The organism is Pseudoclavibacter sp. RFBG4 (assembly GCF_002931515.1).
GTDB lineage: Bacteria > Actinomycetota > Actinomycetes > Actinomycetales > Microbacteriaceae > Pseudoclavibacter.
On the sequence record NZ_PSYC01000024.1, the window covers coordinates 170,107 to 226,436 of the forward strand.

Consider the following 56,330-nt stretch of genomic DNA (forward strand, 5'->3'; position numbering starts at 1 on the left):
CGGCATCTCGGTCTTCATCGAGGGCGAGGAGGAGAACGGCTCGCGGAGTTTCGCCGACTTCCTCGAGAAGCACATGGCGGCTCTCGGCGCTGACGCCATCATCGTCGCCGACAGCGACAACCCGTCGACGACCGTCCCCGGCCTGACCGTCTCGCTGCGCGGCAACGTGACGATGAAGGTGACCGTGCGAACGCTCGGCCACGCCTCGCACTCCGGCATGCTCGGGGGAGCGGTTCCGGATGCGATGCTCGCGACCGTCCGGCTCCTCGACTCCCTCTGGGACGAGCACGGAGCCGTCGCGGTCTCCGGGCTCGGCTCGCGCGCCGACGGACCCTCCGGGGGCGACGAGGCCGACGTGCGCCGTGACGCGGAACTGCTCGAGGGCGTCGCCACGATCGGCACCGGCACCGTCCACGACCGGCTCTGGAACCAGCCAGCGATCACGATCACGGGCATCGACGCGCCGAGCGTCGACGAGGCCTCGAACACGCTCCTCCCAGCGGTATCCGTGCGCCTCTCCGCCCGCATCGCCCCTGGCGACGACGCCGCGCGCGCGTTCGAGGCCATCGAACGCCACCTTCGCGAGCATGCGCCGTTCGGAGCGCACATCGAGATCACCCAGCCGGACCTGGGGCAGCCGTTCCTCGTCGACACGGCCGGACCAGCCGTCGGTCTCATGAAGACGGCGATGGAGGACGGATGGGGCGCCCAGCCAACGGAGACGGGCATCGGGGGGTCGATCCCCTTCATCGCGGCGCTCGCCGAGGTGTACCCGGAGGCGGAGATCCTGGTGACCGGGGTCGAGGACCCGGCGACGATGGCGCACAGCCCGAACGAGTCTCAGGACCTGGGTGTCCTCCGCCGGGCGATCTCAGCAGAGGCGCTGTTCCTGCACCGCTTCGCTCGCCCTGACGCGGACATCCGGTGATGCGATTCCTGCGTGGGAGGAATATCCTTGCCTCACACGCCGTTATCGACGTGAAGAGCGCGGGAGCACGTCGTCCCGCCGAGCAGCACGAGGAGAATCAATGAGCGCAGTTCTTGAAGGCATCACCGTGAGCGAGGCCACGCACTCCGTGACCCTCACGCAGGCAGCCCTGGACAAGATCAAGAACCTCATCGGCCAGGAGAGCGAGGGCGGACTCCGCCTGCGCATCGCCGTGCAGCCCGGTGGCTGCTCCGGGCTGATCTACCAGCTGTTCTTCGACGAGCGCATCCTCGACGGCGACGCGACCGTCGACTTCGACGGAGTGGAAGTCATCGTCGATCCGATGAGCGTCCCCTACCTTGACAGCGCGAAGATCGACTTCGAAGACACGATCCAGAAGCAGGGCTTCACGATCGACAACCCGAGCGCGCAGGGATCCTGTGCCTGTGGCGACTCGTTCCACTGACCCGACACGCGGGGCAGCGCCCCGCGACACACCCGAAACGGCGTGGTCTTTGACCGCGCCGTTTCGTCGTCTCCGCGCGCCCCGAGTCGTTCGCCCGCGAGATTCCCACTAGACTGACAGCAACCTGTATGCGTCACCTCGAAAGGTTTGCCGTGCGAGACACCCGCCGCGTGAAGTGGTTCGCCGCTCCGATTGCAGCAGCCCTGATTCTGATTCTGGCTGGCTGCACGTCGCAAGAACTACGGGGCTACATGCCCGGTGACCCCGGCGTCACCAACCATTCCGACGCCTTTACGAACTTCTGGGTCAACTCCTGGATCATTCTGCTTGTCGTTGGCGGCATCACGTGGGGGCTCATCATCTGGGCATCCGTGATGTACCGCCGCCGCAAGGGCGAAAAGGGTCTGCCAGCTCAGCTGCGCTACCACATGCCCATCGAGATCCTCTTCACAGTGGTCCCGATCATCCTCGTCGCCGGCTTCTTCGCCTTCACGGTGCGAGAGGAGGCTCCTGTCGTCTCGAACTTCGCTGAAGAAGAGCAGGACGTGAAGATCGAGGTCTACGGCAAGCAGTGGGCATGGGACTTCAACTACCTGCCGACCAGCAACACCGCGTATGACTCTGGCGTCTACTACGAGGGCATCCAGGCGCAGGAAGACCGCGAGCCGTCTGTCGACGGTGAGCGCGGCGCTGCGACCGGAACCATCGACGAGGAAGCGCTGCCCAAGCTCGTCCTCCCGGTTGGCGCGAACGTCACGCTCGACATCAAGTCGCGCGACGTCATCCACTCCTTCTGGGTCGTCGACTTCCACTACAAGATCGACAACATCCCCGGCCACACCAACACCATGTCGTTCGTGCCAGAACGTGAAGGCACCTACATGGGCAAGTGCGCCGAGCTGTGTGGCGAGTACCACTCGATGATGCTCTTCCAGGTCGAGGTCGTCTCGCAGGACGAGTACAACGCCTACATCGCCGAGCTGCGCGCGGCGGGCAACGTCGGCGCCCACGGCGACGACTACAACCGCAACCAGAACCTTCCGGGCACTGATGTTCCCGAGTTCAACCACGAGTCGGAATAGGGGCGACGAAAATGACGTCAACGCTGAACCGTCCAGGCATCACCCCGGTCTCTGAGGCGACCACGGCTCCGAGCCGCTCTGTCGAGCGCAAGGGCAACGTCCTCGTCACCTGGATCACCTCGACGGACCACAAGACCATCGGGTACATGTACCTGATCTCGAGCTTTGTCTGGTTCTGCATCGGCGGAGTCATGGCATTGGTCATCCGCACCCAGCTCTTCGAGCCGGGCATGGAGATCATCGACACCAAAGAGCAGTACAACCAGCTCTTCACGATGCACGGCACGATCATGCTGCTCATGTTCGGAACGCCGCTCTTCTCCGGCTTCGCGAACGTGCTCGTGCCACTGCAGATCGGTACGGCCGACGTCGCGTTCCCGCGACTGAACGCGTTCGCGTTCTGGCTCTTCACCTTCGGCGCGCTCATCGCGGTCGGCGGCTTCCTCACGCCGGGAGGTGCGGCATCCTTCGGCTGGACGGCGTACGTCCCCTTGTCGACGATGACCTACTCACCGGGAGTCGGAGGCAATCTCTGGGTTGCCGGGCTCGCCGCGACAGGATTCGCGACGATCTTCGGTGCCGTGAACTTCATCACGACGATCATCACGATGCGCGCACCCGGCATGACGATGTGGCGCATGCCGATCTTCACCTGGAACGCGATGATCACGTCGATCCTCGTGCTGTTCGCGTTCCCAGTTCTCGCGGCCGCCTGGTTCGGTCTGCTGATGGACCGCGTGTTCCTGACGCACATCTACGACGTCGAGGCCGGGGGAGCGATCCTCTACCAGCATCTGTTCTGGTTCTTCGGCCACCCAGAGGTGTACGTCCTCGCGCTGCCGTTCTTCGGTATCGTCTCCGAGATCTTCCCGGCCTTCAGCCGAAAACCGATCTTCGGTTACAAGACGCTCGTCTACGCGACGATCGCCATCGCGGCACTCTCCGCGTCTGTGTGGGCTCACCACATGTACGTGACGGGCACTGTGCTTCTGCCGTTCTTCGCGCTCATGACGATGCTCATCGCCGTGCCGACCGGTGTGAAGATCTTCAACTGGCTGGGAACGCTCTGGCGCGGCTCCGTCACGTTCGAGACGCCGATGCTGTTCTCCCTCGGCTTCCTCGTCACCTTCGTCTTCGGTGGTCTGACGGGCGTCATCCTGGCATCGCCCATGCTCGACTTCCACGTGTCTGACACGTACTTCGTCGTGGCGCACTTCCACTACGTGATCTTCGGAACGATCGTCTTCGCCATGTTCGCCGGCTTCTTCTTCTGGTGGCCGAAGTGGACGGGGAAGATGCTCAACGAGCGCCTCGGCAAGATCCAGTTCTGGCTGCTGTTCATCGGCTTCCACATGACGTTCCTCATCCAGCACTGGCTTGGTGTCATGGGCATGCCGCGTCGATACGCGACTTACCAGCCCGAAGACAACTTCACGTGGATGAACCAGCTGTCGACGTTCGGCGCCTTCGTGCTCGCGATCTCACTGCTGCCGTTCTTCCTGAACGTCTTCATCACGGCCCGCAACGCACCGAAGGTGACCGTCGACGACCCGTGGGGCTACGGCTCCTCGCTCGAGTGGGCGACCAGCTGCCCGCCGCCGCGTCACAACTTCACGTCCATCCCGCGCATCCGCTCGGAGCGTCCGGCGTTCGATCTCAACCACCCCGAGGTCGCACCGCACGGCTACCGCGACCTGACGCCAGTCAACGACAAGATCGGAGAACGAGAGTGAAGACCTCCGCACGCCTCCTCTGGGTCCTCGCCGTCTTCTACGCGGTCGTGACCGTCGTCTACACCCTCTGGACTCATGCGGCCCTCGGCCACTACGAGTGGGTTGGCATCGTGGCGCTGGCGCTGTCCGGCATCTTCGTCGCCTTCGTCGCCTTCTACCTCGGCAGCTCGGCGAAGCCGTTCCGAGTTCACGTCCTTCCGGAAGACAGGCTCGACGGCGAGATCGCTGACGCTGACCCTGAGCTCGGCTTCTTCCCGCCGCAGAGCTGGTGGCCGTTTGTGCTTGCTCTCGCCGTCGGGCTGATCTTCCTCGGCCTGTCGATCGGTGGATGGTGGTTCGCGTACTTCGCGGCACCCCTGTTCATCGTCGCCATCGTCGGCTGGGTGTTCGAGTACTACCGCGGACGCTACGCCCACTAGGCGCCGTCTGCAGGCTTCAGGCCCGTCCCTCACAAGAGGGGCGGGCCTTTTGCCGTCACTACGCTGACGAGGCCCGCGCCACCCTGACAGGCTCCACGTGCCCCTGTGGTATTCCCTGGGCCCAGAGTCCGTGTTTGTGGGCCCGGAGACGGTTCGAGAGTCCCAGAGCGGGCTGAGGCGGCACGCGCACCTCGGGCCTTGGAGCCTCTGTCTTCACCTGATGCCCGCGCGCTCGAAGCACGCTTGGGCCCGGGCGCAGCAAGAGTGCCGCCTTCTTGAGGCCCGACCCTCACCCGCCGGCCCTGGGTGCGCCAATCGTGGGCACAGCTGTGGAAACGGGGAGCTCCCTCCCGTCTCGCGTCCATGAGGTCACGGAAGTGGGTTGTGAGGCACGCGCCGGGGTCTCCGTGCCCTCGGTGCCGTGCCCGGACAATGCCTCGAGTGGTGTGGAACTCGCGGGGTTCGGCAACGCTGCCGTGTCCTGCTCGTTCCCTCGAATTCTGGCTTCTTCGTTCCCCCACGCGGCTTCGTGCGCGGATGACTCGTACGAGAGCTGGCGACGACGAGAACCCAGCAGTGCTCGGCGAGACCGTGTCCGATCGTGAGTCTTCGACTGGGGGAGACAGCCCCGTGGTCTCCGGTCCGTGTCACCCAGGTCACCCAGGTCACCCAGAGCACCCAGGTCACCCAGAGCACCCAGAGCACCCAGGTCGCTGCAGCCCTCCCTAGCCTCCCGGTCTTCCTGGTCTTCCGAGGTACCCCGGAGGAGGGCCCCTCGACTGCGTGCACGAGAAGAGGGGCTGTCGGTCCGCTGACGCGGAACTGACAGCCCCTCTTGTGCCCGAAGGCGCAGGGAGTTGCTACGACCTAGTGGTGGCCGTGGTGTGCCTGCTCGATCTCCGTCTTCGTGACGGGCTCGACGCGGTCCTCGAAGAACCAGCGCGACATTGCGGCGCGCAGACGCATGGGAGCCGTGATCTTGCCGTCTTCGTTCGGACGGAGCATGATCGGCGCCTGCTCGTTGTAGGAGACCAGCTCCCATCGGTCGTACTTGTCGAGCGGTACCTCGACCTCGACGAACTCGCCGTGGGGGAGTCGCAGGACACGTCCCGACTCGACACCGTGCAGCGCGAGCGAACGATCGCGCTTCTGGAGTCCGAGGCAGATCCGCTTCGTGGCAATGTACGCGATGACCGGTCCGAGGAACAGCATCACCTGCAGGAAGTGGATGACGTGCTCCATGGCGAGGTGGAAGTGCGTCGCCATGAGGTCGGAGCTCGCCGCAGCCCACATGACGGCGTAGAACGTGACGCCGGCTGCGCCGATCGCGGTGCGGGTGGGGGCGTTGCGCGGGCGGTCGAGCAGGTGGTGCTCGCGCTTGTCACCGGTGATCCACGCCTCGATGAAGGGGTAGACGACAACCAGCACGATGAAGATCCCGATGAGGATCAGCGGCGTCAGGATCGCGAACGACCACGTGTGGTTGAACCAGTACACCTCCCAGCCAGGCGGGATGAGTCGCAGCATGCCGTCGGCGAATCCGATGTACCAGTCGGGCTGGGTTCCTGCGGAGACGGGGGAGGGGTCGTACGGCCCGTAGTTCCAGACCGGGTTGATCGAGAAGAACGACGCGATGAGGAAGATCAGGCCGAAGATCAGGAAGAAGAACCCGCCTGCCTTGCCGGCGAACACCGGGAGGACCGGGTTTCCCACGACGTTGCCGTTCGTGCGGCCGGGGCCGGGCCACTGCGTGTGCTTGTTGATCACCATGAGCGCCAGGTGCAGCGCGATGAACAGGATGACCATGGCGGGCAGGATCATGATGTGCAGCGAGTAGAGGCGCCCGACGATCTCGGTGCCAGGGAATTCGCCGCCGAAGAACAGGAAGGAGACCCACGTTCCGACCAGCGGGATGCCCTTCATGATTCCGTCGATGATGCGCAGGCCGTTGCCGGAGAGCAGGTCATCGGGGAGCGAGTAGCCGGTGAAGCCCTCTGCCATCGCGAGGATGAAGAGCACGAAGCCGACGACCCAGTTGAGCTCGCGAGGCTTGCGGAACGCTCCGGTGAAGAAGACGCGCAGCATGTGGAGCCCGATGGACGCAACGAACAGCAGCGCTGCCCAGTGGTGCACCTGACGCATGAGCAGTCCGCCACGGATGTCGAAGGAGATGTCGAGCGTCGACGCCATGGCGGCTGACATGCCCATGCCCTTGAGCGGGAGGTAGGAGCCTTCGTACTCGACGTGCGCCATCGACGGGTCGAAGAAGAACGTCAGGAAGGTTCCAGAGAGCAGGATGACGACGAAGCTGTAGAGCGCGATCTCACCGAGCATGAAGGACCAGTGGTCCGGGAAGATCTTGCGCCCGAACTCCTTGACCGCACCGGAGATGGTGGTGCGCTCGTCGAGGTAGTTGGCGGCGCCGGCGATGAACCCGCCCTCGCGGACCGGAGCTTTATACGTTGTAGTCATGGCGTCGCTCCCAGAAGCTCGGTCCGACAGGTTCGGTGAAGTCGCTCTGCGCGATGAGGTAGCCCTCGTCGTCGACAGCGATCGGCAGCTGCGGGAGCGGGCGTCCCGCTGGTCCGAAGATGACCTCGCAGTGGTTCTTGACGTCGAACTGCGACTGGTGGCACGGGCACAGCAGGTGGTGCGTCTGCTGCTCGTAGAGAGCGACCGGGCAACCGACGTGCGTGCAGACCTTGGAGTAGGCGACGATGCCGTCGTACGACCATCCCGCTCGGTCCTCGCGCTCGTTGAGCTGGTCGGCAGGCAAGCGCATGAGCAGGACAACCGCCTTGGCCTTCTCCTCGAGCAGGTGGTGCTCGAGGTCGATCAGGCCGTCGGGAATCACGTGGAAGGCAGAACCGTAGGTGACATCCGCAGCACGGATCGGCGTTCCCGTGGGGTCGCGGACGAGGCGAGTTCCCTCTTCCCACATGGTGTGGGAGAGCGACTCGACCGGGTCCGGGTTGTTGCCGTTGTAGAGGTCGCGGAAGAGCACGATGCCGGGAAGCGGCATGGCGACGAGGGCTCCGATGAGGGAGTTGCGGAACAGCTTGCGGCGGCTGAAGCCTGACTCCTCGTTCGCCTGCGCGAAGACCTCGACCGCTCGCGAGCGAGTGGCGGGGGAGCCCTTGCCCGGGTGGCGGGCCTCGGCCATCTCGTGGTCGGCCATGAGGTACTTGGACCAGGCGACCGTGCCGATGCCGATGGCGAGCATCGCGAGTGCGATGCCGATGCCCAGGAACATGTTGTTCAGGCGGACGGTTGAGATGTCCTCGCGGCTGATCGGCCACACGAAGTAGGCGACGACAGCGAAGATGCTGGCGAGTGCCGAGAACACGAACAGCGCGACGAGGAGGCGCTCGGTGCGCTTCGCCTGCGCGGGGTCCGCGTCAGTGATCCGGTCGCGGTGCGCCGGCATGCCAGGGTTCTCGAAGCCGTCCTTGGGAAGGATCGCGGTCCCGATGTGAGGCGCCCGCTCCGACGAAGGAGCAGTGCGAAGCTCTCCGCCGTGTTCGCCATCAGCCATGGTGATCCCTTTCTGGGTGTGTCTGTTCAGCTGCAGTAAGTCGTTTGGACCCGGGCCGGGTTTCTTCCGGCACTAGTTCGGTCGAGTGGCGATCCAGACCGCCATCGCGACGCCTGCGCCGATTCCGAAGATCCAGATGAAGAGGCCCTCGGAGACTGGACCGAGCGATCCGAGGCTGTTGCCGCCGATCGTGCCGGTGACCTCGGTCTGCCAGCGAATCGCCGTGATGATGTCGGCCTTGTCCTGGGGGGTGAGGTTCGCGTCGTTGAAGACGGGCATGTTCTGCGGGCCCGTGATCATCGCCTCGTAGAGGTGGACGGGCTCGACCGTCATGAGCTCGGGCGCGAACTTCCCTTCGGTGAGGGCACCGCCAGCGCCTGCGACGTTGTGGCACATGGCGCAGTTGATGCGGAACAGCTCTGCTCCACGTGCTGCATCGCCATCGGCCTGCAGGTACTTCTCGTCGGGGACGGCGGGGCCGGGGGCCAGGGAAGCGACGTAGTCGCCGAGGTCCGAGATGCCCTGCTCGTCGAACTGGACGGGCTTGGCGGGGGCCTGGGCGGCGTTGGCCTGCATGGGCATGCGACCGGTGCCGACCTGGAAGTCGACCGCAGCGGCACCGACGCCGATGAGGCTGGGGCCGTTCTCGGTGCCCGCGGCGTTCATCCCGTGGCAGGTGGCGCAGTTGGCACCGAAGAGCGCCGCGCCGTTCTCGATGTCTGCGGCGCTTGCAGGAGCCACGTCCTCGGCTGCAGCAGCCGTGGTTGCGGTGTCGATCGCGGTGTACGCGCCGCCGGTCAGCAGGAGGCCTGCGCCGAGGAGAGCCGCGGTGGCGAGGGGGGTGCGGCGGCGAGCCGTCTTGCGGGTCGCCGTCTTCGCAGTCCGTGGTTTGGTCGTTCGGAACATTGGTGTGTTCTCCAGGATCGGGCTACGAGAAGTAGGGCAGCAGGTAGATGACGAAGAAGAGCGCAACCCAGACCACGTCGACGAAGTGCCAGTAGTAGGAGATGCCCAGCGCGCTGCTGACCTCGCGAGTTCCCATGCGGCGGGCAGAGTACATGCGGCCGATCACGAGGAGGAACGTGACGAGTCCGCCGGTCACGTGCAGGCCGTGGAAGCCGGTCGTCATGTAGAAGGCGCTCGTGAACGCGTTCAGGTTGAGGACGTAGCCCTCGCTGACGAACGTGGCGTACTCCCAGACCTGGCCTGCGACGAAGATGCCTCCGAGCAGGACGGTGAGGTAGAACCACTCGATCGCGCCCCAGTTCTTGGGGCTCTTGCCGGTGGCGCGGGCCTGCTCGCGCTCAGCCGCGAACGTGCCGAACTGGCACGTGAACGACGAGCTGACGAGGATCAGCGTGTTGATGGTGGCGAAGGGCACGTTCAGCGCACTGTGGCCTTCGGCGAACTGCTCTGGCGCCATAGAGCGCAGAGTGAAGAAGATCGCGAAGAGCCCAGCGAAGAACATCACCTCACTACCGAGCCAAACGATGACGCCGATGGCAGTCGTATTGGGGCGATGGACCGTGTGCACGGCCTGAGCGGTGGTTGCAGCAGTCACCTGACCATTATGACCGATTTCCCAGGTTCCCGAGACAACGCACGGCGTACCGGCGGGTCGCGTCCGATTAGGTGTGCCTGGGTGGTGGACGGCTATCGTTTCCTGCATGACATCGACCGAGACCTGGCCCGGATTGCTCGAGAAGCTCCTTGGCGGTGATGACCTCAGCGTCGCGCAGGCCACGTGGGCCATGCGCCAGGTCATGAGCGGCGACGTCAGCGAAGCGCGTCTCGCTGCGTTCCTGGTCGCCCTCCGCGCGAAAGGCGAGACGGTCGAGGAGGTCGTCGGGTTCCGTGATGCGATCCTCGAGCACGCCGTGCCGCTCGAGGTGCCCCCGCTTGCGCTGGACATCGTCGGCACCGGCGGCGACATGGTCGGGACCGTGAACGTCTCGACGATGGCGTCGATGGTCTGCGCCGGCGCGGGGGTCCCCGTCGTGAAGCACGGGGGTGGAGCGTCGAGCGCGAAGTCCGGGTCCAGCGACGTGCTCTCGGCTCTTGGCGCAGTCCACACGGCCGACCCTGTTCGAGTGGGACGCATCTTCGAGGAGGTCGGACTCACCTTCGTCTACGCCGCGCAGTTCCACCCGGGGTTCCGCCACGCCAAGAAGGTGCGCGGTGAGCTCGGGGTTCCCACGGTCTTCAACCTGCTCGGCCCCCTCACGAATCCCGCTCGCCCCGAGGCATCGGCCGTTGGGGTCGCCCGCCAGGCCGCCATTCCGCTGATTACCGGGGTCTTCCGCACCCGCGGCGCCACCGCTCTGGTCTTCCGGGGCGACGACGGCCTCGACGAGCTGAGCGTCACCGGCTACAGCCACGTCTGGGAGGTGTCGAACGGGGCGATCACCGAACACGATCTCCACCCACGGGACGTGGGCCTCGGCACCTACGACATGCAGGAGCTCCTCGGCGGTCTGCCTGAGGAGAACGCGGCCATCGCCCGCGCTGTGCTTTCCGGGAAGCAGCACGGCGCCGTCCGAGACATCGTGCTGCTCAACGCGGCCGCGGGCCTCGTGGCCTATGACCTCGCAGTGACGCCCGAAGCGGCAGAGCGGCCGCTCCGAGAGCGCCTCGCGGCGCGCATTGCCGACGCGGCCACAAGCATCGACTCCGGACGAGCGATCGAGACGCTTGATGCCTGGGTGGCGGCGACACGCTCCGCGTGAAGCCAGTCGCCGATCGGCGCAGCGGGACAGCAGAGTGAGCAACGCGACGACGCCGCACCAGGACAGACCGAGGCCCTCAGCAGCGAACTGCTGAGGGCCTCGGTCGTCGGGAATCGCCCAGGGCGCTACTTGACGTCCTCGTCAACCCAGTCGAGGGTCTTCGAGACGGCCTTCTTCCAGTTCCGGTAGAGACGCTCGCGCTCTTCCTCCGGCATCTGCGGCGTCCAGCGCTTGTCTTCCTGCCAGTTGGCGGACACCTCGTCCAGGTCCTTCCAGAATCCGACTGCGAGCCCAGCGGCGTAGGCCGCACCGAGCGCGGTCGTCTCCGTGACGACGGGGCGCACGACATCCGTGTTCAAGATGTCCGCCTGGAACTGCATGAGCGTGTCGTTCGCGACCATGCCGCCGTCGACCTTCAGCTCCGCGAGCGGCACGCCGGAGTCCGCGTTCGATGCCTCGAGGACGTCGCGGGTCTGGTATGCCGTGGATTCGAGGGCCGCACGAGCGATGTGGTTCTTGTTCACGAAGCGCGTGAGGCCGACGATGGCGCCGCGTGCGTCAGGTCGCCAATACGGGGCGAAGAGCCCGGAGAACGCCGGGACGATGTAGGTGCCGCCGTTGTCCTCGACCTTGCTCGCCAGCTCTTCGATCTCCGGAGCCGAGTTGATGAGCCCCAGGTTGTCGCGCAGCCACTGCACCAGCGAACCGGTCACGGCGATCGAGCCTTCGAGGGCGTAGACGGGAGCCGCGTCGCCGAGCTTGTAGCAGAGCGTCGTGAGCAGTCCGTTCTCGGACTTCACGATCTTCTCGCCGGTGTTGTAGATGAGGAACGACCCCGTGCCGTACGTGTTCTTCGCCTCTCCTGAGGTGAAGGCGGTCTGGCCGAACGTGGCCGCCTGCTGGTCGCCGAGGATGCCGGAGATCGGCACCTCGCGCAGCAGTGACTGCGTGCTGGCGTGGCCGTACACCTCGGAGGAGGACTTGATCTCCGGGAGCATCGACGCGGGAACCCCGAAGGCGTCGAGGATCGACTGATCCCAGGCGAGCGTCTCGAGGTCCATGAAGAGCGTGCGGGAGGCATTCGTGACGTCGGTGACGTGGACGCCTCCGTCGACGCCGCCGGTGAGGTTCCAGAGCACCCAGCTGTCAGTCGTGCCGAAGACGAGGTCGCCTGCCTCGGCGCGCTCCCGTGCACCTTCGACGTTCTCCAGGATCCAGACGATCTTGGTTCCGGAGAAGTACGTGGCGAGGGGGAGCCCGACGGTGTCCTTGAAGCGCTCGACGCCGCCCTCGGCCGCGAGCCGGTCGACGATGGGCTGCGTGCGCGTGTCCTGCCACACGATGGCGTTGTAGACGGGTTCCCCGGTGGTCTTGTCCCAGACGACGGCGGTCTCGCGCTGGTTCGTGATGCCGATCGTCGCGATGTCGTGCCTGGTGATGTTCGCCTTCGAGAGCGCCTGGCCGATGACCTCGCGGGTGTTGTTCCAGATCTCCTTGGGGTCGTGCTCGACCCAGCCGGCCTTGGGGAAGATCTGCTCGTGCTCGAGCTGACCCGTCGACACGATCGACCCGGAGTGGTCGAAGACGATGGCTCGCGAGGAGGTGGTTCCCTGGTCGATGGCGATGACGTACTTGCTCACGGAGTGACTCCCTTGTCAGAGGTGGTGATGTGCCAGCGGTGAAAAACGCGATGCGGGACTGGCGCGAGCATCGCTGGTGGTGTCCTGCAGACAGTTTCGGGGCCGGAACTGTGAAGACTCCGGCCCTGAAAGCGTCGTGGTTGCCCTGTGGGTGCTAGGCGCCGAAGGCGGAAGCTGCGGCAGGCAGGATCGCCGTGCCGACGAGGCCGGCGAGCACACCGCCGATGATCGGTCCCACGATCGGAACCCAGGAGTAGCTCCAGTCGCTGCCGCCCTTGCCCTTGATGGGAAGGAAGGCGTGCGCGAGGCGCGGTCCGAGGTCACGGGCTGGGTTGATGGCGTAGCCGGTCGGGCCACCGAGGCTCGCACCGATGGCCACCACGACGATCGCGACGGCGAGCGGCGCGAGGTTTCCGAGGCTGCCCATGTCGGGCGCGGTCGAGTCCGTGTTCGCCATCGAGAAGGCCGGGAAGTTCTGGAACGCGATGACGGCGAGGACCAGGACGAACGTCGCGATGATCTCGGTCACGGTGTTCCAGCCGAGGCTGCGCTTGGCCGGACCCGTCGCGAAGACCGCGAGCTTCGAGCCCGCATCCGGTTCATCGTCGAAGTGGAGCTTGTAGGCGAGCCAGACGACGACGGCACCCAGGATGGCGCCGATGAGCTGGGCGACGATGCGCAGCCCGACCTCGGCGACGTCCACGGAGCCGCCGGTGACGACGGTGTTGGCCGCGAGTCCCAGCGTCACTGCTGGGTTGAGGTGGCCGCCTGACGCCGCTGACGAGAGCACGCCGATGAAGACGGCGAAGCCCCAGCCGAAGTTGATGAGAAGCCAGCCGCCGCCGTTGCCCTTCGTGTCTTTGAGGACGACGTTGGCGACGACACCGCAACCGAGGAGGACGAGCACTGCGGTGCCCACCAGCTCGGCCAAGAAGATCGATCCTAGATCCACGGGATTGCCTTTCTGGGAAGTTTGATACGGGGCGAGCCCGTGCCGCGATTGAGCGGTTCCTCACCCTAGGCACAGGAACAACTCCGACGCGCGTGTTACGGGCGAATTTCCCGAATTGTGACCCGCCGTCGGCACTAGGCTGAGCGTGGCTGCAATGCTGCTGCCGAAATCTCGTCGAGAGGATGATCGTGAAGAAGCTGATCAACGATCCGAAGGACGTTGTCAAGGAAGCGCTCGAGGGTATGGCGCTCGCCCACGCGGATATTCTCCGGGTGGCCCCTGAGCCCGCATTCCTCGTGCGAAACGACGCACCGGTGGAGGGCAAGGTCGGGATCGTCTCCGGCGGCGGCTCCGGGCACGAGCCCATGCACGGCGGGCTGGTCGGGTACGGGATGCTCGACGCCGCAGTCCCAGGGCCGGTCTTCACCTCGCCGACGCCTGACCCCATCCTCGAGGCCACGAAGGCCGTAGACGCCGGTCGGGGCGTGCTCCACATCGTCAAGAACTACACCGGCGACGTCCTGAACTTCGAGACGGCCTCCGACCTTGCGCTGGCTGAGGATATCGAGGTGCGCACGGTCCTCGTGGATGACGACGTCGCAGTGAAGGACTCGCTCTACACGGCCGGGCGGCGCGGGGTCGCTGGCACGGTGCTCGTGGAGAAGGTCGCCGGGGCAGCGGCAGAGCGTGGAGACGACCTCGACACCGTCGCAGAGCTCGCGACCAGGGTCAACGCGAACACGAGGTCCATGGGCGTCGCACTCTCGGCCTGCACCGTGCCGCACGCTGGCGAGCCGAGTTTCGATCTCGCCGAGGATGAGATCGAGATCGGGATCGGCATTCACGGAGAGCCTGGTCGCGCGCGAATCGCGATCGAGCCTGCGGATGCGATTGTCGACCGGCTGCTCACCCCGATTCTCGAGGATCTGCCATTCGCCTCCGGCGATAATGTGCTGCTGTTTGTCAATGGAATGGGCGGCACCCCGGAAATCGAGCTCTACATCGTGTTCCGTCGCGCCGCGCAGGTACTCAAGGAACACGGAATTACGGTAACCAGGCACCTTGTCGGGAACTTCACGACATCGCTCGAGATGCAAGGCTGCTCGATCAGCGTTCTCAGACTCGACGACGAACTCACGGCATTGTGGGATGCACCGGTGCACACAGCGGCACTTCGGTGGGGAAGGTAGAACATGACACTCGACGGAAACTGGGCGAGGCGCTGGGTGGAGCTCTCCGCCACCTCGATGGCCGAGAATCGCACTGAGCTCATCCACCTGGATCGCAACATCGGCGATGGCGATCACGGGGAGAACATGGATCGCGGATTTCAGGCCGCGCTCGGGAAGCTCTCCTCACTGGAGGCGGATGCGACGCCGGCCGACGTGCTGAAGCTGCTCGCGACGACGCTGATCTCCACGGTCGGCGGAGCGGCAGGCCCGCTGTATGGGACGGCGTTCCTGAAGGGCGCTGTCGCGCTCAAGGGCAAGCCAGAGCTGGAGCCCGGGGACGTGGCGGCCTTCGTCGAGGCGGCCTCGGCAGGGTTGCAGCAGCGTGGCAAGGCGCAGCCGGGCGACAAGACCATGGTCGACGCCTGGGCTCCCGCAGCTTCAGCCGCGAGCAAGGCGGCCGCCGCTGGCGACGACGGCGTCTCGGTGCTCAGGGCTGCGGCGTTCGCGGCGGTAGAGGGCGCGGCGGCCACGGAGCCGCTCGTCGCAAGGAAGGGCCGAGCGAGCTACCTGGGGGAGCGAAGCGCCGGGCACCGGGATCCGGGCGCGCAGTCGACCGCCTACCTTCTGGGCGCGGCTGTCGAGGCGGCTTCATGACGGTCGGCATCGTCGTCGTGTCACATTCTGCTCGGATCGCGGAGGGGCTCGTCGAGCTTGCGGCTCAGATGGCCGAGGAAGTGACGATCGTCGCTGCCGGCGGCACCGAGGACGGCCGCATCGGCACGAGCTTCGAGCTCATCGAACGCGCCGTCGCGACGGCGCAGTCCGGTGGGGGAGTTGCGGTCTTCACCGACCTCGGCTCCGCCGTCCTCACCGCCGAGACGGTGCTCGAGATGCTCGACGACGACGCCGGGGACGTGCGCCTGGTGGACGCGCCGCTCGTGGAGGGCACGGTCGCTGCCGCTGTCGCGGCGGCCGGCGGGGCCTCGCTCGACGCCGTGACGCGGGCGGGGGAGTCGGCCTGGCAGAGGCGCGGTGGCGAGGATGATGCGTCGGCAACAGCTGCAGCAGAGGAGTCGGCACCATCGGCCGTCGATGAGGCCGCGGCTCCCCGCGTGAGCACCAAGGTCGAGATCGTCAACGAGCAGGGACTCCATGCACGGCCCGCGGCACAGCTGGTGTCCGTGGCAGGGAAGTTCGATGCGCAGATCACGATCGGCGGGGCCGACGCCGAGAGCCTGCTCCGGATCATCTCCCTCGGGGCGTCGAAGGGGCAGCAGATCGAGGTCTCGGCAACGGGCGCGGATGCCGAGCAGGCCGTCAGCGAGATCGCGGCGCTCATCAGCTCCGGCTTCGGAGAAGCCTGATTCCCGCCGGAATGCAGGGCGAGGCCCCGCCGCGTCGGAGAGCATTCCGCGCGGCGGTGGCTCAGCCTTCGGTAGAATCAACGCGAGGCGGCGGGACACCCCGCCGCACGCGGCCACCAGGGAGCTCACCGTCATGACCGTCTTCATCATCATCGGAGCGATCGGCCTGGGACTTCTGGTCTTCTCGCTCTTCTTCGGGGAAGTCCTCGACGTCGATGCTGGCGGGCTGCTCTCCGTTCCCGGCCTGGCCGTCGCGCTCGTCGTCTTCGGCGCCTCGGGCGCCATCACCGACAGCATGGGCCTGCCGCAGTTCTGGGCCTACATCGTCGCGATCGTCATCGGCCTCATCGCCTACGTCGGTTCGTCGCTGCTCGTCCGCAACCTGTCGAGAAGCAGCGACGGCGTGCCCCGGGACGTCACGGGAGACACCGGCACGGCGATGTCCAAGATCACGATCTCAAGCGGAGAGGTCGCGCTCGATGGGTCCCACGAGATCGAGCGGCGCCTCGCGTTCGCCGACGGTGAGATCGAGCAGGGCGCGCGCATCCGCGTCGTGCAGCACCTCGGCTCGCGCGTCAAAGTCGAACGCGAATCCATCTGATCGGCAGTCGCCCAGCTGGCCGACTCCCTGCGCCGTCGGGCGCCTCATGACCACAGCATGACCACCCACGACCTCCACGACAGGAAATCGACCATATGGACTTGATAACTGCCAACGTCACTGTGATCGGCGTCATCGCGATCATCATCGCGCTGCTCGCCCTCGGAGTGTTCATCGCGTCGCGCATCCGACGCGTCCCGCCGAACGAGGCGCTCATCATCGTCGGTCGCGGCGCCGGTCAGAAGGCGCAGAGCGACATGACGGGGCAGCGCGTCGTCATCGGCGGCCGCACCTTCGTGTGGCCCATCCTGCAGCAGGGCTTCGCCCTCTCGCTCGAGCAGCGTCAGATCGGCATCCAGGTCGAGGGCGTCGACAAGAACCGAATCAAGATCGCCATCAAGGCCTCCATCAACTTCAAGGTGTCCGGCACCGAGGAAGGCGTTCGCCGTGCGGCCCAGCGCTTCCTCGACCAGCAGGAGGCCCTCACGGACATCATCCGCGAGTCGCTCGAGGGCTCGCTGCGCTCCATCGTCGGAGACATGACGATCGAGCAGATCATCTCCGACCGCAAGAGCCTCTCCGACCGAGTCGTGTCGGAGACGAAGGCCGACCTCATCGAGCAGGGCCTGCAGGTCGACCTCCTCAACATCTCCGACATCTCGACCCCAGGCAGCGACTACCTGCAGAACCTCGGGCGTTCCGAGTCCGCTCGTGCGCGACAGGTCGCAGAGGTCAGCGAGGCGGAGGCCGCTCGAGTTTCCGAGTTCGCCAAGATCGAGGCATCCGAGCGCATCGCGGAACGTGAGAAGGAACTCCGACTGCGCCAGGCATCGATCAAGGCCGAGACCGACCGAGCGAACGCAGAAGCTGAAGCCGCCGGTCAGTTCGCGCGCGCCGAGCAGGACCGCCTCGTCGCCCAGCAGGAGCGCGAGGCGCTCATCGAGCAGGCCCTCGTGACCCAGGAGCGACTCGACATCGAGATCCGCAAGCCTGCAGAGGCCGACGCCTACGCGAAGGTCCAGCAGGCCAACGCCATCCGCGACACCGAGAACGCGGCGACCGACGCCGAGGTCTACAAGCGCACACGCACGGCAGAGGCCAACAAGGTCGCCGCCGTCCAGGACGCCGAGGCCGCCGCCGCTGCCGTGCGGTACTCCGGTGAAGCCGACCGTGACCGCCAGATCGCGCTCGCAGCCGGTATCCGCGCCGAGGGTGACGCTCGCGCCGCTGCGATCCAGGCCGAGGGTCTCGCCGAGGCTGCCGCGACCGACGCCAAGGCGCAGGCGCTGCAGAAGTACGGCGAGGCTGCCATCGCGCAGGAGATCATCTCACGCCTCCCGGAGATCGTCCGCGCCGCGGCCGATCCCATCAGCAACATCGAGAAGCTCACCGTCATCTCGACGGACGGCGCCAGCGCCGTCACGAAGACGGTCGGCTCCGTGCTCGGCGAGGGCACCGAGGTGCTCAAGACCCTCACGGGCATCGACCTGCAGCAGCTGGTCGGCTCGTTCTCGAAGCAGGGCGGCATGAACCCGACCGGCGCGACGAGCGACACGACTCCCGGGGTCTGACCGACCGCGAGACACGCAGCACCGTTCCCGAGACGGGGCGGCCCCAACGGGCCGCCCCGTCTCGTCGTCTGCGGCGGCTACACTGACCCGCGTGAGCGCCGCCCCCCTCGAAGATTCCCCGTCGATCTCTCTCGCCGCGTTTCGGCCCAGCCAACGCGAGGTGCTCAGTCGACTCGTCCCGACGCTCGTGGCTGTTGGCCTCGTCATGTTCTTCGGCTTTGCGCTGCTCACCGAGGTCGGTCGAGTGCAGCTCGATCAGCGCGGCTTCCTGCCGCTGCTCCTCGGCTGGCTGGCGATGCTCCTGCTGTGCATCCTGGGTGCAGTCGCGGCGCTCGCCGCCGAGCGGGGAGTATCGACCGGGCTGCATTCCTACACGCGCCGGAGGGTGCTTCCGCTCGCGATCGGCCATTCGATCCTCGCCGCAGCCGGTGCGACGTTCTGCAGCTTCTGGATCTCCGGTGGCGCCTACGACCTGCTCACGGTCATGACGTGCACCTTCGTGCTCACGCTCCTGTTCACGGCCTCCGTGCTGGTGCCGGCATACCTGACCGGTTTCGCGAAGGCGGAGGCCGACCGCTCCTAGAGCAGCACCTGCGGGGAGATCTCGACCGTCTGCTCGGGGGGAAGCCCGAATTGCGCGGCAGGGGACGAGGCTCCGCGGGACATGAGCACGAAGAGCTTGGCGCGCCACCTGGCCATACCGCTCGCGTGCCCCGGCCGGAGGGCGATCCGCGACAGGAAGAAGATCGCGCTCTCGTTGTCGAACTGCGAGACCGTGCCCGCGAGGCGGGCGTCCCGGAGGGAGAGGGGGACATCGCGCCGGTCGAGGAACCCGTACGTCAGCGTGATGTGCACGAGTCCCTCCGGGGCCGGCCCGATGTCGTCGATGGTGCAGCGCCGGCGTTCCGGGATGTGGGGCACGTCCGCGGTCGCGACTCGCACGAGCAGCACGTGCTCGTGGAGGGCGTGGTTGACGCGTGTGTTGAGCCGAAGCGCCAGGGGAGCCGTGCGCGCCCCGCCGTGCGGATAGACGGCCCAACCCGGCACGCGGGTCGGCTGGTCCAGGAGCAGGCGGCGCATGAGCTCCTGCAAGGTGCCCTCGAGGCGCTCCCGTCGTCCGGTGACGATCTCGCGACCGCGTTTCCAGGTGAGCATGGTCAGGATGAGGGCGCCGGCCAGAACGAGCGGCAACCAGCCGCCTGCGAAGAACTTCACGAGCCCCGACACGAAGAAGGCGAGCTCGAGGACGACGATGGGGACCGTCACGAGGAGCACTCGGTACCAGGGCCACTCCCACACGAGCCGCAAGTACACGATGAACAGCGAGGAGGTGAGCAGGAACGTGGTGGTCACCGCCAGGCCGTACGCGGCCGCCAGGTTCTCCGAGTTCCGGAACCCGAGGACGACGCCGATGATCAGCACGAGCAGGAGCAGCGAGACGACCGGGATGTAGATCTGCCCGATGGACGCGCGAGAGGTGTGCTTGACCGTGAGATTCGGGAGGAAGCCGAGCCGCATGGCCTGCCTCGCGACCGAGAAGGTGCCGGAGATGACGGACTGCGAGGCGATGACCGTCGCGAGCGTCGCAAGGCCGATGAGGGGGAACACGGCCCAGGTGGGCGCCATCCGGAAGAACGGGTTGTCGATGGCTGACGGATCCTCGATCACGAGGGCGCCCTGTCCGAGGTAGCAGATCGTCAGGGCCGGGAAGACGACGAAGAGCCAGGCCTTCGAGATGGGGGAGCGGCCGAAGTGGCCGAGGTCCGCATAGAGCGCCTCCGCTCCGGTGACGGCCAGCACGACAGCGCCGAGGGCGACGCCAGCGATGAGCGGTTCGCCGATGATGAAGGCGATGGCGTGGTGCGGGGAGAACGCCGCCAGGATCTCGGGATGCGCCAGGATGTGGGGGATGCCGAGGCACGCGAGGGTGATGAACCAGATCAGCATGATCGGCCCGAAGAGACGACCGATGCCGCCTGTGCCGAACCGCTGCAGCGCGAAGAGTCCGACGAGCACGGCGAGCGCGATGGGAACCACGAGCGCCTCGGTGCCGGGAAGCGCGATCTCGAGTCCTTCGACCGCGGAGAGGACAGAGACGGCCGGGGTGATGACGCTGTCCCCGAAGAACAGGGCGGCGCCGATGATGCCGACTAGGGTCGTCGCGGCCATGGCGCGCCTGGACCCGCGGAGTCGACGCCCGATCAGGGTAGAGAGGGCGAGGATGCCGCCCTCGCCCTCGTGATCGGCCCGGAGCACGAACAGCACGTACTTGACGGTCACGAGCAGCGTCACGGCCCAGATGATGAGCGAGATGAGTCCGTACACGTGCGCGATGCTGGGCTGCACGACGCCGTCGTGCTCCGAGAACACCGCCCGCAGTGCGTACAGGGGGCTCGTGCCGATGTCGCCGAAGACGATGCCGATGGCGGCGACGCCGACCGCCGAGCGGGCGAGGAGGGTGCCGCTTGTGCGGGGGTGAGAGGCGGCGGCGGCCTCGGTTCGCGCAGTGCGCAGATCGTGCATGCGACCAATGTAGACCCGGTAGTCGAGGTTCCTGAGCCACCACTAGAATTCGTGGGTTCGGCATCGACCAGCATCGAGGGGGTTCCGGTGACCAGCAGGGCTATCCAGACCGAAGCGCAGCATCCACGTGGCGACGAGACGGGCGACGGCGGCCTCCGGCGTGGGCTCAAGTCCCGCCACCTGCAGCTGCTCGCCATCGGCGGGGCCATCGGAACGGGGCTCTTCCTCGGCTCGGGGACGACGATCAGTCTCGCGGGCCCCTCGATCATCTTCGTGTACGCGATCGTCGGGTTCGCGCTCTTCTTCGTGATGCGCGCGCTGGGGGAGCTGCTGCTCTCCAACCTCGGCTACAAGACCTTCGGGGATGTCGCCGCTGACCTCATCGGGCCCTGGGCCGGGTACGTGGTCGCCTGGACGTACTGGCTGGCATGGGTCATCACGGTCATCGCCGACATCGTGGCGATCACCGGGTACGTGGCGTTCTTCAACGACGACATCCCTGCCTGGGCGCCGGCGATCGCGACGGCCGTCGGCCTGCTCCTCCTCAACCTGCAGCCCGTGAAGGCGTTCGGTGAGACGGAGTTCTGGTTCGCGATCATCAAGGTCGTCGCGATCCTCGCCCTGATCGCCGTCGGCATCGTCCTGCTCGTGACCGGGTTCACGAGCGCGGACGGCGTGACGGCGTCCGTCTCCCACCTCTGGGATCAGGGCGGCATGTTCCCGTTCGGGATCAGCGGCTTCATCCTGGGATTCCAGATGGGAGTCTTCGCCTTCGTCGGCATCGAGCTCGTCGGAACGGCTTCAGCCGAGGCTGAGGACCCGGAGAAGAACCTGCCGAAGGCCATCAACTCGGTGGTCGTTCGCATCCTCGTCTTCTACGTCGGCGCCCTGGTCATCATCATGTCGGTCACTCCGTGGAACCTGATCGAGCCCGGAGTGAGTCCCTTCACGTCCATGTTCGAGCTCATCGGCTTCCCGGCCGCGGCGATCGTCGTGAACCTGGTGGTGCTCACGTCTGCCGCCTCGAGCGCCAATTCCGGCTTCTACTCGTCGACGCGGATGCTGTACGGCCTCGCGAAGGACGGCCAGGCCACGCGGAGGTTCGGGCTCCTGAACGCGCGCGGCGTGCCGACTCAGGGCGTCTTCTTCACGACCGCGTTCCTGTTCGCGGCCCTCCCGGTGCTGGCTCTCGGTGACAACGTCATGGCGGCCTTCACCGTGGTGACCTCGGTGAGCTCGCTGAACTTCATCGCGACTTGGACGTTCATCCTGATCAGCTACCTCATGTTCCGGAAGAAGCGTCCCGAGCTCCATGCGGCCTCGAAGTTCAAGATGCCGGGTGGACGCTTCATGCCGTGGGTCGTGCTGGCGTTCTTCGCGTTCATCCTGGTTGCGCTGTTCCTGGGCGAGGACACGCGCGCGGGCCTCATCGTCCTGCCCTTCTGGTTCCTGGGCCTCGGGCTGATGTGGCGGTTCGTGATCAGCAAGCGGGTCGCGCGCGCCAGAGCGGAAGAGCACTCACCGTCTCAGTCGGAGAACGCCTGACCGCGCGCGCCGACGATGGACCTCAGCATCGAGCGGAGGATCCCGAAGAACCCGAGGAGACCGATCACGGCGCCGAGCAGGTTGAAGAGCTCCAGGCCAGGAGCCAGTGTCGGACCGCCTCCGGCGACCACGAGCACGATCGCGAGGATCACCGCGGTCAGCGCGACGGCGGTGTCGATTCCCCGGCTCACCAGCCCGCCGAGCCAGCTGCGGTCCTGGCGGTCGGAGAACGGACTCACTCGCACGCTCAACTCGCCGTCCTCGAGCTTCGAGACGATCGTGTCGATGCGGTTCGGCATGCGCGCCGCGTACGCGGCAGCGACCGCGGCCTTCGCCTGAGCGGTGCCGATGACCCGCTTGAGGGCGAGCAGCTGCTTCAGCAACTCCGGCACGAACGGCAGCGCTCGCTGCACGAAGTCGAAGTCGGGCTCTATCACCCGAAGGCAGCCCTCAAGCGTCGCGAAGCTGCGGAAGGCGGACGCCAAGGTGGAGGGAAGTGCCAGGTGGTGCTTCCGGATGACGTCGAGCATCATCGTGAAGATCGATCCCTCCCCGCGCGGCCAGTGCTGGACCGAGGTGAGCGCTATCCCGATGTCGTGTCGGAACGCGTCGACGTCGAGGTCCTCCGGCGCATCCACGATGAGCAGGAGCGCATCGGCCGCGGAAACGTCGTCGTCGCTCGCCGCAGCGAGGAGGAAGGCCGCGAGATGTTCGCGCTGGCTTCGCTGGACGATACCGATCGCCCCGAAGTCGATCAGGCCGAGCGAGCCGTCATCCCGGATGAACACGTTCCCCGGATGCAGGTCCGCGTGGAAGACGCCGTAGACGAGGATCTGCTCGATCACCGTCTCCATGAGCGTCTGAGCGAGGTCATGGCGTGCTTCCTGGCCGAGCGCGCCGAGCCGCTCGTCCGCTGAGCTCAGCGGGCTGCCGTCCATGACATCCATCGTCAGCACCCTGCGCGTGCTCGCCGCAGCGTAGACGGAGGGGATGGCGATCTCCTGCAACCTCGGCGACCCCGCGTGGATGTCGCGCATCGTGCTCTCGATCATGTGCACGTTGCGGGCCTCGACCCGGTAGTCCAGCTCTTCAGCGAGCGTGGTCGTGAAGCCGGCAGCCATCGCGGAGAGGCGCATCTCCTTGCCGAGTGCCGTATGGGTCTCCGCACGGTCGGCGAGGCGCCCGATGATGTCGACGTCGGCCTCGACCTGCGCCCGCGCGTCAGGTCGCTGGACCTTGACGACCACGGGGGTGCCGTCGACCAGGCGGGCGCGATGCACTTGAGCGACGGAGGCCGCGGCCAGGGGAGTGGAGTCGATCTCACCGAACACGGTGTCCAGCGGCACCCCGAGCTCGCTCTTGAGCACCGCTTCGATCTCGGGCCATGGCACGGTCGTGGCGTTCGACTGCAGCCGAGCGAGGGCGGACAGGTAGGGCTCGGGCACGAGGTCTCGCCTCGTCGAGAGCACCTGGCCGAGCTTGACGAAGGTGACGCCTGCGTTGTTGATCGTCGTGACCAGCGCGTCCGCTCGCTGCTGCGCGGTCGTGCGCCCCTCGGTGGCAGGGCTCCGGCGTCCGTGCAGGAGCCACCCTGCGCCGTCGCGCGAGGCGATCGTGAGGATCTGCAGGTACCGCTTCGTGCGGCTCCGGCGGCGGATCGCGGAGCGCACGAGCTCGATCGGGTTGGGGAAGGCCCTCGTCGGGATCGTGGCCTCGAGGGCCACGAGGATCAGCACGCCGAGCGCGAAGATCCACGAGACGGCCAGGAGGACGACAACGACGACGACCGTGAAATTGGTCTCCCCGTCTTCGAGCTGGTCGACGCCCGTCTCGCGGATGATCCAGTTGCCGAACGGGATCGAGGCGACCACGACGAGCGCGCCGACGATGATCGAGCGGATGTAGCCGATCGGCACACCGAGCACCCGGCGGGCGACGAGCCCAACGAGGATGGCGGCGAGGATGGCGACGGCGATCAGCAGGGCGTTGGCGAACACGGCGCTCCTCGTGGTGTTGGGTCCCGCCCAGGCTAGCGGCAAGGCCGATCGCCGGGCCACGCCCGGGTCCGACCCGGGCCTGTCCTGCCGATCAGCCGCAACGCCGCGATGCCCAGGCGGGGACTCCCGTCAGCGCAGGTACGGGAGATGGGGAGCGGCGTCCTCGGCGAATTGACGCAGGATGCGCCGCTGCGTCTCGGCCGGATAGTCGAAGGGGAGTGCGATGACCAGCTCGTCGGCCGCGTGGATGCCAGCATCGTCGACGAGCGCCTCGGCGATCTGCTCGCCAGATCCGTGCGCGACGCGCCCGAATTGGAAAGGCAGCGGCCCCTCGCCGACATTCGCTGCCCGCTCGGCGTCGCGCTCGAGCAGCCATTCCAGCTCAGCACGTTCGGTCGCCGAGTCGAAGGGCGCGATGGCGCGACTCACGGACGCGAAGGAGGGGGAGGAGCGCACCTTGGCGTGTTCTTCGCGGTACGTGCGAATCGACTGGGCCTGGGTGTCCTCGAAGCCGAGCTCGCCGATTTCCGTGTTGAGTGTCGAAAGCTGGAGCCGGAGGCCGCGTGCGCCGGCCTTCTTCGCGCTGGTGCCGCCGCCGGCGCCGTAGGCGACACGGTCCCGCAGTCCCGGACTGTGCGGCTGCACGGTGAGCTCAGCACCTGCCTTGGCAAACGAGAGATCCGTTTCGGCCGTCGCGACCGTGCGTCCCTCGAGCGCCGTGAGCAGGCTCGAGAGCCGAGCGTCGACGAGCGCCCTGATGTCATCGCCCTCGATCGCTCCAAACGCCTGCGAGAACGTCGACTCCGTGGCCGCGTACCCGGAACTCAGTCCGAGCTCGAGCCGGCCCTCCGAGAGCAGGTCGAGCGTCGCGGCGTCCTCCGCGAGCCTCACGGGCTGCTCGAATCGCAGGGGAGTGACGCTCGTTCCGATCCGGATGCGCTTCGCGCGCTGCGAGACCGCGGCAAGGAACGTGAACGGCGAGGAGAGGTACGTCTCCAGGTGCCGGTGGCGCACATAGCCGGTGTCGTAGCCGAGGTCTTCCGCGTACTCGAAGAGCTCGAGGCCCTCCTGGAGTCCGAGCGAGGCGTTCGAGGACACTCGCGTGTGCTCGACGAAGGCCAGGAAGGAGAGGCGCTTTCGGGTGGTGGCTGCGGGGTGCGTGTCTGGCTCGCTCATGATGCCCTCAGCATCCCGCTGGCCGGGGAGCTCGAATGGCGCCTGGGTCACGCGGCGTAAAGTCCGGTAAGGCGGCGAAAGGCCTCGTCTCGCGGGCGCAGAGCACCTGCTGGAGCCCGGCGTCTATTTGTAATGTCATAATGTGCATTATCGGATGTAGTGGAACCTGGCTTGGCCTGCGCGGGTTCCGCCTCGGTGATCAAGTAGGCTGTGAGTGCACGGTGAGTACTTCGCCGTGGCTGACTTCGTGGCCTGAGCCACATCGAGATCCTGGGAGCCGACACTCGTGAGCGTTCTGATTGCCATCGGTTGCATCATCATCTTCGGCGCCGGACTCTGGTGCTACGGCCTGGCGTTCCAGGTCGACGGCGACACGCTTCGCCTTCTCGTGTTCCTGGCCGGCATCCTGCTGAACTCGCTGGCGCTCTTCATCCCGTGGCAGCTCGTGGGACAAAGCCGCAAGTAGCGACCGAAGCCTCCAGCGCGGTGTTCACCCCCAGCATCGACATCAGCGTTCGGATCAAGGCTCCAGCTGAGCTCATCTGGCAGGCGCTTGTCGATGAAGACCTGCGCGAGCTCTGGTGGGCCGATTCCGAGTTCAAGATCAAGCGCGGAGCGAAGATCACGGCACGATCACTTCGGCCCGGTAAGAAGAAACCTCGTATCACCACGGGAAACATTACCAAGATCGACGCCCCAGAGGAACTCCACTTCACGTGGAAGACCAAATCCGGCGACTTCGAGACCGATGTCGTGCTCGTCGTCGTCCAGCAGAAGGACAAGAAGAGCAAGGTGCGCGTCCTCGAGCAGGGATTCCCCCGCGGTGACTACGCCGAGATCCACGTGGCCAAGTATCGCGATGGCTGGCGCGAGCACCTCCTCCAGCTCCAGGAGCTGTTCGAGGATGGACCCGGTCGGAAGCTCGCGACGAACTCCCTCAAGAACGCCTGACGGGGTCGCTCATCGCCATTCCGCGGCGATGCTCACGAAGACGTTGTCAGAACGACCTTGTCAAAACGACGATGCCCGGACTAGGTGGTCCGGGCATCGTCGTTCGCGAATGCGGGATCTCAGACCCTAGGCCTCGGCAGCGAAGCCCGACGTGTCGCCGATGAGGCGGATGTTGTCTGCAGGAACCGGCTCGACGACGGCCTTCGTCACCTCGGCTGCGAACTCCTGCACGTTGTAGAGCTTGCCGGCCTCTTCGCGACGGGCGGCGATCGCACCGGGGTTGAGTCGGTCGAGCAGCGTGGCGGTGATCGTGCCCTCGATCATGTCGCCGGAGACGACGACGAACTCGATGCCGCGCTCAGTGAGCTCCGGAACGCGTTCGAGGAGCGCATCCTCCCCTGCTCGCTTCGAGCTGGCGACTGCCTCGTACTCGGGCATCGTCGGCGTCGTGCGGATGAAGTGCGCCTGGTGGCTCGTGACGAAGACGACACGGCCCCCGTCGCGCATGAGCTCGAGGGCGCCAGTGAGCGTCTCGACCTGCGCGTCGCGATTGAGCTTCAGCGCGTAGTCCTCGCCGAGGCCCGACTCCATGCCGCCGGAGGCGTTGAGGACAAGCACGTCGAGGCCCCCATATTCGCGCTCGATGGTCGAGAAGAGCTCCTGGCGGCTCTCGGCGTCGGTGAGGTCGGCACCGACGGCGATCGCGGTACCACCGTCGGCCGCGATCGCGTCGACGAGCTTGACGGCCCGCGCTTCCTTGTTGCGGTAGTTCACGACGACCTTGGCGCCAGCCTGCGCGAGGAACTTGACGGTGTCCGCGCCGATACCGCGGGAGGAACCCGTGACAAGCGCACGCTTGCCCTCGAGTGCTCCGGCGGCCAGCGGGTTGAGAATCTGTTCAGCCATGTGCTCGATTCTATTGGGCGTGACGAGAGCCGGGCACACTACCGTTGGGTGCATGCATCACCCGTACCTGGATGGCGCTCCCCCACGTGTCCTCGCCCACCGCGGGCTCGCGCTGCGCGCCACGGAGAACACCAGCGAGGCCTTCCGCGCCGCCCTCGACGTCGGTGCGACGCACATCGAGACGGATGCGCGAGCGTCCAGGGACGGGCGCGCAGTTCTCTGGCACGACGCGACCCTCGAGGGCTTCGACGGGAGCGATCGGAGCCTCGCCGACTCCCCGGCCGCCGAGCTGTCGCGGCTGACGTCGACCGGGCGCACTCCTGGCGCACGACTGCTGCCCCTCGATGAGGCACTCGACGCCTTCCCTCAGGCTCGGTTCAACATCGACGTGAAGTCAGCGAACGCGGTCGACGCCGTCGCCGCCGCCGTGCGACGGACGAACGCGCAGCGACGAGTCCTCGTCACGTCGTTCTCAGCTCGTCGCCTCCAGTCGACCGCGAGTCTCATTCCAGAGGCAGCGCGCGGCGCCGCGAGCTCCGCCATCGCGGCTGCGCTCGTCGGCATGTCGCTGCGGTCGCGCCGGATGCTCCATCGAGCGCTCCGGGGCGCCTCGGCGGTGCAGATTCCCGAGCGGGCCGCGGGGATCGAGCTCCTCTCCCCCACGAGGCTGCGAGCCTTCCACCGCCACGTGCCGGAAGTGCACGTCTGGACCATCAACGACCCGGCGAAGATGGCGGAGCTCCTCGACCGGGGCGTCGACGGGCTCGTGACGGACCGCGCGGATCTCGCCATCGAGGTCGTTCGAAGCCGCAGGAATGTGTGAGTTTCGAAGGAAAAGAGGAACGCGCGGGAATACCTCGGCACAATAGGACGTTGGGACGATAGAAGTAGAACCGCACTGACGAGGAGAGGAGGTCAGCAATGGCTGATCGGAGTCTGCGCGGAATGCGGCTCGGCGCACAGAGCCTGCAGAGTGATGAGGGCGTTGTCCTTGTCGACCGCCAGGTGCGAACGTACGAGACGACCCTGGGTGAGCGCTTCGCCGTCACCTTCGCCGCTGAAGCGGAGGTGCCCGAGGTCTGGGCATCGCCGAAGAGCGGCAACGAGGGTCGTCTGCTTGACGAGGGCGGCGAGCAGGTCGCCTACGAGGCGCCGGAGCAGAAGCACCAGCGCACTCACTGGGACATGCTGCTCGAGCGTCGTACGCGGGAGGAGCTCGAAGAGGTCCTCCAGGAGCGGCTCACGTTCCTGCGCTCACGGCGCGGAACCAAGGGCGCGAAAGACGTCTGACCCCCGCAGGTCGCTCAGCGAGCGACCAAAACTGTCGAAAGGGACGAGGCCTTCGGGCTTCGTCCCTTTCGTGTGTCCGGTCGCTGCGCCCCGCCTCGCGCGTCTCGGGCTGGCTGGCCTCGGCTACCGTCGCGGGATGCGCGCTGTCGCGGTGCTCGTCCGCTGCGTCTTCGAGCTCCCCGCCCCGACGAGCAGACCCAGCCCGAGCGCCGCGAGGGTGACCTCGATGCCGCGCCCGAACAGCACCGCAGGGGTGAGGCCGTCGGCAAGCGGGACATCGACGATCATCACACCCGGCTCGTACCAGGGCAGCTCGGCGAGCACCTCGCCCTCTGGCGAGTAGATAGCGCTCAAGCCGACGGTCGACGCCTGCACGATGGAGCGGCCCGTCTCCATCGAGCGCAGCCGTGCGAATGCGAGCTGCTGGGCGGGCTCGTCGGTCTTCCCGAAATCGGCGTTGTTGCTCGGAGCGAAGAGCACGGTGGCACCCTCGAGGACCGCGTCCCGGATCAGCACGTCATCGACGATGTCGTAGCAGATGTAGGTGCCCGCCCTGATATCGCCGACCTCGAGGATGCTGTCCCGCTCCCCCGGCGAGTAGCCGCGCCCGATCAGGCCGATCAGGTCAGGGGCCAGCGAGTACCAGAACTCACGATCTGGAACGTACTCGCCGAACGGAATCGGGTGCTTCTTGTCGTACTGATCGCCCCAGCCGCTCTCCGCGTCCCAGACGAACTGCGAATTGAAGAACCGGTCGTCGTCGGCGCTTGCACCCTCCTCGACCGTCACGGCGTTCGCCACGATCGGGGCACCGTACTGCTCGCTCAGCTGGTCGAGCGTGCGGCGCACTCCGGTCGAGGTCTTCGGGTCGAGATCGATAGAGCCCTCCGGCCAGAGGATGACGTCGACGTCGGCGTCATCCGGGATGGTGAGGGTCGCATCGACGTGGCCGAGGAAGACGTCCCCGGGATCTCCATCGACGAAGTAGGCGGCCTCTGGGGTGTCGCCCTGGACCGCGGCGATCCGGGCGGAACCGATCTCGGTCGTCGGATAGATGGGAACGACCGCAACGACGAGTACGGCCGATGCGGCCGTGGCCCAGGTCTGGGGTCTGACTCGGGCGCGGCCCAGCTCCAGGGTCAGGGCCACGAGGAAGACCATGACGAAGCCCATGCCCGAGAGTCCCAGCCAGGACACGAGCTCCGCGAACGGACTCGCCGACTGCGACTGTGCGACTCTCCCCCAGGCGAAGCCGCCGTACGGCCACGCCGAGTAGATCGCTTCGCGCAGCGTCCACAGCCCCGCCACCGCTGCCGGGACCAAGAACACGCGTCTCGCGCCGTTCTCCCAGCGTGCCGTGAGGCGACGGTAGGCGATCGCGATGAGCACCGCTCCCCCGGCCCAGAACAGGGACGAGAGGACGCTCAGCGCACTCCACGGGACGGGGCCGAGGAACAGCGAGGCCCAGGCGATGAGCGGGAAGTAGTAGGCGAGTCCGGAGGCGAGGCCCACGAGGAACGCCCCTCCGGCGGAACGGTGCATGAGAGAGCAGAGCACCAGCCCGATGCCGATGAAGGCGAGCGGCCACAGCGCGGGCCCTGGGAAGGCGGCTCTCAGCAGCAGGCCGCCGGCAACGGCACCGAGCAGGGAGAGCCAGAAGGACCTCACCCCACCCCCGAATACGCCACGATGCCCCGACGCACGCTGCTGGATGCCTGCCGCGCGGTCGTCGCGAACTTGCCCTCTGCGACCTTCTCGATCTGGTCGAGCACGTCGAGGACCTGCTTGCACCACCGCACGAAATCGCCGGCAGCGAGGTTCGCCTCCTCGAGGACACGCTCGAGCTCGGCGCCGTGCGCCCAGTGGAAGATGGCGGGGGCGAGGTTCGTCGCCAGGCGTGACGAGCGCGGCACACGGTACTTCTCGGCCAGCTCATCGAGTGACTGCCAGTGCTTCTCGGTGGTCTGCATGGCCCCGCGGAAGGCCCCGCGAGGAAGCTGGTACTCCTCGAGGGTCTCTTCTTCGCGGCGCGGCTCGTAGACGAGGACGGCGGCCATGGCCGCAAGCTGCTGCGGGTTGAGCTCGTTCCACACCTGCCTGCGCAGGCACTCGGCGATGAGCAGGTCACGCTCGCCGTAGATGCGCGCGAGCGTGCGCCCGTGGTCGGTCACGGCGAGGTCCTCGTCACCGCTGTCTGCGGGGGCGAGGTAGCCGAGATCAAGCAGGAGCTCGGTGATCCGGTCGAAGACCTGGGCGACGGCCCCGGTTCTCGACTCGATCTGCCTGGTGAGCTTGTCGTTGTCGTGCTTCAGCTTCCAATAGCGCTCACCCCAGCGAGCGTGCTGCTCCCTGTCCGGGCAGACGTGGCACGGGTGCCGCTTGAGAGCGGTCTGGAGCTGCGTCAGCTTCGCCTGCCTGCGCTCACGCGCCGCGTGCTGGTGCGCCTCGTCGTGGGGGATGCGCTTGCGCTCGAGATCGTTGAGCTCGCGACGGATGCGCGAGTACTCGAAGAAGTCGCCGAGGTGGCAGTTCATGCCCTCCTCGTAGCCCGCGAGGGCCTCCTCCTGCTGACGCACTCGCTTCGCGAGATCGACGACCGCTCTGTCGGCCTGGAACTGCGCGAACGACGACTCGAGCACGGAGCGGGTACGCGCGCGCCCGAACCGGTCGATGAGGTTGACCGCCATGTTGAAGGTCGGCTTGAAGCTCGAGTTCATCGGGTAGGAGCGACGTGAGGCGAGCGAGGCGATCGCCTGGGGATGCATCCCGCCGACCCACTGCACGACGGCGTGGCCTTCGACGTCGATGCCGCGACGGCCCGCTCGGCCGGTCAGCTGCGTGTACTCGCCTGGGGTGATGGGCACTCGCGATTCGCCGTTGAACTTCTCCAGCTTCTCCAGCACCACGGTGCGAGCCGGCATGTTGATGCCGAGCGCCAGCGTCTCGGTCGCGAAGACCAGCTTCACGAGCTTGCGCTGGAAGAGTTCCTCGACGACTTCCTTGAACGCAGGCAGCAGCCCCGCGTGGTGGGCGGCGATGCCGCGCTCGAGGCCTTCCGTCCATTCGTAGTAGCCGAGGACCGCGAGGTCCTGATCGAGGAGGTTGCGGCAGCGGTCCTCGACGATCCAGCGGATCTCGTCGCGCTCCTCGCGAGTCGTCAGCGAGACGCCGGCGCGAAGCACCTGGGAGACGGCCTGGTCGCAGCCCTTGCGGCTGAAGATGAAGTTGATGGCAGGCAGCATGTCGGCGTCGTCGAGCATGCGGGTCAGGCCGGCTCGGTCGGCCCGGGCCGTCTGGAATCGCTGCTCTTTCCAGCTGCTCCCCCGGCCTCGGCGTCCGACGCGGTCGCGGTCGCGGCCGTCTTCACGCCGCCCGCCGCCTCCCTGCGTGGCCCGGACGAGGTCGGGGTTCACGCGGTCGGCGATGTCGCCGTCACGGGTCTCGAAGAGGTCGTAGAGGCGCTGGCCGACGAGCACGTGCTGGAACAGGGGCGTCGGACGCTCTTCGGAGACGATGACGTCGGTGTCGCCGCGCACGGTCTGCAGCCAGTCGCCGAACTCCTCGGCGTTCGAGACCGTCGCGGAGAGCGAGATGAGTCGCACCTCGCTGGGAAGGTGGATGATCACCTCTTCCCAGACGGCCCCCCTGAACCGGTCGGCGAGGTAGTGGACCTCGTCCATGATGACGTACGCGAGGTCGTCGAGCAGGTCGCTGCCGGCGTAGAGCATGTTCCGCAGCACTTCGGTCGTCATGACGACGATCCGCGCGCGGGGGTTGATGTTGACGTCGCCCGTGAGGAGGCCGACCTCGCTCTCGCCGTAGCGGCGCACGAACTCGCTGAACTTCTGGTTGCTCAGCGCCTTGATCGGTGCCGTGTAGAAGATCTTGGCGTTGGGCTGGCGCATCGCGAGGAAGACCCCGAACTCGGCGACGACGGTCTTGCCAGCGCCTGTCGGCGCCGCGACGAGCACGCTCTTGCCTGCCTCGACGCTCGCGCAGGAGGCGATCTGGAACTCGTCGAGGTCGAAGCTGAGTTCGCGACGGAACAGCTCGAACTGCTGCAGTTGAGCGCGGGACCTGCTGGCCGCGAAGCGCTCGGACGGGCTCGGGGTCATGCAGCCGACGCTTCGGCTGCCGCCAGCTCGGCCTCGAACTTCTTGTGCTTCTTCGCACGCCGTCGGTCGTTGATCATGGCGATGCCGACGGCGAGGAAGTACAGGCCGAGCATGGGGGCCATGAGGAAGAACATGGAGAGCACGTCGGCCGACGGTGTCGCCATGGCCGCGAAGAGCGCGACGAGCAGCACGGCCGTTCGCCATCCCTTGAGGATGGCCGAGCCGGTGATGATGCCCGCGAAGTTCAGCATGACGAGGATCACCGGCAGCACGAAGGCGATACCGACCGCGATGCAGAGCGTCATGATGAGCTTGTAGTAGTCGCCCGCGCTGATGAGGCTCGAGCTGTCCTCGGGCGCGAAGCTGACCATGACCTCGACGATGCGGGGCATCAGCAGCCAAGCGACCCAGACGCCCGCGAGGAATAGCGGAATCGCCGTCCCGACGAAGCCGATGGCGTACCAGCGCTCGTTCTTCTTGAGTCCGGGGACGACGAACATCCAGATCTGGTAGAGCCAGACCGGCGAGGACAGGATCACACCGAGGCCGAGGGAGATCTGCAGCCGCAGGTCGAAGGCGCCCGTGATGCTCTGGAAGTTCAGGTCTGCCGTTCGGCCGCGGGACGCTGCGATGTCGTGGATGGGCGCGGCCATCAGGTTGAAGACCCAGTCCGTGAGCAGGAAGCCGCCCACCATGCCGAGCACGATGCCGATCGCGGAGACGATGAGTCGATTGCGGAACTCGATGAGGTGCTCAGCGAGGCGCATGCGCCCGTCGGGATCGCGCTTGCGATCCTTCTTCGCTCTCTTCGGCGTCGTCTTCGGTGCTTCGACCGGGGACGGGCCCTCGCCTGGCTGCAGGGTCACGTCAGTTGGATGGACCAGTGGTGCCCCTGGCATCGGAGCTCGGGGCCGCGGGTGCCTCGGGAGCCGGCGCTGCCGGAGCGGAGTTCTGGACGGGAGGAGTCACGGGGGCCTGCGGTGCTGCAGGTGCCTGCGGCGCAGCGGCGGTCGGCTGCGAGTACACATCCGCGGCCGGCGTGCCGTCGACCTCGTCGTCCTTCTTCATGTTCTTGACCTCGCCGCGGAAGATGCGCATCGACTGTCCGATGCTCTTCGCGAGGCCCGGGAGCTTCGGGGCACCGAAGAGCAACAGGACGATCACCAGGATGATGATGAGGTGTGGGCCAGTCAGATTCGGCATGGTGTCAGTTGCCTTTCACAAGGTGTTCATATTGAAACGGGTCTGCGGTCGTCAGGTCACGGCCGCGCTCGAGGCGCTTCTCGTGTCGCTGCTCTTTGGTTTCGTCGAGCGCTTCTTTCAGCGCACCTCGCTCGACTTGGACCTCGCGAAGACCGCGAACGATCGCATTGCTCCGTGGAGGCGTGAATGAGACGAGCGTCTGCGCACGCTTCTCGAACGCCTCGAGGAGAACCTCGAGACTCGCCAGCTCGCCCTGCAGCAGGACGACCTTCTTGAAGAGCCAGTAGCCCAGTGTGCCGAGCACGACAAGCAGGATGAGCACGAGGCCCACCCAGATGAGAACCCAACTCCACCACGGCATAGTGACTCCAACGATACCTGGTCTGAGCTGAATCGCCAGTCACCCGCCGGTGGCTTGTCGTCGAACTTCAGCGCTTCTTGTGCTCGCGGAGCGCCGTTGCGGCCCAGTCGGCGACGGCAGCCCGCGCGGACGCGGGCGCCAGCACGCGCATCTCCCCCGCATTCCCGGCGATAAGACGGGCGAGATGCCGCATCGAGGCGATGCGGACCTGCACGGTGGCACGTCCGCGGTCGTCGATCGTCGGTGTGGGCTGCCCCGAAGGCAGGTAGTCGCGCAGGAGCGGCAGGACGGCGGCCCCAGCCTCGATCGTGACCAGCACATGGTCCTCGCTCGGCGTGAAGATCGGACGGGATCTCTCGGCGGCAGGATGAGACTCGGCAGAAACTTCCGTGACCACCGCCTCGCGCATCCGGTCGAGCCGGAACACGCGCTCAGCGTCGCGCTCCAGGCACCAGCCACGCAGGAACAGGTCACCGCCCAGGGTCTCGAGCGTGACGGGATCCACGTGGCGCACGCTCTCGTCCCCGTCCTCGCGGCGGTAGCGGAAACGCAGTCGCCGTCGCGTGGCGATCGCCGCCGAAACGGCATCGCGAGCAGCCGGAGGCTCAGCTGTCGACCCGAAGGCGAAATGGGGCGCCGCGCTGCTCGCGCCGAGCTTCCGGAGGAGATCGTCGATGCGGCTCTCGTCGACGAGTCGGGGGAGGCTGCGCAGGAACCCGAGGCCGGCGATCACCGCCGCCGCTTCTCGGTTGGACATGCGCGGCGCTTCCTCGAGCGCGACGAAGTGGGTGACCTCGATGAGGTCGTGCGCTTCGAAGGCGTCCCAGTTGATGTCGAAGAGGTCGAGGTGGCTGTAGACCCCCGCATCGCCGGGTGTGCCGGACACGGCGATGAGTCGTACCGCATCCCTGACCTGCGTCGGGCTCACGCCGAAGTGGTTCGCCGCGGTCTCGACGGGCACCGCTGCTTCCTGCTGGCGCAGGTAGGGCACGAGCGAGACGAGGAGCGCCAGACGGTCGGCGGAGACGAAGGGGCTCACGGAGCGACCTCGCTGTGGTCGACGACGACCTCGTTCAGGCGTGCCTCGACGAGCCTGGCGAGCTGGTCTGGCTGCAGCACACGGACCTCCGCGCCGAACGAGGCGAGGCGATTCGCGAGGAGGTCCACGTCGGTGTAGCCGAGCTCGATCTCACGCCAGGGCGTCTCGGCAGTGGACGCGACCGAGCGGAGCCTGACCTCCGCGTCCGAGCCCTCCCGGACCTCCACCCGCGCGCGCTGACTGCGTGCCAGATCCGCCAGCGTGTCGAGCGCCCGGGCCGCGTGCTGCTCCGGGGTCACGCCCGGGTAGCGCGTCGTGTCGACGGTGCCGAGTGGCCTCGGCGTCGAGACGATGCGGGCCAGGAGGAACATGCGCTCACTCGCCCGGTCGAGATCGTAGGAGACGAGCAGCCAGTTCGCATCCGCGAACACCAGCGCAAGCGGTTCGACCCGGCGAATCCGCGCAGCTTCCTCGCCGGGCTTCGCGTACGAGAACGAGACGAGTCGCCCCTCCTCGATAGCTGTCGAGAGGGGCTCGAAGGCCGCGTCGCGCGCGCGAAGGCGCGGTGCGACGCCCACGAGATCCTCGCTGGTGGTCTCCCCCAGCGCCTTCAGCTTCATGAGGCCGCGCCTCGACTCCTGGGAGACCGAGCCCTCGCGCCACACCTGGGCGGCCAGTGCGAGCAGGGCGGTCTCCTCAGCATCGAACTCGAGTCCTGCTGGCATGGAGAAGCCGCCCCGAGGAACGCGGTAGCGGGCGAGCTGGTTGTTGCCGGGCGCTGACGGGTCGTCGATGACCTCGACGGGAACGCCGAGGTCTCTCAGCTCGGTCTTGTCACGCTCGAATCGCTTCTCGCGTGCGGCAGCCGCACTCCCGGCGCCGCCGTCGCCCGAGTAGCCGTGGACGGTCTCGAAGATGTCGCTCTTCGTGAGTCCTCGCTCGGTCGTCAGGAGCGCGAGGACCAACGAGAACTGGCGCTCCGCAGCGGAAGGCGCCTTGGCTCGGGGTGTTCGCTCGTTCGCCACGCCTCGATGTTAGATCGTGCCGAGGATGTCGACGACGAAGACCAGCGTTGAGCCCGCGGGAATCGCCTCGCTCGCCTGGTCGCCATAGCCGAGGGCTGGCGGGATGACGGCGATGACCTGCGAGCCCACCGTCTGGCCGACGAGGGCCTGCGCGAAGCCGTCGACGACGCCGGTGGTGGAGAACTGGGCTGGGGTGCCGCGGTCCCAGGAGCTGTCGAACGTCTCCCCCGTCGCGAAGAGGACGCCGGTGTACTGGACGACGACGGAGCTGCCCTCTGCCACGACTGGGCCGGTGCCGAGCTTGCGTGTCTCGAGGACCAGCTCGTCCGGCGCAGTCGCACCTTCGACGACCGTGACCTGCGGGGCGCCCTCGGCTGCGTCCGTCACGGTGACGAGCGACTGCGACGATGCCTGCTCGGCTCCCGTGGCCCGCGTCTCCGGCACCTCGATCACGTCGGCCACGACAAGCGCGGGCGGCGTGTCCGTTGCTCCCGCGTTGGCGGTTCCTTCGAGAAGCAGGGCCGCGGGGATGAGCGCGACGACGCGCGAACCGGAGGTCACGCCATCGAAGAGTCCCGTGAGGTAGCCCGGGATGCCCTCCGCGTTGAGATCGAGGACCTGCCCGAGCGGCGCGTACGGGCTCTCCTCGGCCTTCGTGCCAGCGTCGTACACCGTGAGGTTCGCCGCGACCGTGGAGTCGAGCGTGATCTCCTCGCCGTCACCCTCGATCTCGACGCGGCGCTCCATCTCCTCGCCGAGTCCTGCGACATCGCCGATCTCGATGGTCGGTGCTGCGCCGTACTCGCCGCTGACCTCGACGCCGTTGAGCGCGTCTCCGCTCGCGGCAGGGGTCGAGCTGCCGGCGCACGAGGCCAGACCGAGCGAGAGGAGGAGGGCCGCGGCGATCGCGGGGAGACGTCGTTGCATTGATCCGCCTTGCGTGGAGTCGGGAGGGAGGTGGGGAGTCAGCCTGGTCGCTACTCGGCGGCCAGGATGTCGATCACGAAGACCAGGGTGCGTCCCTGCGTGGCCGTGGCGTTCAACGGCCCTGGCTGCGACGCGAGGCGCTCGGGGGGAAGGACGACGACGAGCTGCGAGCCGACCGGGGTGCCCACGATCTCCTGGCTCAGCCCGAAGAGGCCGTCGGTGGGCGCCATGGTGAGCTGGAGCACGTTGTTGCCGGGGGTCCACGTGGATGCGACCTGCTCACCGGTCGTCCAGTCGAACGCCGAGAGCTGCATCGTCACGGCCTGGCCTTCGGCGACCGGGGACCCGTAGCCGTCGATGCGCACGTGGCGCTTCGGGGCTGCGGGCGGCTCCTGGGCTGGCATGGTCACGCCAGGGGTGCCGTTCGGTGCCGTCACGACGGCCGGGATGCCGTCTTCGGGGGCGGCGATGCGCCCACCGGCACTCGATGGGTACACGTCGAGCACATCGGCGATGGCGACGATGGTCATGGCCGGGTCGACGCCCGTGGATGCCGCCGCCTCGCCGAACAGGACGCTCGCGGGCATGACGGCAACGACGCGCTCACCGGTCTGCGAGCACTCGATGGCCTCCGCTAGTCCGGGGAACGTGTTCGCTATCGTCGCAACGCTCGTCGGCGCGGAGGCGCCGGACTCATCCGCAACCGTCGGGCTGTAGGGCACGAGCACCTCGCCGCCGGCGCCGTCGAGGAGCTCGAAGTTCGCTCGCACGACTCCTGATGGAGTGACCGGGTCGCCGGTTCCGACGCCGTCACGTGTGGTCTCGAGAGCGGTCACCGACAGGGGATGCGGCAGGGTCGCGCCGCTGAGCTCGCCGAACGCGCCGTCGGCGGTGATGCTCGTCGAAGCGGTGCCCTCGACGCCGGGCAGCTCGCACGCCGCGACGTCGAGCTCGCTCTCCGGCCAGGTGACGCAGCCCGTGAGGGCGATCGCGACGGCGGACGCGGTCATCGCGGCCCCCACGAGTCGGATTCCTGTGCGATTCATTCGCTCTCTCCCTCTGGTCCGGTGCTCTGCGCCTCGGTGTCGTCCTGCTGCGGTTCGGAGGGCTCCGGCTCGCTGCCCTGTCCGGAGGTGATGGCGGCGCCCCGCTGCGCGAGTCTGGCGCGCTTGCGGAGCACCTTGTCGCTCACCTGTCGGTCGCCCAGCGATCCCGGCGTCCAGATCTCCACGTCCTCATCGCTGAAGTCCGACTTCGAGGCTCGGCGCTTGAGGTTCGGCAGGACGGCGCCGTCCGCGAGGCGGCGGGCCGTGAGCAGGAAGCCGGTGTGGCCGATCATGCGGTGGTCGGGACGCACAGCGAGGCCCTCGACGTGCCACCCGCGGACCATCGTCTCGTCGGCATTCGGATCGGTGAAGAGGCCGGTCGCGCGGATGGCCTCGGCGACGCGCGACAGCTGGGTGACCGTGGCCACGTAGCAGAGCAGCACTCCGCCGGGCTTGAGAGCATCCGCGACGACCTCGAGGCACTCCCAGGGGGCGAGCATGTCGAGCACGGCCCGGTCGGCGGTCCCGTCGGCGTGCTGCTCTGGCAGCGCCTCGGCGAGATCGCCGAGCACGAGGTTCCAGTTGTCCGGCTTCTCGCCCATGACGCTGATGACATTGCCCTCTGCGACCTGCGCGAACTCCTCCCGCCGCTCGAAGGACGTGAGCGAACCCGTCCCCCCGAGCATGCGAAGGATCCAGAGCGAGAGCGCGCCGGAGCCGACGCCGGCTTCGATGACGCGTGCACCCGGGCGGATGTCGGCCTTCGCGAGAATCGCTGCCGCATCCTTCGGGTAGATGATGGCAGCGCCGCGCGGCATGGACATGACGATGTCCTCGAGCAGCGGACGCAGCGCGAGGTACTGGCCCCCATCGGTCGCGGCGATGACGGAGCCCTCATCGACGCCGATGATCGTGTCGTGGTCGATCATGCCCTTGTGCATGAAGTAGCGCTTGCCCGGCTCCAGGTAGAGGGTGCTCACGCGCCCCTTCGGGCCGGTCAGCTGCACGCGGTCTCCAGCGCGGAAGGGCCCGCCGATGTCGGTCTGGGTCATAGCTGTGCTTCGCTTTCTCGGTTGGCGGCGTCGTCTGCCGTCTGTGCGTCCTGTCCCGTCGCCGCTGCGCTGGCCACGCGCTCGACGAGCTCGCCGAGCGCGTCGAGGGTGATGCCCTCGAGCGTGTGCGTGACGAGGTGCGCGTGGTGCGCCTCGAGCGTCTGGCCGTGCGGGATGCCGATCGTCGCGCATCCCGCGGCCCGAGCGGCCTCGAGGCCACGACGCGAGTCCTCGACAGCGATGCAGCTCTCCGGGGCGACGCCCAGCTGCTCGGCCGCGCGGAGGTACGGTTCGGGGTGCGGCTTGCCGTTGTCGACCTCGTCGCCGGCGATCACGATCGTGAACAGCGGGGCGTCGAGCGTCGAGACGACTGCGTCCGCGAGGATGCGCGTCGAGTTCGTCACGAGCGCGTTCGGGATGCCTGCGGCGTGCAGATCCGTCAGCAGCTCCAGAGCGCCGGGCCGCCAGTCGAGCTCCCTGAGGATGCTCGCCATGACCGTCGAGTTCATGTGGTCCACGATCTCCTGCGGCTCGAGCTTGACGCCGAGGCGAGCGAAGAACTCGGACGCGTCGGCCATGCTCGAGCCCACCATCCCCAGCTCCTGCTCTTCGGTGAGCGGGGGCAGGCCGTGGTCGCTGAGGAGGTTCAGCTGAGCCGTCTGCCAGTACTGCTCGGTGTCGACGATGGTGCCGTCCATGTCCCACAGGACGGCGGCGGGAAGTTTCGAAGGAGCCACGGGGCGACAGTCTACGGGGCGGCAGGGCGGCTGCCGACGCCCCGCCGCGTATCCTTGGACGACAGTCCATCCATGGCGAGGAGCACGGTGACGGATCACAGCGAGGCCACCACACCATTTGCGCGAGGCAGACTGCTTGTGGTCGCCTTGCTCGGCTGGAACGATGCGGGCGACGCGGCATCGAGCGCCGTCCGATCGCTGCAGGAGGCTATCGGCGCGGACCGCCTCATCGCGGACATCGACGACGAGTCGTTCTTCGACTACTCGATCCACCGCCCGGTCATGAAGGCAGGCGTGGAGGGGATCCGGAAGATCCAGTGGCCGAGCGTCGCCTTCAGCGGCATCCCGCTTCGTGAGGCCTCGGTGGCGGATGCCCCGGCGGAGACCACGGAGCTCGCGGCAGATGCGGGGCTCTCGGTGAGCTCCGACAACGGAGAGAACGTGTTCGTGCTCATCGGCCCGGAGCCGACGCTGCGGTGGCGGAGCTTCACGAAGCACGTCGTCGACCTGTGCGAGCGGGAGGGCATCACGCGCATCGTGCTCGTCGGCGCGCTCCTCGCCGACGTGCCGCACACCAGACCCATCACGATCTTCATGTCGAGCGACGACGCGGTGGTCCGCGAGGAGCTCGACATCGACCGCAGCGAGTACGAGGGGCCGACGGGAGTGCTGTCGGCGATCGGCGAGGAAGCGCGTTCGCGCGGCATGCTGGTGCTCTCGCTCTGGGCTTCCGTTCCCCACTACGCGCACCACTCGCCCTCGCCGAAGGCCACGCTCGCCCTCGTCGACCGTCTCACCGAGATCGTCGATGTCTCGATCCCCCACGGCGAGCTCGTCACCGAGTCCGCGGAATGGGAGGCGGAGGTGACGGAGGCGACCGCGCAGGACGAGGAGATCGCGCAGTACGTCGGCTACCTCGAGCGCACGCGCGACATGGTCGAGGCGCCCGAGGCGTCCGGTGAGGCGATCGCGCAGGAGTTCGAGCGCTTCCTGGAGCAGGCGGCCGGGAAGAAGCCGCAGCCGGGGCCAGGGGCATTCCCAACCGATCTCTCGGGGACCGCGCAGCGGCCCATGGGAGGCGACCGCCGAGTGACGCCCGAGGGTGACGATCAGGATGCGGACGCTTCCGAGTCCGAGTCTCCTGCCGCGGAGGAGACTGAGGCACCCGAGGCACCCGAGGGCTCCGAGGACTGACCCGGCCAGGAGCGGGTCCCCGAGCCGGGAGCCCGCTCGGAGCTACTCGCTGGTGAGGCTCACACCCAGGAGGGCGTCGACGAGCCGGATCACGTCGCCGTCTCCGGCGGCCGGAGGCGCCTGCACCCACTCGTCGACGATCTCGACGACCGCTGGGGTGTTCAGATCCTCGGCGATCGCCGCCCGCATCCGCGTGACGAAGCTGCTCTGCTCGGACGGGGCCGCTCCGGCGATCGACCGCCGTGCTCGCTCACGCCAGGCAGACAGGCGCTCGCTCGAGCGCTCGAGTTCCGCGTCGGTCCACTCCCAGTCGCTCCGGTAGTGGTGGGAGAGCATCGCGAGCCTGATCGCCATGGGATCGACCCCATCGGCGGTGAGCCTCGAGACGAGCACGAGGTTGCCGAGGGACTTCGACATCTTGGTCCCGTCGTAGGCGATGAGGCCAGCATGCGCGTACGCGCGGGCGAAGTCGGCTGCTGAGCCGTTCGAGTCTGCCGAGGTCAGCGAGATCGCGTGCGCGGCCGAGAGCTCGTGGTGGGGGAAGCGAAGGTCGCGGCCGCCGCCCTGCACCGAGATCGGGGCCCCGAGCGTGCGCGTCGCGATGACGGAGCACTCGATGTGCCAACCGGGACGACCGAGTCCCACGGCGCTCTCGAAGGCGGGCTCGCCGTCGCGCGCGCTGCGCCAGAGCAGCGGATCGAAGGGGCCGTGCTTGCCCTCACGGTCCGGGTCTCCCCCGAACTCGAGGAAGGCGGCTTCCATCTCGGCTGGGGTGTACCCGGAGACGTCGCCCATCGTCCAGCTGCTGGCGGTCTCGGCGGCCGCGACGTCGTAGTACACGTCGCCGAGCTCGGTGACGGCAGCGGGAGCCGCGTCGCTCGCGACGGCGACCCGGTAGGCGAGTCCCGCGTCGATGAGCTGCGCGATGGCCTCGCCCGTCTCGGCGATGCTGTCCTGCACCCGCACGTACGCGTCCGGCGGCAGCACGCGAAGCGCGGCCATGTCCGAGCGGAAGAGGTCGGTCTGCGAGGTCGCGATCTCCTGCCAGTCGCGCCCCGTCTTGGCGGCGCGCTCGAGGAGCGGGTCGTCGACGTCCGTGATGTTCTGCGCGTACCTGACCTCGAGACCCGCATCGCGCCAGGCGCGTCCGAGGGTGTCGAACGCGAGATACGTGGCCGCGTGGCCGAGGTGCGTCGCGTCGTATGGGGTGATCCCGCAGACGTAGAGGGTCGCGATCCCATCGGGGGTGACGGTGTCCTGCACACGTCCGCTCGCCGAGTCGAAGACCCTGATCGGACCACCGCCGTTGCCGGCTACCGAGGGGACTGCAGGGATGGGCCACGAGGGAACGGTTCGCACCGGGACATCCTATGTCGCGCCCCAGCCTTCACCCTCGAGTGGGACTCCCCACCGCGTGTCAGCGTCAGGCGGCGCCGCTCGTCGGGTCCATGAGTCCGAACGAGAGCAGGATGATGATGAGCGTTCCGAGCGCGATTCGGTACACCACGAAGGGCAGGAAGCTGCCCTTGTTGAGGTACGCCATGAGGTACTTGATGACGACGAGACCGACCACGAACGAGATGATCGTCGCGATGATCGTTCCGACGACGGGCGCCTGGGCACCCTCCGTCTCCCCGAACGCGGAGACGAGCTCGTAGAAGCCGGAGCCGAAGACAGCTGGCACCGCCAGGAGGAAGCTGTAGCGGGCAGCCGACGGACGGTCGTAGCCCATGATGCGTCCGGCCGTGATCGTGCCGCCGGAGCGCGAGACGCCGGGGATGAGGGCGAGCGCCTGAGCGAACCCGTAGACGATGCCGTCCCTCGTGTTGAGGTCCTGCAGTGCCTTTGCACGCTTGCCGAAGATGTCGGCGAGGCCGAGGATGACGCCGAAGATGATGAGCGTGAACGCCACGATCCACAGCGACCTGAACTGGTCCCGGATCAGGCTCTGCAGCAGGAAGCCGAGGACGACGATCGGGATCGAGCCGAAGATGATGAGCCAGCCCATGCGCGCATCCGGGTCGTTCCGGGGAACGCTGCCGCGAAGCGAGCCGAACCAGCGGGAGATGATGCGCTTGATGTCGCCCCAGAAGTAGACCAGGACGGCCGCCTCGGTGCCCAGCTGGATGATGGCGGTGAAGGTCGCCCCAGGGTCCTGCACGCCGATCCACTCGCCGACGATGCGAATGTGCGCGCTCGAGGAGATCGGGAGGAACTCGGTGAGCGCCTGCACGAGTCCGAGGATGACGGCGTCAAACCAGTTCATTGCCACTGCCTTTTCGAGAGAGATTTCCTGCTGCGGCCGCGGTCGAGGTCACGTCGGGCCCGGCGCACGCTAACACGAATCCGGCAGTCAGGCGCGGAGGGCACCCCGGAGCCGAATGGATGTGGAGAGGGGACATGCCCGGATAGGGCACGCCCCCGAGCCCTCAGTAGCTGCGGAGGAAGTCCCCGAGCACCTTGCGTCCGAAGACCAGCGACTCGAGTGGCACGCGCTCGTCGACGCCGTGGAACATCGCAGGGAAGTCGATGCCCTCCGGGAGGCGGAGCGGGGCGAAGCCGTAGCCCTCGATACCGAGCGTCGCGAGCGCCTTGTTGTCGGTTCCGCCCGAGAGGAAGTACGGCACGACGACGGCTTCTGGGTCGTGCCGCTGCAGGGCCGCCGTCGCGGCGTCGACGATCGGCCCCGAGACGGGAGCCTGCGTGCCGATGCCTCGGAACACGGTCTCGATCTCGATGTCGTCGCCGACGATCGCCTGGATCTCCGCGAGGAGCTCGTCCTCGGCTCCGGGGAACGGCCGCGCGTCGATGGCGACGCTCGCCGACTCCGGGATGACGTTGTGCTTGTAGCCTGCGTTCAGCATCGTTGGGTTCGTCGTCGAGCGGAGACTGGCCGTGAGGAACCCAGACGCGCTGCCGGTCGCGAGGACGATGGCGCCCGGCGTGGTCTCCTGCGGGTCGACCTCGAGGAGGCGAGCGAGCTCCGTGATCATCGAGGTGGTCGTGTCGTTGAGGAGCACGGGCCACTCATGGGAGCCGAGCTTCGCGATGGCCTGGGCCAGGCGCGTCACGGCGTTCTCCTCAGCAGGGATGACCCGTGAGCCGTGGGCCGCCCGCCCCTTGGCGTGGAGCCGCAGCCACAGGAGCGCCTTCTCACCCGTCTGCAGCAGGTAGGCGCGCTTGCCGCCGACCGTGATCGAGTAGCCGCCGACCTCGGAGATCGCCTGTGTCGCGCCCTCGAAGAGCTCCGGATGGTCGCGGGCGATGGGCTCGGATCCGAACTGGCCGCCGTTCTCCTCGTCGGCGAAGAACGCGAGAACCAGCTCGCGCTCCGGCAGCTCGCCCGCGCCGAGGATCTCCTCGACGGCGGTCAGGATCATGGCGTCCATGTTCTTCATGTCGACGGCACCGCGCCCCCACAGGAGGCCGTCCTTGATGACGCCGGCGAATGGGTCGACGCTCCAGTTGCCAGCTTCCGCCGGGACGACATCGGTGTGGCCGTGGACGACGAGCGCTGGCTTCTCCGCATTGCGCCCCGGGATGCGGGTGAAGATGCTCGGGCGTCCTGGGGCCGCCTCGATCGTCGTGACGTCCAGACCGAGAGCCTGGAGCCGCGCCTCCAGGTACTGCGCGGCCTCGGTCTCGCCCTTGGAGCGGCCTTCGCCGTAGTTCGTGGTGTCGAGGCGGATGAGGTCCTGGGTCGTCGTGACGGTCGGATCGAGTTCGAGGGAGTCAGCCATGCCCCAACGCTACCGCCGCGGAGTCCCCCAGACACTCTCCGCGACGCGCCCGGGATGCACGCTTTTCGGCCTCGATTAGCGTTTCGCCGGAATCCTGGTAATGTTTCTCCTCGTGCTCAACAGCACAACCTGCGCGGGTGGCGGAAATGGCAGACGCGCTAGCTTGAGGTGCTAGTGCCCGTATTAGGGCGTGGGGGTTCAAGTCCCCCCTCGCGCACAGGTTGAAAGGCCCGGGAGTTTTCTCCCGGGCCTTTCGTGTTCCCCGGCGCTGCTTCCCTGTTGCTTCTCTCGGGTCATCTGCGATTCGCTTCCTGACGCACTGCGTAGTGAGACGGCGCGGAGGGAAACACTCGGCAACGTTGGTTTGCCAGGACACGCTCTGCGGGTGACGCTCGGTGAAGCCCATCCACCGTCATCCCAGGAGTGCACCAGTGCCCGCTGAAACCACGTCGCTCGTGAACCACACGCAGATCGATCAGACCGAGCTCTCCGAGAGCTTCCGCTCGCTGTTCCGCCAGCACCCCTCGGGTGTCGCGGTGCTCACGGCCGAGAGCGAAGCCGGTCCGGTCGCGATGACGATCACGTCGCTCACGTCGGTCAACGCCTCCCCCGCGCTTGTCGCCTTCTCGCTGTCGAAGGCCTCGTCCGCGACGCCCGGAATCCTGGCGTCGTCCAGCGTGCTCGTGCACTTCATCGACGAGGCGTCGCTCGCAGTGGCCCAGGTGGCCGCCACGAGCGGTATCGACCGCTTCGCGGACAGCGACAGCTGGGGCTATCTGCCAAGCGGAGAACCGCACTACAAGGCCGTCACGCGCTGGGCGCGTGGCAGCGTCCGCAGCACGCTCGACGTGGACGGGGCGGTTCTCGTCGTCCTGGACATCGTCGAGGCTAGGGATGGGAGCGCTGGCGCCCCGCTGGAGGACGACGGGGTCGTGTACCGCAACCGCGCATGGCGAAAGCTCGGCGCTCCGCACAGCTGAGAGGGACTCGAGGGGCTGTCGGGTAGTTTGGGGGCGCAGAACTGTGACGAGCGATTGGCGCATGAACTGCCTCCACGCTCCCAGACCGAGAAGGACCTCCTCGAACCATGCCTGGCCTCGCCACGACCCTCTTGAACGCCGCCAGCTCAGGAGGCAGCGCCGTCGATGAGGCGACGGGAGGCATCTTCGGGGTCATCTCCGATTGGGCGATCGAGATCATGGGAACCATCGGAGCTCCCGGCGCCGGCATCGCCGTCGCGCTGGAGAACCTCTTCCCGCCCATCCCGTCCGAGATCATCCTCCCGCTGGCAGGCTTGGCAGCGCACCAGGGCAAGTTCTCCGTGCTCGAGGCGATCATCTGGACCACGGTCGGCTCGGTGGTCGGCGCCTACGCCCTGTACTGGCTCGGTCGCTGGCTCGGACACAACCGCATGGTGTGGCTCGCCCGGAAGATCCCGCTCGTCGACGCGGCCGACGTCGTCAAGACGACCAACTGGTTCAAGAAGCACGGCAAGAAGGCCGTGTTCTTCGGCAGGTTCCTGCCGATCTTCCGGAGCCTGATCTCGATACCGGCCGGCATCGAGCGGATGCCAGCGCTCCAGTTCGGCCTGCTGACGCTCGCGGGCTCCGCGATCTGGAACACCGTGTTCGTCATGGCGGGCTACCTGCTCGGCGACTCCTGGGAGCAGATCCTCATCTACGCTGACGCGCTCAAGTACCTCGTGTACGCCCTCGTGGGAGGCGCGATCATCTGGTTCCTGGTCGTGAAGATCCGCGGGCGGGTGCATCGCGGCGGCCACTCCGCCTGAGGGCGCGCGCGCTCAGGCCCGCTGACGGTTCAGGAGCGCATGCGGCGCCGGAGCACGTCGATACGCGCCTGGATCTGCGACACGGTCGCCTGTCCCACCGCTGGACCTCCGCAGCTGCGTCGCAGCTCCGCGTGCACGATGCCGTGGGGCTCACCCGACTGCTTCGCGTAGACCGAGACGAGGCTGTTGAGCAGCGTGCGCTGCTCCTTCAACGTTCGGTGCAGCGCCTGGGGTGGCGCGGGAGCCGGTGGGCCGGCCTTCACGCGAGACTCCTGGATGCGCCCCTGCTTCGCCTGGCGCTGGGACAGCACCGATCGCACCTGGTCGGCGTCGAGGATGCCGGGCAGCCCGAGGAACTCCAGCTCCTCCTCGCTGCCGACTTCGGCCGCGTAGCCGAAATCGCCGCCGTCGTAGAGGACCTTGTCGAACAGCGCCTCGCTCGAGATCGCCTCGTACGTGAACTTCCCGAGCTCGTCCGAGGTCTTGTCCGGCCGCTCGGCGGCGGCCATCATGTCTTCTTCCGGGGCGCGGGAGTCGTCGGCGTCTGCGAGCCGATCGAGCGCGTGGTTGCGCTCCATCTCCAGCGCATGCGCGAGCTTCGTGAGCTGCGGCACGCTCGGTACGAAGACCGTGGCGGTCTCGCCCTTCTTGCGGGCGCGCACGAAGCGGCCGATGGCCTGTGCGAAGAACATCGGCGTCGACGCGTTGGTTGCGTAGACGCCCACGGCGAGCCGTGGCACGTCGACGCCCTCCGACACCATGCGGACGGCGACCATCCACCGCTCGTCGCTCGCGGAGAACTCGGTGATGCGGTCGGACGCGCCCTTGTCGTCGGAGAGGATGAGCGCGGGCTTGGTTCCCGTGATGGTCTTCAGGATCGCCGCGTAGCCCTTTGCCGCCGCGTGATCGGTGGCGATGACGAGGCCGCCGGCATCCGGCACTTCCTGGCGGACCTCGCTGAGGCGCTGGTCGGCCGCCTGCAGGACCTGTGGGATCCACTGCCCTTCGTGGTCGAGGGCGGTGCGCCACGCCTGGGAGACGATGTCCTTCGTGTTGTCCTCCGCGAGGCCCGCTGACATCTCCTCCCCCTGCGTGTCCCGCCACCGCACGTTGCCGGCGTAGGACATGAAGAGCACTGGGCGCACGACACCGTCCTCGAGCGCACGGCCGTACCCGTAGGAGTAGTCGGTGAGGGACGTGCGGATGCCGTCCTCGTTCGGGGCGTAGGTCACGAACGGGATCGGTGCCGAGTCGGAGCGGAAGGGAGTTCCCGTGAGCGAGAGTCGGCGGTCGGCGTGCCCGAAGGCCTCACGGATCGCGTCTCCCCAGCTCAACGCGTCTCCGCCATGGTGCACCTCGTCGAGGATGACGAGTGTGCGACCGGAGGCCGTCAGGTGGCTGTGCACGCTCGGCTTCATCGCGACCTGCGCGTAGGTCACGGCCACGCCGTGGAACTGACGTGAGTGGATGCCCTGGTTGTTGCCGTAGCGCGGGTCGATGCGCAGGCCCACTCGCGCGGCCGCCTCCGCCCACTGCGTCTTGAGGTGGTCGGTCGGCGCGACGATCGTGATGCGATCGACGGAGCGGCGCTGGAGGAGCTCGGTGGCGAGTCGCAGGGCGAAGGTCGTCTTGCCAGCGCCCGGCGTGGCGGAGGCGAGGAAGTCGCGAGGCTCGGACTCGAAGTAGACATCGAGCGCCTCAGCCTGCCAGGCGCGCAGCCTCCCGGCGGTGCCCCACGGCGCTCGCTGCGGGAAGGACGGGGAGAGATGCTCGGCGGCGAAGGTGCCGACCTGGTGACCGTAGCGGGAGCCGTCGTGGCTGGAGGGATGAGCTTCCTGGACGGCTTCGCGTTCGGTCATGGCTGCGTCGAGTTCCTCTCAGGGCAGTCGCCCGGTCAGCGCCGTGCGGGTGGGTCTTGGATTGGTCCGAGTCGGTGGCTGGCGTGCAGCCGGCGCACGGCTCGCTCGTTCGACGGGTGCAAACCGCCTGCGAGCACGTCGCGCAGCAGTCGCGCGAGCTCATGTCCGGAACGGTAGCCGCTGCCGCCGACAATCCCGAGCGCGTCCTGCGTCGTGGTCGCCGCGGCGGCCACCGCCTCGTACTTCGCCATCGTCAGGCGAGCGAACCAGGCGTCGCCGTGAGGCGCCCCCTCGTCGACATCGCGAGCGATGGACTCAACGAGGGTACGCGCTGCGAGCTGTCGAATGCTCATCCTGGCGATTTCCTCTCGAACCTGCACGTCGTCGGCGAGACGGATCCCGCCCTGCGTCGAGCTCGTCCGGTGCTCGGCGGCCTCGATCGCCAGCTCGAGCGCGCGGTCGCCGATCCCGACGTAGCACGAGGCGACGAGGAGGAGGAAGTTCGAGTGAACGGCGAAGATGTGCGGTTCGCTGCTCGGTCCGACCGGGAGCCGAGCGATGACGCGCTCGGCGGGGATGAGGGCACCATCCAGGGAGGTGGAGCAGCTCTGCGTCGCCCGCATGCCGAGCGTGTCCCAGTCGTCGTGGATGCGCACGCCGGCGTCGCCGCGTCGCAGCACTCCGTGGACGAGGCTCGGCTCGGCTCCGGTGTCGTCGCGGCCGAAGGTCACGAGGCTCGTCCAGACCGGAGAGAGCGAGGTGAAGATCTTCATGCCGTGCAGCCGGTAGCCGCCGTCGGCCTCCGGCTCAGCCCGGACATTCGAGTCGTAGAGGACGGCGTCGTTGCCGATCTCTGAGATGGCGAGCGCGTAGGTCTCCCCCGCGACGATCTCGCGCAGCATCCAGTCGAGGGCGCCATCCCCCGCCTCGTGCCTCGCCCGGGCGATGCCGGCGACCACGTGGTGCATGTTCACGGCGAGGGCAGTCGCTGGAGCCGCGGCGGCGAGACGGGCCTGGCATCGCACGGCCTGCTCGAGGGATGCCCCTGTGCCGCCGAAGTCGCGTGGAACCAGCAGCCGCAGGTAGCCGATCTCGCGGAGCGCCTCGAGGTCGTCGGCGGGGAAGGAGTTCTCCGCGTCGTGGCGGCTCGCGCGCTGATTGAGCACCTCGAGCAGGTCATCGGCCAAAATGGATCTCGGGTCTGAAGCTGGCATGTCCACCACGGTACTCGTCACGGCTTCGACCTCGATGACCACGTCAGCGTCTGCGACGGTCTAGTCTTCAGTTCCGATCGAGGAGAGAAACGGCGAGATGTCAGAACCCGAACTCATACCCTGGAGCCGCTACGTGGCGATCGGCGATTCCTTCACCGAGGGCGTCGGCGACCCGGAGCCGACCGCTCCCGGTGGTCTCCGCGGATGGGCCGATCGTGTGGCAGAGGAACTCGCCGCGCATCGCTCCGACTTCGCCTACGCGAACCTGGCCATCCGCGGCCGACTGCTGGATCAGATCGCGGAGGAGCAGCTCGGGCCGGCGCTCGAGCTGAAGCCCGACCTCGTGACGGTCTCCGCCGGTGGGAACGACATCATCCGTCCCGGAGCCGACCCGGACGCGATCGCCGCCCGGTTCTCGCGCCTCGTCGGCTCGCTGCGTGCCAGCGGTGCCACCGTCGTGGTGTTCACCGGGGTGGACACGAAGTTCGCGCCGGTGTTCTCCTCGATGCGCGGCAAGATCGCCATCTACAACGAGCACATCCGCGGGATCGCCGAGTACCACGACTGCATCGTCGCCGATCAGTGGGCGCTTCGCTCCATCCAGCGCCCCAGCATGTGGGTCAGCGACCGCCTGCACCTCAACGCCTACGGGCACCACGAGGTAGCTCGCATGGTGCTCGCCGCCTTGAACGTCGAGAACGAGCTCGTGGCGATGCAGCCTGCACCGGCCCGCCCCTCCCGGTGGCGCGAGGCCCGCGCGCAGGACATGGTGTGGGCGAGACAGCACCTCGTTCCGTGGGTGCTGCGGCGCCTCAGGAACGAGTCATCGGGTGACAACGTGATCGCGAAGCGTCCGTTCGCCGAGCCCTTCTCCTTCGGCACCGACGTCGACTCCCCTCTCCGATGAACGCGGAAAGCCTGATCCGGTGCGCGCCTTGAGCTCTCTGAGGTGAGCGCGGAGGGCCCTATCCGGTGAGCGCGTAGAGCGCGACGGCACTCGCCGCAGCGACGTTGAGCGAGTCGACGCCGTGGAGCATCGGAATCGTGACGGTCGTCGTCGCAGCGCTGAGGGCCCCGCGACTCAGGCCGTCCCCTTCCGTGCCGAGCAGGATCGCGACGCGCTCAGGCCGGTTCGAGGCGTAGTCGCGGAGCGATACCGCGTCATCGTCGAGGGCGAGCGCTGCGACGTCGAAGCCGGCGTCGGCGAACAGCGTGGCTGCCTCCCGCCACACCGGCAGGCGGGTCCACGGCACCTGGAAGACGGTGCCCATGCTGACGCGCACACTGCGCCGGTAGAGGGGATCGGCGCATTCCTGGGTGACGAGCACCGCGTCGGCCCCGAGACCGGCAGCGGCCCGGAACACCGCGCCGACGTTCGTGTGATCGACGAGATCCTCGAGCACGACGACGGTCTTCGCCGTGGCAAGCAGGTCCGCGGGATCGAGCAGCGGGGGCCGGTGCATCGAGGCCAGGGCTCCCCGGTGCATGCGGAAGCCGGTGAGCTGCTCGAGCTGCTCGCTGGAACCGACGTACACGGGCACGTCGGGGAACGCCTCGAGCAGCGGCTCGACGGTCGGGAGCCACTGCTCCATGAGCAGCAGGGAACGGGGCGTGTGGCCGGCCCGCAGCGCCCGCTCGATGACCTTCGGCGACTCGGCGAGGTACAGGCCCCCTTCCGGCTCGAGGCGACGGCGGAGGGCCACGTCGGTCAGGCGGGAATAGTCGTCGAGTCCAGACTGTTCGAGTGAACGGACGGATGGGGCCGCACGTGGCCAATCGGTCGACTGGAGAGGGGTCAGGCGCATGGAGGCAATCCTGTCAGAAGCGGGCGGTGCCATGGCGGAGCGGTCGCGAGCGGAGGGTCTTGCACGTGCCGCGGATGTGCTGGCGGATCGGGCGTTCGCGGTGCTCACGGGAGCCGGGCTCTCGACGGATTCGGGTATCCCCGACTACCGCGGGGACGGCAAGGCGCCGCGGATCTCGCCCATGACGATCCAGCAGTTCATGTCCGACGAGGCGACGCGCAGGCGCTACTGGGCCGGTGCTGCGCTCGGTGCGGCGCGGTTCTCCGGAGCAGAGCCCAACGCGGGCCACCTGGCACTCGCCGAGCTCGAACGACACGGCGCCGCGACGGGGGTCGCCACGCAGAACGTCGATGGCCTCCACCTCCGCGCAGGCAGCCGCAACGTCGTCGAGCTCCACGGCAGCATGCGCACCGCGAGCTGCACGCAGTGCGGCCACGAGGTCTCACGAGCTTCGCTCCTCGCCGACATCCTCGAGTCCTCCCCCGGCATCGCCGAGCTGGCGGCCGACGCGAGCAGCCGCCCAGACGGTGACGCTGAGGCGAGCGGCGCGGAGATCGAAGAGCTCCCGAGCTGCCCGGTCTGCGGGGGCATCCTGCAACCGGACGTCGTGATGTTCGGTGACGTCGTTCGTTCCGAGGTCGCCGAGCGTGCCCGCAACCTCGTCGACGAGTCCGACGCGCTCCTGGTCGCCGGCACATCGCTCGTCGTCAACACGGGACGCAGGCTCGTGCATCGCGCCGTGGCAGCTGGGAAGCCGGTCGTGCTGTTCAACCGCGGCGGAGCCGCGATCGAGCACCTGGCCTTCGTCTACGTCGACGGAGGCACCTCCGAGTCGCTCGCCGACCTCGCGGCCCGGCTCACGTCGGATTCCTAGGCCGACCCAGACCTCGGGGCCGGCAGAAGCCGTCAGCGCTGTCGCTGCTCTGCCACCTCTTGGCAGGCACTGAGCAGAGAGGCGGCGGATCGCTCCCACGCGTACTCGGCGGCCCTCGCCACGCCAGCAGCTGAGGCGGCGGCCCACGCCTGCGTGCTGCCGTCGAGCTGCCTCGCCTTCGTCGCGAGCAGCGCCGCGTCATCGGCCGGGAAGTACCCGGCTGCGGCTCCCCCGACCTCGCGGAAGATCGGGGTGTCGCTCACGAGAATGGGTGTGCCTGCGGACATGGCTTCCACGAGCGGCAGCCCGAAGCCCTCGCTCTTCGACGCGGTCACGAGGGCGGTGGCGTTGCCGAGGAGCGCGCGGTACTCCTCGTCGCTCACGCCCTGGTGAGCGACGATCGAACCCGCGGGGGCGAGATCCTCGAGCGCCGCCAGGGTGCGCGCATCCGCCCTCGAGCAGAGGTGCAGTCGCCAGCCAGGCAGGTCGCGCATGGCGCGCGCCAGCGTCTCGACGTTCTTGTACGGCATGAAGGAGCCCATGTATACCAGGTTCGGCTCGCTCGGCGGCTCGGACCTCGCAGGCGCGGCGAACGCGGGATCTGGCGCGTTGGGCACGAGCGGGATGGGGCGGCGGGTGAGCTTCTTGGACTCGAGCAGCTTCCGGGTCGTCGCCGAGACCACCGCGACCTGGTCAGCACCGGTGAGGAGGAGCCGCTGAGGCCAGAAGGACAGGTGGTAGACCCGCCACAGCGCGCGCACGTACCAGGGGAGGAACTGCGGGGGCTTCGGGTGCTCGTAGTAGATGAGGTCGTGGATCGTGAGGATGAGCCCGTAGCGCCGCCCGAGCGAGCCCATCGTCTGCATCGGGCTCACGACGACGTCGGGGCGCAGCGCATTGATCTGGCGAGCGACGAACGGCTCCGCTGGCGATGTCGGCGCGCTGATGAGCGCGTGCGGAAGGTCCGGCAGCATTGGCAGCTGTCGTTCGTCGGAGATGAGCATGGTGACCGGGTGCAGTTCGGAGAGCGCACGCACGAGCTCAGCCGAGTACCGCGAGATGCCGTCGTGCCGGTCGATCCGAACGTACCTGCAGTCGAAGAGCAGCTTCACCGGCTGCGCTCCGAGTCGTCGGGTGTGGAGTTCTCGTCGATGAACTCGGAGAGCAGTCGGGCGGCTGCGATCGGCGTCTCGTAGTGCACGAGGTGTCCCGTGCCAGCGATCACGTGCAGCGGCAGCTCGGCGAGCCCTGCGAGTTCGAGCTGGGCTTCGAGCGGCGCGATGTCGTCGAGCGCACCTGCGATGAGCGCCGTAGACGCTGGCAGTTCGTGTGCATGTGCGAGCACCGAGTCGGAGACGGATGCACGGAACGCGGCGAGGAGCGTGTCCCGGTCGGAGAAGTCCGAGAAGTGCCGTTCATGCTCGGCGTGGATCCAAGCTCGGAGCGGCTTGGAGGTGGTCTTGGCCATCACCTCGCTCATGACGCGCGTGATGAGCGGATGCGAGAGCAGCACCCTGCCCGCCGGTTCTGGCAGCTTGGAGCCGAGCCAGTAGTAGAAGATCGCGAGCTTCGTGAGGATCGCCTGCTGGCCTTCCAGGGCGGGCGCGGCGATGGGGTTGACGAGCACGAGGCGTCGATCGCCGATCGCGGCGGGGCGCCGGGAGATCACGAGCGAGCCGAACGAATGGCCGAGGACGATGGCGGTCCCGTTCGGGTCGACCTGCTGGAGGAATGCCTCGAGCCAGGTCGAGTAGTCGTCGAGCGTGTGTCCGCTTCCGAGCGGCTGCGACTCTCCGAAACCCGGCAGATCGGGCGCGAGGAAGCGAACGTCCGGGAGCCGTTCCACGACGGGGAGGAGCCCGTGGTGGGTGCCGCGGAAGCCGTGGACCAGTACGACCGACGCGCGGGCGTCGCCGGCCGCTGGGCCGATCTCCCACCAGGCGCATTCGGAGCCCAGGATACGCGCTGTGCGGGCGAGCGACGGGGACTCGGGAGTGGCTGCAAGAGCGGAGGAAGGCATCGTGCAAGAGTGTACCGAGCAGGGCGGGAAGCCGTGCTCAGGCGCTCCCGTGCGATGCGCGGTGGAAGTGCCTGGAAGAGGACGCCGAGGCGGGATGAGGAAGCAATGACCGAGTGGACGAAGCGGATCGCGGTGTTCGATCTCGAGACGACCGGCATCGACGTCGAGAACGACCGGATCGTGACGGCGTTCGTCGGGCTCATCGACGGGGATGGCACGATCGAGCGCGGCACGGATTGGCTGGCGGACCCGGGCGTCCCCATCCCCGAGCGCGCGGCGGCCGTGCACGGCATCACCACGGAGATCGCCCAGTCCGAGGGGCGGCCGGCAGGCGAGGTCGTCGGGGAGCTTCGGGCCGCGCTCGACTGGATCGCCCGGCACCGTGTTCCGCTGGTCATCTACAACGCGCCGTACGACCTCACCCTGTTCGCTCGGGAATGCGCGCGGCACGGCCTGGAGCAGGTCGTCTTCGCCGAGCAGGTCGTCGACCCGCTCGTCATCGACCGGGCGCTCGACAAGTACCGCAAGGGCAAGCGCACGCTCACAGACACCGCCCTCTTCTATGGCGTGGAACTGATCGACGCGCACTCCGCGGGTGACGACGCCGTCGCTGCGGGCCAGCTTGCGCTCGCGCTGGCGGCCAAGTATCCCGCGGAACTCGGCCTGCCGCTCCAGGAGCTGCATACGAAGCAGGTCACGTGGGCGGCAGACCAGGCCAGGGACTTCGAGGCGTACATGCGCGCCAATCGAGACCCGGACTTCACCGCCGACGGCGCTTGGCCGGTACGCAGCGCTCCCTGACCGGCGGTGGGCCTCGGTGAGGCTCCCAGCAGACGCACGAAAGGGCGGCACCGAAACGGTGCCGCCCTTTCGTGGAGCAATGAACTACTTGCTGCCGCCGCCGAACTTGGCGTAGCGGTTCTTGAACTTCTCAACACGACCTGCGGAGTCCATGATGCGCTGCTTGCCCGTGTAGAACGGGTGCGATGCGCTGGAGATCTCGACGTCGATGACTGGGTACGTGTTGCCGTCTTCCCATTCGATCGTCTTGGCGCTCGAGACCGTGGAACGGGTGAGGAACTTCTCCCCCGATGCGAGGTCGTTGAACACCACCGTGTTGTAGGTGGGGTGGACGTCAGCCTTCATAAGGGTTCCTTCAACGAGTTTGGTGAGCAGAATCGGACCACGGGTCCTGAGCCAAAGGACAACTTTAGCAGATAGGAGCCCGTGGGTGTCAGTTCGACGCGCGGGCGGCGTACCGGCCCTGGGCGTTGGTGACGTGGAGGGGAAGCCCGAAGGTCGTCTCGAGGTTCGAGCTCGTGAGCACATCGGCGATCGGGCCAGCGGCGACGACCTTGCCCTCGCGGAGCAGGAGCACGTGGGTGATGCCCACGGGGATCTCCTCGACGTGGTGCGTGACCATGACGATCGCGGGCGCGAACTCGTTCTGCGCGAAGCTCGAGAGCGCAACGAGGAGATTCTCACGAGCTCCGAGATCGAGGGACGCGCTCGGCTCGTCAAGGAGGAGCAGCTCGGGGTCGGTCATGATCGCCCGCGCGATGAGCGTTCGCTTCTGCTCGCCGTCGCTGAGGGTGCCGAAGTCGCGCTCAGCGAACTCACCGAGGTTCCATTCCTCGAGGACACGCTGCGCGCGGCGCTCGTCGATCTCCTCGTAGGCCTCGTTCCAGCGGCCCGTGACCGCGTAGGAGGCCGTCAGCGCGACATCGATGACTCGCTCGTCGTCGGGGATGCG

Annotated in this window: 54 protein-coding genes and 1 tRNA gene (2 of these 55 only partly in view); 24 read left to right on the forward strand and 31 right to left on the reverse strand. The window is 67.5% G+C overall.

Annotated features, from left to right (window positions below):
• From C5E10_RS07770 to C5E10_RS07790, 5 genes are all read left to right on the forward strand, one after another.
• Positions 1-928: the 3' portion of a dipeptidase gene (locus tag C5E10_RS07770; RefSeq protein ID WP_104331151.1), read on the forward strand. It extends 491 nt beyond the left edge of the window; 928 of the gene's 1,419 nt are visible here — the last part of the coding sequence; its start codon lies off the left edge, out of view; its stop codon occupies positions 926-928.
• 100 nt (positions 929-1,028) lie between these two features.
• Positions 1,029-1,394 (forward strand): iron-sulfur cluster assembly accessory protein, encoded by a 366-nt coding sequence (locus C5E10_RS07775; protein WP_104241155.1) that lies wholly within the window; start codon positions 1,029-1,031, stop codon positions 1,392-1,394.
• Positions 1,395-1,522: 128 nt separating this feature from the next.
• Positions 1,523-2,476, forward strand: coding sequence for a cytochrome c oxidase subunit II (gene coxB / locus C5E10_RS07780; RefSeq protein ID WP_104331152.1), 954 nt, complete (start codon positions 1,523-1,525; stop codon positions 2,474-2,476).
• Positions 2,477-2,487: 11 nt separating this feature from the next.
• The gene (gene ctaD / locus C5E10_RS07785) at positions 2,488-4,209 is read left to right on the forward strand and encodes a cytochrome c oxidase subunit I (protein ID WP_104241157.1); all 1,722 of its coding nucleotides are present in this window, start codon (positions 2,488-2,490) and stop codon (positions 4,207-4,209) included.
• Positions 4,206-4,628, forward strand: coding sequence for a cytochrome c oxidase subunit 4 (locus tag C5E10_RS07790; RefSeq protein ID WP_104331153.1), 423 nt, complete (start codon positions 4,206-4,208; stop codon positions 4,626-4,628). The genes ctaD and C5E10_RS07790 overlap by 4 nt, the downstream gene beginning before the upstream one ends.
• Before the next feature lie 867 nt (positions 4,629-5,495).
• Here C5E10_RS07790 and C5E10_RS07795 read toward each other — a convergent pair.
• From C5E10_RS07795 to C5E10_RS07810, 4 genes are all read right to left on the reverse strand, one after another.
• Positions 5,496-7,100: a cytochrome bc complex cytochrome b subunit gene (locus tag C5E10_RS07795; protein ID WP_104331154.1), complete on the reverse strand. Its 1,605-nt coding sequence runs from the start codon at positions 7,098-7,100 to the stop codon at positions 5,496-5,498.
• Positions 7,084-8,163: a ubiquinol-cytochrome c reductase iron-sulfur subunit gene (locus C5E10_RS07800; RefSeq protein ID WP_104241161.1), complete on the reverse strand. Its 1,080-nt coding sequence runs from the start codon at positions 8,161-8,163 to the stop codon at positions 7,084-7,086. Before C5E10_RS07800 ends, C5E10_RS07795 begins: the two co-directional genes overlap by 17 nt.
• A 72-nt stretch (positions 8,164-8,235) precedes the next feature.
• Positions 8,236-9,069, reverse strand: a complete 834-nt coding sequence (locus C5E10_RS07805; protein WP_104331155.1) for a c-type cytochrome — start codon at positions 9,067-9,069, stop codon at positions 8,236-8,238.
• 22 nt (positions 9,070-9,091) lie between these two features.
• Positions 9,092-9,724, reverse strand: a complete 633-nt coding sequence (locus C5E10_RS07810; protein ID WP_236558405.1) for a heme-copper oxidase subunit III — start codon at positions 9,722-9,724, stop codon at positions 9,092-9,094.
• A gap of 106 nt (positions 9,725-9,830) precedes the next feature.
• On the opposite strand from C5E10_RS07810, the gene trpD reads away from it, so the two are divergent.
• Positions 9,831-10,889 (forward strand): anthranilate phosphoribosyltransferase, encoded by a 1,059-nt coding sequence (trpD, locus tag C5E10_RS07815; protein WP_104331157.1) that lies wholly within the window; start codon positions 9,831-9,833, stop codon positions 10,887-10,889.
• Positions 10,890-11,014: 125 nt separating this feature from the next.
• On the opposite strand, the gene glpK is transcribed toward trpD, so the two are convergent.
• Together glpK and C5E10_RS07825 are read right to left on the reverse strand one after the other, a co-directional pair.
• Complete coding sequence (glpK, locus tag C5E10_RS07820) at positions 11,015-12,529, reverse strand: glycerol kinase GlpK (protein ID WP_104331158.1); 1,515 nt, start codon at positions 12,527-12,529, stop codon at positions 11,015-11,017.
• A gap of 154 nt (positions 12,530-12,683) precedes the next feature.
• Entirely contained in the window at positions 12,684-13,481 is a 798-nt protein-coding gene (locus C5E10_RS07825) for an MIP/aquaporin family protein (RefSeq protein ID WP_104241166.1), read from the reverse strand.
• 188 nt (positions 13,482-13,669) lie between these two features.
• Between C5E10_RS07825 and dhaK the strand changes: the two genes are divergently transcribed.
• The 6 genes from dhaK (at position 13,670) to C5E10_RS07855 (ending at position 18,772) form a co-directional block, all read left to right on the forward strand.
• On the forward strand, positions 13,670-14,671 hold the full coding sequence (dhaK, locus tag C5E10_RS07830) for a dihydroxyacetone kinase subunit DhaK (protein WP_104331378.1): 1,002 nt from the start codon (positions 13,670-13,672) through the stop codon (positions 14,669-14,671).
• 3 nt (positions 14,672-14,674) lie between these two features.
• Positions 14,675-15,307 (forward strand): dihydroxyacetone kinase subunit DhaL, encoded by a 633-nt coding sequence (gene dhaL / locus C5E10_RS07835; RefSeq protein ID WP_104331159.1) that lies wholly within the window; start codon positions 14,675-14,677, stop codon positions 15,305-15,307.
• Positions 15,304-16,017, forward strand: coding sequence for a dihydroxyacetone kinase phosphoryl donor subunit DhaM (dhaM, locus tag C5E10_RS07840; RefSeq protein ID WP_104331160.1), 714 nt, complete (start codon positions 15,304-15,306; stop codon positions 16,015-16,017). The genes dhaL and dhaM overlap by 4 nt, the downstream gene beginning before the upstream one ends.
• Before the next feature lie 133 nt (positions 16,018-16,150).
• Positions 16,151-16,618: an NfeD family protein gene (locus tag C5E10_RS07845; protein ID WP_104241169.1), complete on the forward strand. Its 468-nt coding sequence runs from the start codon at positions 16,151-16,153 to the stop codon at positions 16,616-16,618.
• 95 nt (positions 16,619-16,713) lie between these two features.
• Positions 16,714-18,189 carry a flotillin family protein gene (locus C5E10_RS07850; protein ID WP_104241170.1) on the forward strand — a complete coding sequence of 492 codons (1,476 nt, stop codon included), beginning with the start codon at positions 16,714-16,716 and terminating at the stop codon, positions 18,187-18,189.
• 91 nt (positions 18,190-18,280) lie between these two features.
• A complete protein-coding gene (locus C5E10_RS07855; protein WP_146080197.1) occupies positions 18,281-18,772 on the forward strand; it encodes a hypothetical protein in 492 nt (163 codons plus the stop codon).
• On the opposite strand, the gene C5E10_RS07860 is transcribed toward C5E10_RS07855, so the two are convergent.
• Positions 18,769-20,712, reverse strand: a complete 1,944-nt coding sequence (locus C5E10_RS07860) for a potassium transporter Kup (protein ID WP_104331163.1) — start codon at positions 20,710-20,712, stop codon at positions 18,769-18,771. The two genes, C5E10_RS07855 and C5E10_RS07860, sit on opposite strands and share 4 nt — an antisense overlap.
• A gap of 87 nt (positions 20,713-20,799) precedes the next feature.
• On the opposite strand from C5E10_RS07860, the gene C5E10_RS07865 reads away from it, so the two are divergent.
• Complete coding sequence (locus tag C5E10_RS07865; RefSeq protein WP_258071038.1) at positions 20,800-22,257, forward strand: amino acid permease; 1,458 nt, start codon at positions 20,800-20,802, stop codon at positions 22,255-22,257.
• Here C5E10_RS07865 and C5E10_RS07870 read toward each other — a convergent pair.
• Together C5E10_RS07870 and C5E10_RS07875 are read right to left on the reverse strand one after the other, a co-directional pair.
• Positions 22,239-24,254 carry an AarF/ABC1/UbiB kinase family protein gene (locus tag C5E10_RS07870; RefSeq protein WP_104331164.1) on the reverse strand — a complete coding sequence of 672 codons (2,016 nt, stop codon included), beginning with the start codon at positions 24,252-24,254 and terminating at the stop codon, positions 22,239-22,241. The two genes, C5E10_RS07865 and C5E10_RS07870, sit on opposite strands and share 19 nt — an antisense overlap.
• 129 nt (positions 24,255-24,383) lie before the next feature.
• A complete protein-coding gene (locus tag C5E10_RS07875; protein ID WP_104331165.1) occupies positions 24,384-25,481 on the reverse strand; it encodes an LLM class flavin-dependent oxidoreductase in 1,098 nt (365 codons plus the stop codon).
• 235 nt (positions 25,482-25,716) lie between these two features.
• Here C5E10_RS07875 and C5E10_RS19120 point away from each other — a divergent pair, with 235 nt between their 5' ends.
• Together C5E10_RS19120 and C5E10_RS07880 are read left to right on the forward strand one after the other, a co-directional pair.
• Positions 25,717-25,896 carry a hypothetical protein gene (locus tag C5E10_RS19120; RefSeq protein ID WP_160071711.1) on the forward strand — a complete coding sequence of 60 codons (180 nt, stop codon included), beginning with the start codon at positions 25,717-25,719 and terminating at the stop codon, positions 25,894-25,896.
• A gap of 20 nt (positions 25,897-25,916) precedes the next feature.
• Positions 25,917-26,381: an SRPBCC domain-containing protein gene (locus C5E10_RS07880; RefSeq protein ID WP_181062687.1), complete on the forward strand. Its 465-nt coding sequence runs from the start codon at positions 25,917-25,919 to the stop codon at positions 26,379-26,381.
• Between the two features lie 126 nt (positions 26,382-26,507).
• On the opposite strand, the gene C5E10_RS07885 is transcribed toward C5E10_RS07880, so the two are convergent.
• Complete coding sequence (locus tag C5E10_RS07885; protein ID WP_181062688.1) at positions 26,508-27,287, reverse strand: SDR family oxidoreductase; 780 nt, start codon at positions 27,285-27,287, stop codon at positions 26,508-26,510.
• A gap of 52 nt (positions 27,288-27,339) precedes the next feature.
• Between C5E10_RS07885 and C5E10_RS07890 the strand changes: the two genes are divergently transcribed.
• Both C5E10_RS07890 and C5E10_RS07895 read left to right on the forward strand, forming a co-directional pair.
• Positions 27,340-28,110 (forward strand): glycerophosphodiester phosphodiesterase family protein, encoded by a 771-nt coding sequence (locus tag C5E10_RS07890; protein WP_104331167.1) that lies wholly within the window; start codon positions 27,340-27,342, stop codon positions 28,108-28,110.
• A gap of 98 nt (positions 28,111-28,208) precedes the next feature.
• Positions 28,209-28,577, forward strand: coding sequence for an RNA polymerase-binding protein RbpA (locus C5E10_RS07895; RefSeq protein WP_068479689.1), 369 nt, complete (start codon positions 28,209-28,211; stop codon positions 28,575-28,577).
• A gap of 123 nt (positions 28,578-28,700) precedes the next feature.
• On the opposite strand, the gene lnt is transcribed toward C5E10_RS07895, so the two are convergent.
• The 11 genes from lnt to C5E10_RS07950 form a co-directional block, all read right to left on the reverse strand.
• Positions 28,701-30,245 (reverse strand): apolipoprotein N-acyltransferase, encoded by a 1,545-nt coding sequence (gene lnt / locus C5E10_RS07900; RefSeq protein WP_104331168.1) that lies wholly within the window; start codon positions 30,243-30,245, stop codon positions 28,701-28,703.
• Positions 30,242-32,692, reverse strand: coding sequence for an RNA helicase (locus C5E10_RS07905; RefSeq protein ID WP_104331169.1), 2,451 nt, complete (start codon positions 32,690-32,692; stop codon positions 30,242-30,244). The genes lnt and C5E10_RS07905 overlap by 4 nt, the downstream gene beginning before the upstream one ends.
• Positions 32,689-33,558, reverse strand: a complete 870-nt coding sequence (gene tatC / locus C5E10_RS07910; protein ID WP_258071039.1) for a twin-arginine translocase subunit TatC — start codon at positions 33,556-33,558, stop codon at positions 32,689-32,691. The genes C5E10_RS07905 and tatC overlap by 4 nt, the downstream gene beginning before the upstream one ends.
• Before the next feature lies 1 nt (position 33,559).
• Positions 33,560-33,895, reverse strand: a complete 336-nt coding sequence (gene tatA / locus C5E10_RS07915; protein ID WP_104331170.1) for a Sec-independent protein translocase subunit TatA — start codon at positions 33,893-33,895, stop codon at positions 33,560-33,562.
• 4 nt (positions 33,896-33,899) lie between these two features.
• Positions 33,900-34,217, reverse strand: coding sequence for a hypothetical protein (locus tag C5E10_RS07920; RefSeq protein WP_146080198.1), 318 nt, complete (start codon positions 34,215-34,217; stop codon positions 33,900-33,902).
• A gap of 106 nt (positions 34,218-34,323) precedes the next feature.
• Positions 34,324-35,295 carry a YafY family protein gene (locus C5E10_RS07925; RefSeq protein WP_104331172.1) on the reverse strand — a complete coding sequence of 324 codons (972 nt, stop codon included), beginning with the start codon at positions 35,293-35,295 and terminating at the stop codon, positions 34,324-34,326.
• Positions 35,292-36,320 (reverse strand): YafY family protein, encoded by a 1,029-nt coding sequence (locus C5E10_RS07930; RefSeq protein ID WP_104331173.1) that lies wholly within the window; start codon positions 36,318-36,320, stop codon positions 35,292-35,294. Before C5E10_RS07930 ends, C5E10_RS07925 begins: the two co-directional genes overlap by 4 nt.
• Positions 36,321-36,329: 9 nt before the next feature.
• A complete protein-coding gene (locus C5E10_RS07935; protein WP_104331174.1) occupies positions 36,330-37,247 on the reverse strand; it encodes an FKBP-type peptidyl-prolyl cis-trans isomerase in 918 nt (305 codons plus the stop codon).
• A 50-nt stretch (positions 37,248-37,297) separates the two neighbouring features.
• Positions 37,298-38,293 carry a hypothetical protein gene (locus tag C5E10_RS07940; RefSeq protein ID WP_146080199.1) on the reverse strand — a complete coding sequence of 332 codons (996 nt, stop codon included), beginning with the start codon at positions 38,291-38,293 and terminating at the stop codon, positions 37,298-37,300.
• Positions 38,290-39,345 (reverse strand): tRNA (adenine-N1)-methyltransferase, encoded by a 1,056-nt coding sequence (locus C5E10_RS07945; protein ID WP_104331176.1) that lies wholly within the window; start codon positions 39,343-39,345, stop codon positions 38,290-38,292. The genes C5E10_RS07940 and C5E10_RS07945 overlap by 4 nt, the downstream gene beginning before the upstream one ends.
• Complete coding sequence (locus C5E10_RS07950) at positions 39,342-40,082, reverse strand: HAD family phosphatase (protein WP_146080200.1); 741 nt, start codon at positions 40,080-40,082, stop codon at positions 39,342-39,344. Before C5E10_RS07950 ends, C5E10_RS07945 begins: the two co-directional genes overlap by 4 nt.
• Before the next feature lie 87 nt (positions 40,083-40,169).
• On the opposite strand from C5E10_RS07950, the gene C5E10_RS07955 reads away from it, so the two are divergent.
• Entirely contained in the window at positions 40,170-41,276 is a 1,107-nt protein-coding gene (locus C5E10_RS07955; protein WP_258071040.1) for a proteasome assembly chaperone family protein, read from the forward strand.
• 42 nt (positions 41,277-41,318) lie between these two features.
• On the opposite strand, the gene mshC is transcribed toward C5E10_RS07955, so the two are convergent.
• The 3 genes from mshC to C5E10_RS07970 form a co-directional block, all read right to left on the reverse strand.
• Positions 41,319-42,635: a cysteine--1-D-myo-inosityl 2-amino-2-deoxy-alpha-D-glucopyranoside ligase gene (gene mshC, locus C5E10_RS07960; protein ID WP_104331179.1), complete on the reverse strand. Its 1,317-nt coding sequence runs from the start codon at positions 42,633-42,635 to the stop codon at positions 41,319-41,321.
• Positions 42,636-42,699: 64 nt separating this feature from the next.
• On the reverse strand, positions 42,700-43,542 hold the full coding sequence (locus tag C5E10_RS07965; RefSeq protein ID WP_104331180.1) for an undecaprenyl-diphosphate phosphatase: 843 nt from the start codon (positions 43,540-43,542) through the stop codon (positions 42,700-42,702).
• Between the two features lie 163 nt (positions 43,543-43,705).
• The gene (locus C5E10_RS07970) at positions 43,706-45,016 is read right to left on the reverse strand and encodes a M20/M25/M40 family metallo-hydrolase (protein ID WP_104331181.1); all 1,311 of its coding nucleotides are present in this window, start codon (positions 45,014-45,016) and stop codon (positions 43,706-43,708) included.
• Between the two features lie 131 nt (positions 45,017-45,147).
• Between C5E10_RS07970 and C5E10_RS07975 the strand changes: the two genes are divergently transcribed.
• The 3 genes from C5E10_RS07975 (at position 45,148) to C5E10_RS07985 (ending at position 46,805) form a co-directional block, all read left to right on the forward strand.
• A tRNA-Leu gene (locus tag C5E10_RS07975) sits at positions 45,148-45,233 on the forward strand.
• Between the two features lie 214 nt (positions 45,234-45,447).
• Positions 45,448-45,996 (forward strand): flavin reductase family protein, encoded by a 549-nt coding sequence (locus C5E10_RS07980; RefSeq protein ID WP_181062689.1) that lies wholly within the window; start codon positions 45,448-45,450, stop codon positions 45,994-45,996.
• A 107-nt stretch (positions 45,997-46,103) separates the two neighbouring features.
• Positions 46,104-46,805 carry a DedA family protein gene (locus tag C5E10_RS07985; RefSeq protein WP_104331183.1) on the forward strand — a complete coding sequence of 234 codons (702 nt, stop codon included), beginning with the start codon at positions 46,104-46,106 and terminating at the stop codon, positions 46,803-46,805.
• Between the two features lie 29 nt (positions 46,806-46,834).
• Here C5E10_RS07985 and C5E10_RS07990 read toward each other — a convergent pair whose 3' ends face one another.
• Positions 46,835-48,664: a DEAD/DEAH box helicase gene (locus tag C5E10_RS07990; protein WP_104331184.1), complete on the reverse strand. Its 1,830-nt coding sequence runs from the start codon at positions 48,662-48,664 to the stop codon at positions 46,835-46,837.
• Positions 48,665-48,699: 35 nt separating this feature from the next.
• Entirely contained in the window at positions 48,700-49,878 is a 1,179-nt protein-coding gene (locus C5E10_RS07995; RefSeq protein WP_104331382.1) for an acyl-CoA dehydrogenase family protein, read from the reverse strand.
• Positions 49,879-49,975: 97 nt separating this feature from the next.
• On the opposite strand from C5E10_RS07995, the gene C5E10_RS08000 reads away from it, so the two are divergent.
• Positions 49,976-50,785 carry an SGNH/GDSL hydrolase family protein gene (locus C5E10_RS08000; RefSeq protein ID WP_104331185.1) on the forward strand — a complete coding sequence of 270 codons (810 nt, stop codon included), beginning with the start codon at positions 49,976-49,978 and terminating at the stop codon, positions 50,783-50,785.
• A 58-nt stretch (positions 50,786-50,843) separates the two neighbouring features.
• Here the strand turns inward: C5E10_RS08000 and C5E10_RS08005 are convergent, their stop codons facing one another.
• Complete coding sequence (locus C5E10_RS08005; protein WP_104331186.1) at positions 50,844-51,683, reverse strand: RNA methyltransferase; 840 nt, start codon at positions 51,681-51,683, stop codon at positions 50,844-50,846.
• On the opposite strand from C5E10_RS08005, the gene C5E10_RS08010 reads away from it, so the two are divergent.
• On the forward strand, positions 51,682-52,557 hold the full coding sequence (locus tag C5E10_RS08010) for a Sir2 family NAD-dependent protein deacetylase (RefSeq protein WP_258071041.1): 876 nt from the start codon (positions 51,682-51,684) through the stop codon (positions 52,555-52,557). The genes C5E10_RS08005 and C5E10_RS08010 overlap by 2 nt on opposite strands.
• A gap of 32 nt (positions 52,558-52,589) precedes the next feature.
• On the opposite strand, the gene C5E10_RS08015 is transcribed toward C5E10_RS08010, so the two are convergent.
• Complete coding sequence (locus C5E10_RS08015; RefSeq protein ID WP_104331187.1) at positions 52,590-53,669, reverse strand: glycosyltransferase family 1 protein; 1,080 nt, start codon at positions 53,667-53,669, stop codon at positions 52,590-52,592.
• On the reverse strand, positions 53,666-54,577 hold the full coding sequence (locus C5E10_RS08020) for an alpha/beta fold hydrolase (RefSeq protein ID WP_104331188.1): 912 nt from the start codon (positions 54,575-54,577) through the stop codon (positions 53,666-53,668). The genes C5E10_RS08015 and C5E10_RS08020 overlap by 4 nt, the downstream gene beginning before the upstream one ends.
• A gap of 105 nt (positions 54,578-54,682) precedes the next feature.
• Here C5E10_RS08020 and C5E10_RS08025 point away from each other — a divergent pair, with 105 nt between their 5' ends.
• On the forward strand, positions 54,683-55,378 hold the full coding sequence (locus C5E10_RS08025; RefSeq protein WP_104331189.1) for an exonuclease domain-containing protein: 696 nt from the start codon (positions 54,683-54,685) through the stop codon (positions 55,376-55,378).
• Between the two features lie 84 nt (positions 55,379-55,462).
• Here the strand turns inward: C5E10_RS08025 and C5E10_RS08030 are convergent, their stop codons facing one another.
• Both C5E10_RS08030 and C5E10_RS08035 read right to left on the reverse strand, forming a co-directional pair.
• The gene (locus C5E10_RS08030; protein ID WP_068481959.1) at positions 55,463-55,723 is read right to left on the reverse strand and encodes a type B 50S ribosomal protein L31; all 261 of its coding nucleotides are present in this window, start codon (positions 55,721-55,723) and stop codon (positions 55,463-55,465) included.
• An 88-nt stretch (positions 55,724-55,811) separates the two neighbouring features.
• A protein-coding gene (locus C5E10_RS08035) for an ABC transporter ATP-binding protein (protein WP_104331190.1) crosses the window boundary here: on the reverse strand, positions 55,812-56,330 show its 3' portion. The gene runs 267 nt beyond the window's last position; the window shows 519 of its 786 coding nt (coding positions 268-786); the start codon falls outside the window, past its right edge — the gene reads right to left on this strand; it ends in the stop codon at positions 55,812-55,814.

Bases quoted from the DNA above. Each gene is read 5' to 3' on its own strand.
- C5E10_RS07775 (WP_104241155.1), top strand. From the start codon at position 1,029: ATGAGCGCAGTTCTTGAAGGCATCACCGTGAGCGAGGCCACGCACTCC.
- coxB (WP_104331152.1), top strand. From the start codon at position 1,523: ATGCGTCACCTCGAAAGGTTTGCCGTGCGAGACACCCGCCGCGTGAAG.
- ctaD (WP_104241157.1), top strand. From the start codon at position 2,488: ATGACGTCAACGCTGAACCGTCCAGGCATCACCCCGGTCTCTGAGGCG.
- C5E10_RS07795 (WP_104331154.1), bottom strand. From the start codon at position 7,100: ATGACTACAACGTATAAAGCTCCGGTCCGCGAGGGCGGGTTCATCGCC.
- C5E10_RS07800 (WP_104241161.1), bottom strand. From the start codon at position 8,163: ATGGCTGATGGCGAACACGGCGGAGAGCTTCGCACTGCTCCTTCGTCG.
- C5E10_RS07805 (WP_104331155.1), bottom strand. From the start codon at position 9,069: ATGTTCCGAACGACCAAACCACGGACTGCGAAGACGGCGACCCGCAAG.
- trpD (WP_104331157.1), top strand. From the start codon at position 9,831: ATGACATCGACCGAGACCTGGCCCGGATTGCTCGAGAAGCTCCTTGGC.
- dhaL (WP_104331159.1), top strand. From the start codon at position 14,675: ATGACACTCGACGGAAACTGGGCGAGGCGCTGGGTGGAGCTCTCCGCC.
- dhaM (WP_104331160.1), top strand. From the start codon at position 15,304: ATGACGGTCGGCATCGTCGTCGTGTCACATTCTGCTCGGATCGCGGAG.
- C5E10_RS07845 (WP_104241169.1), top strand. From the start codon at position 16,151: ATGACCGTCTTCATCATCATCGGAGCGATCGGCCTGGGACTTCTGGTC.
- C5E10_RS07850 (WP_104241170.1), top strand. From the start codon at position 16,714: ATGGACTTGATAACTGCCAACGTCACTGTGATCGGCGTCATCGCGATC.
- C5E10_RS07860 (WP_104331163.1), bottom strand. From the start codon at position 20,712: ATGCACGATCTGCGCACTGCGCGAACCGAGGCCGCCGCCGCCTCTCAC.
- C5E10_RS07885 (WP_181062688.1), bottom strand. From the start codon at position 27,287: ATGGCTGAACAGATTCTCAACCCGCTGGCCGCCGGAGCACTCGAGGGC.
- C5E10_RS07890 (WP_104331167.1), top strand. From the start codon at position 27,340: ATGCATCACCCGTACCTGGATGGCGCTCCCCCACGTGTCCTCGCCCAC.
- C5E10_RS07895 (WP_068479689.1), top strand. From the start codon at position 28,209: ATGGCTGATCGGAGTCTGCGCGGAATGCGGCTCGGCGCACAGAGCCTG.
- C5E10_RS07905 (WP_104331169.1), bottom strand. From the start codon at position 32,692: ATGACCCCGAGCCCGTCCGAGCGCTTCGCGGCCAGCAGGTCCCGCGCT.
- tatA (WP_104331170.1), bottom strand. From the start codon at position 33,895: ATGCCGAATCTGACTGGCCCACACCTCATCATCATCCTGGTGATCGTC.
- C5E10_RS07935 (WP_104331174.1), bottom strand. From the start codon at position 37,247: ATGCAACGACGTCTCCCCGCGATCGCCGCGGCCCTCCTCCTCTCGCTC.
- C5E10_RS07940 (WP_146080199.1), bottom strand. From the start codon at position 38,293: ATGAATCGCACAGGAATCCGACTCGTGGGGGCCGCGATGACCGCGTCC.
- C5E10_RS07945 (WP_104331176.1), bottom strand. From the start codon at position 39,345: ATGACCCAGACCGACATCGGCGGGCCCTTCCGCGCTGGAGACCGCGTG.
- C5E10_RS07965 (WP_104331180.1), bottom strand. From the start codon at position 43,542: ATGAACTGGTTTGACGCCGTCATCCTCGGACTCGTGCAGGCGCTCACC.
- C5E10_RS07970 (WP_104331181.1), bottom strand. From the start codon at position 45,016: ATGGCTGACTCCCTCGAACTCGATCCGACCGTCACGACGACCCAGGAC.
- C5E10_RS07985 (WP_104331183.1), top strand. From the start codon at position 46,104: ATGCCTGGCCTCGCCACGACCCTCTTGAACGCCGCCAGCTCAGGAGGC.
- C5E10_RS07990 (WP_104331184.1), bottom strand. From the start codon at position 48,664: ATGACCGAACGCGAAGCCGTCCAGGAAGCTCATCCCTCCAGCCACGAC.
- C5E10_RS07995 (WP_104331382.1), bottom strand. From the start codon at position 49,878: ATGCCAGCTTCAGACCCGAGATCCATTTTGGCCGATGACCTGCTCGAG.
- C5E10_RS08000 (WP_104331185.1), top strand. From the start codon at position 49,976: ATGTCAGAACCCGAACTCATACCCTGGAGCCGCTACGTGGCGATCGGC.
- C5E10_RS08010 (WP_258071041.1), top strand. From the start codon at position 51,682: ATGGAGGCAATCCTGTCAGAAGCGGGCGGTGCCATGGCGGAGCGGTCG.
- C5E10_RS08005 (WP_104331186.1), bottom strand. From the start codon at position 51,683: ATGCGCCTGACCCCTCTCCAGTCGACCGATTGGCCACGTGCGGCCCCA.
- C5E10_RS08020 (WP_104331188.1), bottom strand. From the start codon at position 54,577: ATGCCTTCCTCCGCTCTTGCAGCCACTCCCGAGTCCCCGTCGCTCGCC.
- C5E10_RS08025 (WP_104331189.1), top strand. From the start codon at position 54,683: ATGACCGAGTGGACGAAGCGGATCGCGGTGTTCGATCTCGAGACGACC.
- C5E10_RS08030 (WP_068481959.1), bottom strand. From the start codon at position 55,723: ATGAAGGCTGACGTCCACCCCACCTACAACACGGTGGTGTTCAACGAC.